Annotated in this window: 46 protein-coding genes (1 of these 46 cut by a window edge); 19 read left to right on the top strand and 27 right to left on the bottom strand. The window is 49.5% G+C overall.

The window, feature by feature from the left end; all coding sequences use genetic code 11:
• The 5 genes from H6F86_RS30530 to H6F86_RS30550 all read right to left on the bottom strand — a co-directional run.
• On the bottom strand, positions 1–166 hold the 5' end (the start) of the coding sequence (locus H6F86_RS30530) for an LptA/OstA family protein (RefSeq protein ID WP_190455156.1). It extends 422 nt beyond the left edge of the window; 166 of the gene's 588 nt are visible here — the first part of the coding sequence; its start codon is at positions 164–166; its stop codon lies off the left edge, out of view.
• Positions 167–365: 199 nt separating this feature from the next.
• The gene (locus H6F86_RS30535) at positions 366–833 is read right to left on the bottom strand and encodes a DUF309 domain-containing protein (RefSeq protein ID WP_347241429.1); all 468 of its coding nucleotides are present in this window, start codon (positions 831–833) and stop codon (positions 366–368) included.
• Between the two features lie 153 nt (positions 834–986).
• Positions 987–1727: a DUF928 domain-containing protein gene (locus H6F86_RS30540; protein ID WP_190455162.1), complete on the bottom strand. Its 741-nt coding sequence runs from the start codon at positions 1725–1727 to the stop codon at positions 987–989.
• Positions 1728–1768: 41 nt separating this feature from the next.
• Complete coding sequence (locus H6F86_RS30545) at positions 1769–3709, bottom strand: CHASE2 domain-containing protein (protein WP_190455165.1); 1941 nt, start codon at positions 3707–3709, stop codon at positions 1769–1771.
• Between the two features lie 166 nt (positions 3710–3875).
• Positions 3876–4547 (bottom strand): response regulator transcription factor, encoded by a 672-nt coding sequence (locus H6F86_RS30550; protein WP_190455170.1) that lies wholly within the window; start codon positions 4545–4547, stop codon positions 3876–3878.
• 453 nt (positions 4548–5000) lie between these two features.
• On the opposite strand from H6F86_RS30550, the gene H6F86_RS30555 reads away from it, so the two are divergent.
• A complete protein-coding gene (locus H6F86_RS30555) occupies positions 5001–6107 on the top strand; it encodes a tetratricopeptide repeat protein (protein WP_199305594.1) in 1107 nt (368 codons plus the stop codon).
• Between the two features lie 30 nt (positions 6108–6137).
• Here the strand turns inward: H6F86_RS30555 and ispD are convergent, their stop codons facing one another.
• Positions 6138–6827, bottom strand: a complete 690-nt coding sequence (gene ispD, locus H6F86_RS30560; RefSeq protein ID WP_190455173.1) for a 2-C-methyl-D-erythritol 4-phosphate cytidylyltransferase — start codon at positions 6825–6827, stop codon at positions 6138–6140.
• Between the two features lie 405 nt (positions 6828–7232).
• Here ispD and H6F86_RS30565 point away from each other — a divergent pair, with 405 nt between their 5' ends.
• The gene (locus tag H6F86_RS30565; protein WP_190455176.1) at positions 7233–8195 is read left to right on the top strand and encodes a glycosyltransferase family 9 protein; all 963 of its coding nucleotides are present in this window, start codon (positions 7233–7235) and stop codon (positions 8193–8195) included.
• Between the two features lie 3 nt (positions 8196–8198).
• Positions 8199–8792 carry an HAD-IIIA family hydrolase gene (locus tag H6F86_RS30570; RefSeq protein ID WP_190455179.1) on the top strand — a complete coding sequence of 198 codons (594 nt, stop codon included), beginning with the start codon at positions 8199–8201 and terminating at the stop codon, positions 8790–8792.
• A 2-nt stretch (positions 8793–8794) separates the two neighbouring features.
• On the opposite strand, the gene H6F86_RS30575 is transcribed toward H6F86_RS30570, so the two are convergent.
• Together H6F86_RS30575 and H6F86_RS30580 are read right to left on the bottom strand one after the other, a co-directional pair.
• Positions 8795–9427, bottom strand: coding sequence for a glutathione S-transferase family protein (locus H6F86_RS30575; RefSeq protein ID WP_190455182.1), 633 nt, complete (start codon positions 9425–9427; stop codon positions 8795–8797).
• Positions 9428–9586: 159 nt separating this feature from the next.
• Positions 9587–11014, bottom strand: a complete 1428-nt coding sequence (locus H6F86_RS30580; RefSeq protein WP_190455185.1) for a CPBP family intramembrane glutamic endopeptidase — start codon at positions 11012–11014, stop codon at positions 9587–9589.
• Between the two features lie 104 nt (positions 11015–11118).
• Between H6F86_RS30580 and H6F86_RS30585 the strand changes: the two genes are divergently transcribed.
• Together H6F86_RS30585 and H6F86_RS30590 are read left to right on the top strand one after the other, a co-directional pair.
• Complete coding sequence (locus H6F86_RS30585) at positions 11119–12864, top strand: glycosyltransferase family 39 protein (RefSeq protein WP_190455188.1); 1746 nt, start codon at positions 11119–11121, stop codon at positions 12862–12864.
• A gap of 368 nt (positions 12865–13232) precedes the next feature.
• Positions 13233–13796, top strand: coding sequence for an HdeD family acid-resistance protein (locus H6F86_RS30590; protein ID WP_190455192.1), 564 nt, complete (start codon positions 13233–13235; stop codon positions 13794–13796).
• Between the two features lie 162 nt (positions 13797–13958).
• On the opposite strand, the gene H6F86_RS30595 is transcribed toward H6F86_RS30590, so the two are convergent.
• The 4 genes from H6F86_RS30595 to surE form a co-directional block, all read right to left on the bottom strand.
• Positions 13959–14915, bottom strand: coding sequence for a pentapeptide repeat-containing protein (locus tag H6F86_RS30595; RefSeq protein WP_190455194.1), 957 nt, complete (start codon positions 14913–14915; stop codon positions 13959–13961).
• 309 nt (positions 14916–15224) lie between these two features.
• Positions 15225–16187 (bottom strand): bifunctional riboflavin kinase/FAD synthetase, encoded by a 963-nt coding sequence (locus tag H6F86_RS30600; protein WP_190455197.1) that lies wholly within the window; start codon positions 16185–16187, stop codon positions 15225–15227.
• Between the two features lie 86 nt (positions 16188–16273).
• Positions 16274–17179: an MBL fold metallo-hydrolase gene (locus H6F86_RS30605; protein ID WP_190455200.1), complete on the bottom strand. Its 906-nt coding sequence runs from the start codon at positions 17177–17179 to the stop codon at positions 16274–16276.
• A 353-nt stretch (positions 17180–17532) separates the two neighbouring features.
• Entirely contained in the window at positions 17533–18327 is a 795-nt protein-coding gene (gene surE, locus H6F86_RS30610) for a 5'/3'-nucleotidase SurE (RefSeq protein WP_190455205.1), read from the bottom strand.
• 255 nt (positions 18328–18582) lie between these two features.
• On the opposite strand from surE, the gene pheS reads away from it, so the two are divergent.
• Positions 18583–19584 (top strand): phenylalanine--tRNA ligase subunit alpha, encoded by a 1002-nt coding sequence (gene pheS / locus H6F86_RS30615; protein ID WP_190455208.1) that lies wholly within the window; start codon positions 18583–18585, stop codon positions 19582–19584.
• A 95-nt stretch (positions 19585–19679) separates the two neighbouring features.
• On the opposite strand, the gene H6F86_RS30620 is transcribed toward pheS, so the two are convergent.
• On the bottom strand, positions 19680–19886 hold the full coding sequence (locus H6F86_RS30620) for a hypothetical protein (RefSeq protein ID WP_190455209.1): 207 nt from the start codon (positions 19884–19886) through the stop codon (positions 19680–19682).
• A gap of 344 nt (positions 19887–20230) precedes the next feature.
• On the bottom strand, positions 20231–21115 hold the full coding sequence (locus H6F86_RS30625) for a M48 family metalloprotease (RefSeq protein WP_190455212.1): 885 nt from the start codon (positions 21113–21115) through the stop codon (positions 20231–20233).
• Between the two features lie 540 nt (positions 21116–21655).
• Here H6F86_RS30625 and ileS point away from each other — a divergent pair.
• The 3 genes from ileS to H6F86_RS30640 all read left to right on the top strand — a co-directional run bounded on the left by ileS (position 21656) and on the right by H6F86_RS30640 (position 25526).
• A complete protein-coding gene (gene ileS / locus H6F86_RS30630) occupies positions 21656–24598 on the top strand; it encodes an isoleucine--tRNA ligase (RefSeq protein WP_347241452.1) in 2943 nt (980 codons plus the stop codon).
• A gap of 403 nt (positions 24599–25001) precedes the next feature.
• Positions 25002–25337 (top strand): HU family DNA-binding protein, encoded by a 336-nt coding sequence (locus H6F86_RS30635; protein WP_190455217.1) that lies wholly within the window; start codon positions 25002–25004, stop codon positions 25335–25337.
• Positions 25338–25370: 33 nt separating this feature from the next.
• The gene (locus H6F86_RS30640) at positions 25371–25526 is read left to right on the top strand and encodes a hypothetical protein (protein WP_190455220.1); all 156 of its coding nucleotides are present in this window, start codon (positions 25371–25373) and stop codon (positions 25524–25526) included.
• 122 nt (positions 25527–25648) lie between these two features.
• Here H6F86_RS30640 and H6F86_RS30645 read toward each other — a convergent pair whose 3' ends face one another.
• The 4 genes from H6F86_RS30645 to H6F86_RS30660 form a co-directional block, all read right to left on the bottom strand.
• Positions 25649–27847: a CHASE2 domain-containing protein gene (locus H6F86_RS30645; RefSeq protein WP_190455223.1), complete on the bottom strand. Its 2199-nt coding sequence runs from the start codon at positions 27845–27847 to the stop codon at positions 25649–25651.
• Between the two features lie 299 nt (positions 27848–28146).
• Positions 28147–29742, bottom strand: coding sequence for a serine/threonine-protein kinase (locus H6F86_RS30650; RefSeq protein ID WP_190455226.1), 1596 nt, complete (start codon positions 29740–29742; stop codon positions 28147–28149).
• Between the two features lie 528 nt (positions 29743–30270).
• The gene (locus H6F86_RS30655) at positions 30271–30717 is read right to left on the bottom strand and encodes a hypothetical protein (protein ID WP_190455229.1); all 447 of its coding nucleotides are present in this window, start codon (positions 30715–30717) and stop codon (positions 30271–30273) included.
• 60 nt (positions 30718–30777) lie between these two features.
• Entirely contained in the window at positions 30778–32082 is a 1305-nt protein-coding gene (locus tag H6F86_RS30660; RefSeq protein ID WP_190455241.1) for an anhydro-N-acetylmuramic acid kinase, read from the bottom strand.
• A 558-nt stretch (positions 32083–32640) separates the two neighbouring features.
• On the opposite strand from H6F86_RS30660, the gene H6F86_RS32630 reads away from it, so the two are divergent.
• Positions 32641–33738, top strand: coding sequence for a HAMP domain-containing sensor histidine kinase (locus H6F86_RS32630; protein ID WP_242033772.1), 1098 nt, complete (start codon positions 32641–32643; stop codon positions 33736–33738).
• Positions 33739–33951: 213 nt separating this feature from the next.
• Here the strand turns inward: H6F86_RS32630 and H6F86_RS30670 are convergent, their stop codons facing one another.
• The gene (locus H6F86_RS30670; RefSeq protein ID WP_190455244.1) at positions 33952–35385 is read right to left on the bottom strand and encodes a carotenoid oxygenase family protein; all 1434 of its coding nucleotides are present in this window, start codon (positions 35383–35385) and stop codon (positions 33952–33954) included.
• 330 nt (positions 35386–35715) lie between these two features.
• On the opposite strand from H6F86_RS30670, the gene H6F86_RS30675 reads away from it, so the two are divergent.
• Positions 35716–36954, top strand: coding sequence for an aminotransferase class V-fold PLP-dependent enzyme (locus tag H6F86_RS30675; protein WP_190455247.1), 1239 nt, complete (start codon positions 35716–35718; stop codon positions 36952–36954).
• A gap of 40 nt (positions 36955–36994) precedes the next feature.
• Here H6F86_RS30675 and H6F86_RS30680 read toward each other — a convergent pair whose 3' ends face one another.
• The 3 genes from H6F86_RS30680 to H6F86_RS30690 form a co-directional block, all read right to left on the bottom strand.
• Positions 36995–38713 (bottom strand): ABC-F family ATP-binding cassette domain-containing protein, encoded by a 1719-nt coding sequence (locus tag H6F86_RS30680; RefSeq protein WP_190455250.1) that lies wholly within the window; start codon positions 38711–38713, stop codon positions 36995–36997.
• A gap of 101 nt (positions 38714–38814) precedes the next feature.
• The gene (locus tag H6F86_RS30685) at positions 38815–39768 is read right to left on the bottom strand and encodes an NAD-dependent epimerase/dehydratase family protein (RefSeq protein WP_190455253.1); all 954 of its coding nucleotides are present in this window, start codon (positions 39766–39768) and stop codon (positions 38815–38817) included.
• 196 nt (positions 39769–39964) lie between these two features.
• Positions 39965–41149, bottom strand: a complete 1185-nt coding sequence (locus H6F86_RS30690) for a hypothetical protein (protein WP_242033773.1) — start codon at positions 41147–41149, stop codon at positions 39965–39967.
• 1277 nt (positions 41150–42426) lie between these two features.
• Between H6F86_RS30690 and H6F86_RS30700 the strand changes: the two genes are divergently transcribed.
• Positions 42427–42882, top strand: coding sequence for a hypothetical protein (locus H6F86_RS30700; protein WP_190455257.1), 456 nt, complete (start codon positions 42427–42429; stop codon positions 42880–42882).
• Between the two features lie 357 nt (positions 42883–43239).
• Here the strand turns inward: H6F86_RS30700 and H6F86_RS30705 are convergent, their stop codons facing one another.
• The 3 genes from H6F86_RS30705 to H6F86_RS30715 form a co-directional block, all read right to left on the bottom strand.
• Positions 43240–44142 (bottom strand): polysaccharide lyase, encoded by a 903-nt coding sequence (locus H6F86_RS30705; RefSeq protein ID WP_190455260.1) that lies wholly within the window; start codon positions 44140–44142, stop codon positions 43240–43242.
• Positions 44143–44168: 26 nt separating this feature from the next.
• Complete coding sequence (locus H6F86_RS30710; protein WP_190455264.1) at positions 44169–46343, bottom strand: glycosyltransferase; 2175 nt, start codon at positions 46341–46343, stop codon at positions 44169–44171.
• A gap of 128 nt (positions 46344–46471) precedes the next feature.
• The gene (locus H6F86_RS30715) at positions 46472–47743 is read right to left on the bottom strand and encodes an HlyD family efflux transporter periplasmic adaptor subunit (protein WP_190455265.1); all 1272 of its coding nucleotides are present in this window, start codon (positions 47741–47743) and stop codon (positions 46472–46474) included.
• A gap of 649 nt (positions 47744–48392) precedes the next feature.
• Between H6F86_RS30715 and H6F86_RS30720 the strand changes: the two genes are divergently transcribed.
• The 6 genes from H6F86_RS30720 (at position 48393) to H6F86_RS30745 (ending at position 54258) form a co-directional block, all read left to right on the top strand.
• Positions 48393–48584 (top strand): hypothetical protein, encoded by a 192-nt coding sequence (locus tag H6F86_RS30720; protein ID WP_190455268.1) that lies wholly within the window; start codon positions 48393–48395, stop codon positions 48582–48584.
• Between the two features lie 92 nt (positions 48585–48676).
• The gene (locus tag H6F86_RS30725) at positions 48677–49405 is read left to right on the top strand and encodes a response regulator transcription factor (protein WP_190455271.1); all 729 of its coding nucleotides are present in this window, start codon (positions 48677–48679) and stop codon (positions 49403–49405) included.
• Between the two features lie 59 nt (positions 49406–49464).
• Positions 49465–49818, top strand: a complete 354-nt coding sequence (locus tag H6F86_RS30730; protein ID WP_190455274.1) for a hypothetical protein — start codon at positions 49465–49467, stop codon at positions 49816–49818.
• A gap of 623 nt (positions 49819–50441) precedes the next feature.
• A complete protein-coding gene (locus H6F86_RS30735) occupies positions 50442–50822 on the top strand; it encodes a hypothetical protein (RefSeq protein WP_190455277.1) in 381 nt (126 codons plus the stop codon).
• A 110-nt stretch (positions 50823–50932) separates the two neighbouring features.
• Positions 50933–51109 (top strand): hypothetical protein, encoded by a 177-nt coding sequence (locus H6F86_RS30740; RefSeq protein ID WP_190455280.1) that lies wholly within the window; start codon positions 50933–50935, stop codon positions 51107–51109.
• Positions 51110–51360: 251 nt separating this feature from the next.
• Positions 51361–54258, top strand: coding sequence for a GAF domain-containing protein (locus H6F86_RS30745; protein WP_190455297.1), 2898 nt, complete (start codon positions 51361–51363; stop codon positions 54256–54258).
• Between the two features lie 22 nt (positions 54259–54280).
• Here the strand turns inward: H6F86_RS30745 and H6F86_RS30750 are convergent, their stop codons facing one another.
• Both H6F86_RS30750 and H6F86_RS30755 read right to left on the bottom strand, forming a co-directional pair.
• The gene (locus H6F86_RS30750; protein ID WP_242033774.1) at positions 54281–54763 is read right to left on the bottom strand and encodes a TerB family tellurite resistance protein; all 483 of its coding nucleotides are present in this window, start codon (positions 54761–54763) and stop codon (positions 54281–54283) included.
• Between the two features lie 331 nt (positions 54764–55094).
• On the bottom strand, positions 55095–56876 hold the full coding sequence (locus H6F86_RS30755; RefSeq protein ID WP_347241443.1) for an ABC transporter ATP-binding protein: 1782 nt from the start codon (positions 56874–56876) through the stop codon (positions 55095–55097).
• Positions 56877–57073: 197 nt separating this feature from the next.
• Here H6F86_RS30755 and H6F86_RS30760 point away from each other — a divergent pair, with 197 nt between their 5' ends.
• A complete protein-coding gene (locus tag H6F86_RS30760; RefSeq protein WP_190455306.1) occupies positions 57074–57394 on the top strand; it encodes a hypothetical protein in 321 nt (106 codons plus the stop codon).
• Positions 57395–57671: the final 277 nt, after the last annotated feature.

Here is a 57671-nt window from a genome sequence, read left to right on the forward strand (position 1 = left end):
ATGTCAGCGATTGGTTTGCCCCTGTTTGTGCCCCAGCAGGCGGACTAACCAGAAAAAGATTCACGAAACTGTCGAAGACGACGGCAGTTGCCAACGCAACCGGAAGGAGAGCCGCTAGCTTGAGCAGTTTGAACGGAGTGCGCGGCGATCGGAGAGAAGAAGTCATGAGGCAAAAAACTCAGCAGTAGGGCTAAAAACGGACGCTTACGGCGGTTGCAGATGCTTTACGTAGTCTACCCAATCTTGCTTCGGCTGAAGCGAATTCTTCTAGACAGAATCATGGTTGAGTGCCGCTCTAGAGGATCTGAGACTGATCATCCCTGCAAGAAGTTTCATCGATCGCTAGCTTGGCTGAACGCAAGACGCTACGACTGCCCTTGATCGACTGTTTGCAGAGTAGGGAACGTAAGACGCTGGGGATCAGCGCCAGATTGGGCTTCAGCTAGATCAGGCTCCGGTTGCAGTAGCTCTAGTTGCTGCATCACAGCAATAACCTGGTCGGGTCCTGCCTGCTGAAGCGTGGTCAGAATGTGAGCGCTCTGCGCCAGAAATTGCTCTACGTTGATCGTCCCGTAGCTTGGCTGATAACCGCGCAGACGATTGATGCCTTCGCCCAGCAAAATGACAGCTCCACGCCAGTTTTGATTGCCTAGATGATAGAACGCAACCGCCACCTGCAAAATGCCCTGGTAAAACTTCTTGTCAGGCTCAGTTGCCTCAATCCACAGTGCTTCAAGGGTGTCATGGCAAGCATAAAACTCCTGCTGGTTAAATTGCTCAACCCCGTGCCAGAACTCGTCTGGTAATATCTCGTCTGTTAAGGCGTTGCTCAAAGTCTTCATCCGATTGTGGTGGCGCGTTAGAAAAGCGGTCAGCCTTCAGCGGTCAGTAGTGAACGTAAGAGCGTTATTGCCTAAAGAGCAAAAGTCTATGCCCCAACTGGTCTACGCTTGACAGCTGATTGCTGAAGGCTATTACTTGCAACTCTAGCGCTGGATCGGGTGAATGGAGCTAGCTTTCAACAGTTGACGTTCAGTGGGATCAAGTGCCACCTGATCCAGCACGGAGAGCCGAAGCGCTTGCAGCCGCGTGGTGCTGCGAACTGGAGTAAAAGCCGTTTTTAGTACGTCATACCAGAGGTTTGCCTGGGCATAGAGCTTGGCGCGATCAAGGTGATCGCGAGACCGTGCCAATTGGGTCTTCAAACCTGCTTGTAGCGGCACTACTTCGATCGTGGCTTCAGCAAAAAGGTTGCTAGAAGGGCGGCTTGGGTTGCAAACGAGTTCAACCTGCCAGCGGTAGCGCTTACCCACTGTCAACTCAGGCAGCCCATCATTTGCTGACAGCACCATGATGCCAGGGGCACTTCGCAGGCGCTTGTCCTTAATTGCTTGCACCAGTACAAAGCGATCGCCGTCCTGCTCATACAGCCTGAATTCCAACGGCACAGGTGCAGCATCACGTACAAACCAGGCAAAGGTCGGGCGTGGCGAAACCGTTTTCCCTGATTGCCCATTAGGTGTGATCAGGATCAGTGCAGGTACATTAGCGGCAGGACGTGTGTTGCTACCACAGCCTCTGCCGCCCGATGATCTGCCGCTTGACGGTGCTTTATCGTCATCTGCTAGAGCGATCGCAGGCATAAAGCACAGCCCCGCGACTATACCGGCTAGTAACTTGGTGACAATTTGTTGTTGCTTGAGAAGCGCTGAAGCGAGGTGATTCATGGCTCTCCAAAAAAGCTAGGACTCAAAAACTCTTAAGACCATTAAAGCCTTTTACGTAGGTATTGCATTGACTCAAACAGGTGAGAAAGCCGCCAGGAGCGGGAGCTACGCCATATTAGTTCACATACTACGCCGTGGGGTGTATGAGGATGACGTTGAAAACGACCTCTCAGCGATCGCGCTAATTCTCTCGCCTGAGCGGTACCACGTCCTTCTCTAGGGCTGTCAGACGCAGCGCGATCGAAAGCGGCTAGCTCCTTGCCGTTGTCAATCACCTGCAAAGTATAGCAATTTTTCTCTTGGCAACAAATAACGTCTAGACAGCTCGCAGCAACCGCGTGATTGCCAACATTGCACAATGCCTCCTGCAAAAAAAGGCAGAGCGCTTGCTTTTGATCGGTAGAAAGAGTGCAGTGTTTGAGCAACGTAAAGTCTGGTGGGATAAAAGTGTGAATAGAGCTAAACCCTGGCAAGTCACGCTTTAAGGTGTCTTCATAAACCTGATAGAGCAACGCATCAATGGGGGTTTGGGCATAGTGTTGATCGCCTGTTACTACTGCCTGCTGCATTGATTCGTACACCGATCGCAGTTCTTGATTGAGATTTTGCAGTTGCGAGCGTACGGTTTCAGCTGGCAAATCGTCTACACTGCGTAGCATGGCTGCCAGCGTTTGTAGGGGACCGTTATGCACCGCATCGTAGGTACGCTTGAGCGTCAGGCTTCGCTGCTCTAGTAATAGTCGAGAATCACGGTCAAACAGGGCAGTGGTTAGTCCTGCTGCACTCAACGCCAGCAACGATGGCACCACAGGTAACCACCAACTGAGGAGGATGCCGCCATAGGCGATCGCCACCAGGCACATGCTACCGATCGCTAGACCCAAAAGCGTTTTCCAGGGTGATTGCAACAGCAGACCGAGAGCAGTGCCAAGCAACCCCCACAGCAAAATCCAGGCATATTCCCAGCCTTCTGCCCAGGTATGTAGCAAGGGACGCTGGTCTAGCACAGCACTAATAAGTTGGCTAATTGCATGGGCATGATTTTCAATGCCGTAGAGCAACTGATACTCGTCAGTGCTACCTGTTGCCTCGCTGAGCAAGCTGCCCTTAAGAGCATCGGTCATAATGGTGTCGTTAAGGCTGTGAGAAGCAGTTACGCCTACCAGGACGATGCGATCGCGCATTAGCTCTGGTTTGACTCTGCCTTGCAGCACATCCATCATCGAAACAACTGGAAAGGGGGCTGGATGGCTGCGAAAGTTGATTAACAGTTGGTTGCCTCCCGCCTTTGCTCTCACGTAGCCGCCTGTATAGGCACGAAAGCGCGGCAAAGTAGTTGTGCCAAGTCGAATCGGGTCGCTGGCACGGGTGCCGTGTTGCAGGGCAATGCCTTTTGTCTTGAGGTAGCCTGCCGCCAACAACAGCGGTAACGAATATTTCACAGTCCCAGAATCTACCTTGCTTGCCAGTAGACAGCGCCGCAGTTTGCCATCTGGGTCAAGAATAATATCAGCTAGCCCAACCTGTGTGGGAGGCAACTCTGGAGGCGGTTTGACTTTGAGCGTAGCGACTGAACTCACATCTGCTTCAATGCCAATTAAATTAGGGCTAGCTCTCAAAAGCTGCGCTAATTCAGCCCGATCGGGATCGGTGGTGATATCGCGAAACAGATCAAGCCCCATGACTGCTGGCTGATAGCTTTGGATCGCTTTGAGAAGCGTTGCCAACTCGCGATCGGGGATCGGGTACTTTCCCACGCTGCGAATGTCTTCTTCATTGATGCCAACAATGACAACCCGCGAGTCTGGTGCTTCTAAAGGACGCGATCGTAGAGCGCGATCGAACGCTGTCCATTCCAACCGTTGTAGTGAACCAGTCATCCGGGCACCTGCGACCAGCCCAATCACTAGCAATCCTGGCAGTAACCCCACTCGCCAAACCCTAATGTGCTGACCAATCTGCGTCCAGAATCTAGCATTCACTTTAATTTCCATGTAAGCAAAGAGGGGCTAGGCTTTGATAATGTGTGACGACGAACAGATAGCTTGCACGGTAGACCCTGAAGGAAGACTGATTCACCACTGCGGTAATGAGCTTAGGGCATTCGCACTCAAGGGGAGGGAGGGGTATTGCCCAATAGCCACCGCCTCAACTTAATAAACCGAGTTTACGAGCCGCGATCGCAATTTGAATCCGCAGATCCTTATCGGGTTCATCATAAATACCCAGAGCATCTTGCAACCTCACCCAGTAGTTGCGAATCGTGCGATCGCTTACCTGCATCCGCTCGGCGATCGCTTTATCGGTCAGTCCCTCCTGAAACTTCAGCGTGAGTACCTCCAGCCATTTGCGGTCAAACTCCGATCGGGCACGCAGTTCTGGTGGCAAGTAGATCGAACCACGGAGCGCAAAATCGACCAGTCGAATCATCTCCCGAATCGGCGATGACTTGTCCATAGCTGCAAACCCACCTTCGTAGGCGTTAATCATTGGCTTCAACTGCACCAACGGTTTGATGTTGGTACTGACCACCAAAAGATTGGGTGCCAGTTTACTTTCGATTAGCAGCTTTAGAAACTTGATGCCCACGTCGGCACTAGCAGGCGCGTAGGGTTTTGGAGGCACGCTTAAGTCCAGCAAAACCAGGGTGGGATGGTAATAGCCGATTTGGGTCTGAGCCGTTTGAATATCCTGAGCCGTGAAAATTTCGACTGTGGGATAGGCGCGCTTGAGGGCAGGGACGGTGCCTTCTAGAATCGCTTCATGGTCATCAATTACTAAAAAGGTGTGGGTCGGGTCCGTAGACGCACGTTGACTCATTGCTTACACCTACATAACTGCTGTCTCATAGCGTGGCTCATGACTATCAGCAAATGCTACCAGCAACGAGAATGAGGATGCAGTAATCTTTTTTAGATCCGCTTTCAGTTTGCTCCAAGGCTGGCTCTCGATCGCTTGTACCAGCGTACTTTTGCTAAAAGCTTTGAGACTGCTTTAACAATGTATTCAGGTCGTGAAGCGATTCAGACCTCTTAATGGCTTCAAGATGCTAGGTTTTGGTAGTCGTGAATGCTTGAGACTGTCTTGGCATCCAGTGCTTTGACATCAGTTATTAGTAGATATTGATAGAATCATGGGCTGTAGGCAAAACGCAGTGATCGAGCGATAGCTGCCCTAGTCAACAAACTTTCAGCCTAAGCTTTTCAGTCAGAAAGCTTTCCTGTAATCTAATTGGTCTGCCAACTAAGCGACGATGCTCTGTCAGAAAAACGTATGTCAGCAAAAGTAATTGTGCGTCAGCAAACCCCTCTCCTTATAAGCCTGGTGCTGCTCCTGGGGCTGTGCCTGCCACAAGGGGTAGCAGCACAAGCCCGTAACAATCTAAACGATGATCGGGTGACAGAACTGCTAGCGGAAGGACGCAAGCTCGTTGATGCTGGCAGGCTGCCTGATGCGATCGCCGTCTACCAACAAGCAGCAGCACTCGATAGCCAAAATCCGCGCATTTTCTCAGGTATTGGCTTTCTGGAAGCCAACCAAGGACGCTTTCGCGAGGCAGTTTCAGCTTATCAACAGGCGATCGCCCTTGATCCCAAAAACGCTGATTTTTACTATGCGCTTGGCTTTAGCGAAGCTAATCTCGGTAACAACGGTGCAGCGATCGCGGCTTACCGTCAGGCGACGCTCTTTAATCCTCGCCATATGAATGCCCAAATTGGCTTAGGTGTAGTGCTGACCCGCGAGAAAAACTACGGCGAGGCACTGCGGGTGACCCAGCGGGCGATCACGTTAGAACCTCGTAACTACAGACCTTATGAACTCATGGGCAACTTGCTGCTGCAACAAGAACGACCGCAAGATGCCGTTAAGCCTTTGTTGCAGGCGGCTCAACTCGCTCCCCGGCAGGCTAGCATTCAGGTTAGCTTGGGAACTGCCCTACTCGACGAAGGCAATCTCGAACGAGGTGTTGCAAGGCTGGAATACGCCGAGCAACTTGAACCGCGCAACGCGACACTTCAGTTACAGATCGCCAAAATTTTGCAAGCCAAAGGGCAGTACAACCGCGCTCTAAAGTCTTACCAGCGGGCACTCTTCCTCAAAGCTGATCTCGTAGAAGCGCAGGTGGCGATCGGTGATATTTACATGGAGAAGCAAGACTATTTTTCGGCAGCCGTTGCTTATCGTCAATATACTGCTGCAGCACCACAAAACCCCGAGGCGTATTATAAGCTTGGCAAAGCACTGAAAAACCGCGATCGCAAAGACGACGCACGTACAGCACTGGAGCAAGCAAAACGGCTCTATAAAGACCAGGGCAAGCAAGATGGCGTGAGGGCTGTTGACCTCCTGCTAAGAGAGCTAAAGCAGAAAAAAGGCTGATGATCGACGGAGTATAGGCTAACGCTTCCCTTACTCCTTCCCCCGCTGGCGCAGGATAAACTCCGCGATCGCCAAATCCATCGGTGTTGTCACCTTCAAGTTGCTCTCTTCCCCCGGCACAACGGTCACAGGCAAGCCGCATTGCTCAAATAATGCCGCATCATCAGTCACTTCCCAACCCTGGCGAATGCCCTCATCGTGACAACGCGTTAATGGCTCTACTGCAAAGCCCTGAGGAGTTTGGGCTGCCCAAAGCTGACGGCGATCGGGTGTGCTGGCAATCAACTGCGTCGCGGGTGCCACTACTTTGATCGTGTCTTTTACTGGCACCGCAGCAATGAGACCGGGAGAGCGAAGAAGAGCCGCCGCGCAGCGATCGATCAACTCAGGCGTAACCAAACACCGAGCGCCATCATGAATCAACACGCGCTCTGCCACAACTGGTAATGCCTGTAAGCCCTTGTAAACCGATTCCTGACGAGTGGTTCCCCCTGGAATCCAGTGAACGCACTTCGTCATCCCCAGGCTGATCACAATTTCCTTAAAGTCAGGAAGGTCGTCTGGCTGACCAATAATGCCAACCCACCGCACCGATCGTGATGCTTTGATTGCAGCCAGCGTCCAAGCAAGGACGGGCTTATCTAACAGGGGAAGCAGCAGCTTGTTGCGACTACTGCCCATACGGCGACCAGATCCAGCGGCTGGAATCAAGAGATACACGGCAGACCTCTAAGGTTGAGCGTTCATTAGTCGTGACTTCAACAGCGTTTCAGAAAGACAGGCTTTTAGGAATGAACTTTCAGGAAAGGGCTTTCAGGAAAGGGCTTTCAGGAAGGTAAGCGAACGGTGGTACTCTTACAGAGATGAGTGAGTCAGCGTATGAGGTTAAGACACCGTTAGATGCAGCATAGCCATGACATAGTAAGCGATCGCCAGGAGGCAGGAAAAGGTGCTGAAAGAAAAGGTGCTGAAATTTGGCTGCTGACGGCTCAATCAGAGCCTAATTTGCCGAAACTGCCTCTATACCTTCGCGTTTCAAATTATGCGCGTATGGTGACGTGCAAGACGCAAAACTTTCCGGTTTCTTCACGTAAAATTAAGAGCGAATTAGCGTAAAGAATTATTATGCGAATTGTAGCCCTCGTCCCCGGTGGAATTGGCGATCAACTTCTATTCTTTCCAACCCTGGACGATTTGAAGCAAGCCCATCCTAATGCTCTGATTGATGTTGTGGTTGAACCGAGGGCAAAAGATGCTTATCGGGTTTGCAAATCGGTGCACAGCACAATTTTGTTTGACTTTAAGGGGCGCAACAGTCTGGCAGATTTAGGCAATCTTCTGGGTGTTATTCGCGAACGTGAGTACGATTTGGTGCTTTCGTTGGGGCAACGCTGGGCAGTTGGCTTACTCCTGTGGTTGACTGGCATTCCCAATCGGGTTGGTTATGCTGGCAGCGCTGGCGAATTCTTTCTCACCCGTGCCGTTCCCCTCAAGCAAAATCAGTACGCGGCTCAGATGTACCACGATCTGCTGCAAGGGGTAGATATCCATAAGCCTTGCCCTGAGATGGCGATTAGCGTTCCTGCCCAAGATCTTGACTGGGCAGAGGGTGAAGCCAAGCGTTTAGGCATTCAAAGCAATGGCTATGTGCTGATTCATGGCGGGTCTAGCCAGCTAGCAAAAGAGAAGGGCATCGACAAAATTTATCCTATCGAAAGCTGGAAAGGCATCATTCAAGACTTTGAGCACCGACAGCCCGACCTACCGATCGTCATCGTTCAAGGTCCTGATGATGCCGAATTTGTGGCTGCGCTGCTACAAACAAGCCCTAAACTGAAAGTCACTGCGCCTGCTGATGTGGGCAAGCTGGCAGCGATGATCGCGGCAGCAAACTTAATGCTGTGTACCGATAGCGCTCCGATGCATCTGGCAGTGGCTGTAAAAACCTACACAGTGGCGCTCTTTGGTCCTACCGAGCCTAAAAAACTGCTGCCTGAAAGCAACCGCTTTATTGGCATCAAATCGCTGACTGGCAAGATGTCTGACATTTCGCCGCAAACCGTGTTGGAGAAAGTTTGGAGCAGTTAGGGCGTGACAAGACGAGCCGTTTTTCTCGATCGCGATGGGGTGCTCAATCAAGAAGTGGGCTACATCCACCAGGTTGAAGACCTGCACTTGATGCCGGGCGTTGCGCAGGCAGTCAGGCGCTTAAACCAGGCAGGTTTGTTTTGCTGTCTGGTGTCCAATCAATCGGGTCCGGCTAGAGGCTACTATCCAGCCAGCCATGTCGATGCCTTACACGATCGCCTCTGCCATTTACTTAAAACTGAGGCAGGTGCAAAACTGGATGCCCTCTATTATTGCCCGTCTTTAAGCGCCCCCGAAGGCGGCATTGAGCCAGAGTATACCCGCTGGAGCACTTGGCGAAAGCCTAATACAGGCATGCTGGTAGCGGCTGCCTGGGAACACGATCTAGACCTTAGTCAGAGCTTTATGGTGGGCGACAAAGCAACGGATGTTGATATGGCGCACAACGCAGGCTGTGTTGGCATTTTGGTGCAAACAGGCTTTGGCGATCGTGTCCTCAGCGGCAAGTACCAGCACTTTACCCAGCCAGACTTCACCGCGACCGATCTTTCCATCGCAGTAGACTGGCTGTTGCAACAAGTAGCGGTCGGCAACTAACGTTAGCCACACACTTTTTTCACATCGGGACGCTGGCTAACGCCATCCCACCACGTTCGCAGTTTCGGCGTTTGAGCGGTAACTGCCTCAAACTCTGGCGTTTTTGAGAGATAGATAAAGATAGGAATGAGATAAAAATCAGCAATGCCCACGTCACTACCGAGAAGATAGGGGCTGCCAACTGTTAGCGACTCGATCGCCTCTAGCGCTGTTTTGGCAGGTGCAACGGCGTTTGCTATCAGAGCTTCATCCGGCTTGCCACCCTGGTTAGGCACAATTAAACGCTGAATCACAATCGTACTAATTGCGTTTGCATAAAGATAACTATCAATGATGGAAATGATTTGACGCATCCGCGCCTGGGCAAGCGGCTCTGATGGGCTAAATTTGCGATCGGCAAGCGTTGCATCCAGGTATTCGACGATCGCATTTGTTTCGTACAGCAACGTCCCATCAACCTCCAGCGTCGGTACCTTCCCAAACGGATTTTTGGCTAAGTACTCTGCCGACTGGCTTTCGCCATTAAAGATATCCACACTTTTAAGGTCATAGTCTGCACCAATGCCCTCAAGCAGCAACCGAGTGGTACGAACGTAAGTGCTAATGGGCGTACCGTAAACTGTAAGCTTTGCCATGTTGTGTCAATACCTGAGCGAACGATGAACATTATGAGGATACTCGTTGTTATAGCAATCGCCTCAACTAAAAACCGCATGACATCTTACTAGCCCAGCGTTGCGTGGATTAGCTTCTATCGGTGGGCACGCCTACACGTTAGAACAGGCACGAAAGAGCTAAAACGGTACAACCAACGATGCGCCTAGCAAAAGAACCGCGATCGTATCAACAATGCCGTGAATGGTGATGGATGCCCACAGGCGATTTGTTTCACCAAAAGCAAGCGCGTAGAACATAGAAGCCAGGGTTGCCAGCGCTGCATAAATCGCTTTGTACTGGAAGGGCGAGAGCGCGATGCCTGCACCCGGCTCATTGCCAATGTGGCAAAGACCAAAAATGATAGAACCAATGACAGCGGAGAGTAGAACAAGCCGCTTGCGATCGCGTTGCAAGGGCGCTTGAGCTTGAATCTGATCGCGAATAAACACCATTAGCCCTGATCGAAACAAAATTTCCTCAAAAAGACCCACTCGAAAGCCAAACAGAATGGCATAGCTCAGAAAAAAGAGAACAGAGTGAGCGATCGTTGGCAAATTAAACGTAGAAGCTTGAGGTTGTGTAAATCTAAGCAAAAGCGCCAGCGGCACCAGGATTAAAGCCGCCGTTAAAACAGCTTTGACTGTGTAGAAAACGTCGGTTTTACGAATTTGAAAGCTGTAGCCAAAGTGTTCTCGTCCTAACCTGGTGCCAAAAATAACGACAAGGACGAAAAGAGTTAAACCAATAAATGGTCCAAAGCTAAAAAACGGTCTAGAAAAGCAAAACAAACTTAGTAGACAAGCCCCAGTTAAAAGCAGATCAAACACCGTCATGCGGGTTGCCGAGGGGGTGACGAGCGGCGATACTAGCAAAACAGTAATTAAAATGTAGGCAGAACCAATAAAATAGCCCGAATATTCTGCTTTGAATGCAGTTGAAATCAGTGATGTGTGGATAAGACTGAAGTAAATAAAGTTGGCAATCAGCAGAAAAGTAAGCTGGCTATTTTGCTTGATCGTTGAGAGTAACGTCGGTGGCTTGAAGCCGTGTGGCTTGCGCTCGCGTAGTCCCAGCATCACAAACGGCAGCCTCAACACCACAAAAGCGCCCAGCAAAAACAAAACAACGTTGAGCCAAAAAGAATCCTGAATGATTAAGCGATCGAATTGGTTAAGCCAGCCAAACCGAGCCGGATTTAAACCAAGTAATTTGACTACGCTAATATAAACTCCAAGCAAAAAACAGGTGACTGTTTGAAACCAAAGCCCGTTATTTCTTAACAGCACTCGTCTGGCAAGTTCTGCCCCTTCATAGGTTGCCAGAAAGAAGATTGGTACTGCTGCAAAAACCACAAATGATGCCGCTTCAACCAGCTTTTCTGTAAGCGTCCAGGGTTTACTGCTAAAGCCCAAACGAATGACGATCGCGCTAAACCAAAGAACACAGCCAATCACCGCAAATGCCAGTTCGCCATTGCCGCTGTAGCGTTTTGGTGCAGCAAACTCGCAGCGGTTTGTTAAAAAGCCCAGATTCATTAATTGATCACAAATGAACTTTGAAATCATAACACTCTGCTTTTTACACCAGTAGTGAGAGTGCAGGACGGATTGGTGGCGTAAGACTTGGTAGCATAAGCTGTCATGCTTGAGCGTGTAAGCACGAGAATGGAATGCAAGCAATAAAAAAATGGCTGACACAGCGAGAGAACAAGCAACTGGTGAGCCTTCTCATAGGCGGCTTTTTGCTGCGAAGTGCGATCGCCCTTTGGCTACCAGTCGGTTTTGATGAAGGCTACTACTACCTCTACAGCCTCCATCCAGACTGGAGCTATTTTGACCATCCGCTGTTAGTAGCACTGACCACAGGCTTTGGTCCCTTGTTGACCCATACCGTGTCCCCCTTCACCATTCGGTTAGGATCGCTGCTGCTACACACAGGCTCGCTGCTGTTGCTGTATTTGACTAGTGTGCGGCTGTTTTCCAGGCAAGCAGCAATCCTCACGCTGGCGATCGCCACCCTCATCCCCATCTTTCAACTCGGCTTCGGTGTATTGACGTTGCCAGACAGCCCACTGATGTTCTTCTGGACAGCGACTTTATATGTGGCAGTTTGCGAGTTTTTTGATCAGCAAGAAGATAAGGAATCGCAGCAACCTAGAGAGGCAGACCACTCTCTCCCCCTGCTGCCCCCTTACTTCTCTCCCTACCGTCCCACCTATCGGCTCGCGATCGTCGGTTTACTCATCGGACTTGCCTGCTTAAGCAAATATCACGGACTGGCACTTGGTTTCGGACTCATTGGTTTCTGCCTTACCAGCCCACGTTCCCGTTCGGCGCTGCTTTCGCCCTGGACATTCGCAAGCGTGGGGCTGTTTGCGCTAGCAGTTCTACCGATCGTCATTTGGAATGCTCAACACGACTGGGTTTCACTGCGGTTTCAGTCTGGGCGGGCAGTTCCCGATCGTGGCTATAGTGTCCTCGATCTGCTGGTTACTTTTCTTGTGGGCGTGGGTTATTTGTTTCCAACCTTCGGCTTTCCGCTCTGGTGGGTCAGCAGTAAAGCAGTGATCGAATCGATCAACCGAAGAAGATCCGTGAAAACGCAGAAGCGTAGGGGAGCAGAGGCGCAGGGGAGCAGGGAAAGCAAGAGCAAAGAAACCGGAAGCTACGCCTTAGCCCTCTCCCCTCTCCCCTCTCCCAAAACTGCCTTCCTCCTCTGGCTGTCCCTACCGCTGATGCTGACCTTTACCTTTATGGGTGGGTATCGAGCGATTCTGCCAACCTGGGCAATGCCAGGGTTTTGGAGTGCCACACTCTTACTAGGACAGCAGGCAGTTAGTTGGCAACAGCGATCGCCCAAAGTTATCAAACGTTGGTTATGGGGTTCAGGCTGGGTAGTCACCAGTGTGCTGCTGCTGCTGCTGCTGCATCTAACGCTTGGCACGCTACAAAAACCGAGCCGTTATGCCCTCCTTGGCGGGTTTTTGACTCCCAGCAATGATGCGTCTACGCAGTTGATTGACATCCAGCAACTGCGACAGGGCTTTGCGTCTCCCTTACTGACTGTAGCTATGAGCCAAGCCAATTTTGTGTTTACTAATGACCTGTTTCTCGCAGGACAGGTGGGGATGGCGATCGCACCGCTTCAGCCCAAACCAATCACCTGCTTCGATCAAGACTTGCGCGGTTTTGCCTTCTGGTCAACGCCCGATCAATGGGTAGGGCAGGATGGCTTGCTGGTCACATTAGCCTCGCAGTCAAGCAGAACGGTTAAACAATATCAGGCATACTTTCAGACCATCCAAAAGGTTGCGGATCTGCCGATTCGTCGTGGTGGGGCGATCGTTCAGGTGGTCGAAGTGTATCAATGCCAACGCTTACTCAAACCCTACCCACGACCCTACGGGCAAAGTTAGTTGATTCAGCTAAGAATAAGGGATGTAGAGAAGCTGTTTTTAGCAGCATACCCCAGAAAATAGAGTGATTGTCTGCATAGCTTTGCTCCCCTCACATAGGGACTCAGAGCACTCGCTCCTATTGGGCACCGCCCTTTTCCTTTTTACAATAAACCAGTTCTGCTGCTTACGGGGTGCTTTGCAATAGCACTCTGTCTCCTGCGGCACAAATGGCTCTCCCTCTTGAGATACTGTTAAGCAACTGTTACTTTGTGTTTCACTCGCAGTATTAGTGAACGGTGATGTGCCTTCAAATGATCCGATACGGTCCAAGATTCAGTTGAAGCGCTCCGCTTTACGCCCCTGTTAATGCACTAAGCGAGGTCTGGATGAATACTGACTTGTCTACTAACGATTTAAAAAATAACGTCAACGGAGCGATCGTAACAGGCGTGCTGCTCATACTGCTGGGTGCCGCCGCGATCGCCTTTCCCTTTTTTAGTACACTTGCTGCTGAAAGCTGGATCGCCTGGATTATTCTTTTCAGCGGTATCTCTAAGCTAACTTATGCGTATCAGACGCGGCAGCAAGAAGGGTTTGTCTGGCAGCTTTTACTGGGTCTTCTTTATATTGGTACGGCAGTGCTGCTGCTGGTCTATCCGCTACAGGGAGTCTTAACGCTGACACTGGCCCTAGGCGCTTTTCTGCTTACAGAAGGCGTTTTCGAGATTGTTTATGCGTTCAAACGACGCTCACAGCCTAACTGGGTTTGGTCGTTGGCAAATGGCATTACAACACTGGTTTTGGGTGGTCTGATTTGGTTTGAGTGGCCCCTGAATGGTCCCTTTGCGATCGGGCTACTGGTCGGTATTAGCATCGTCTTTACAGGTACTTCTAGAATCCTGCTAGCGCTTGCTGCTCGTTCTGGCTTGAATGACGCGCAAACAACCTAAGACATTACGCAGAAACTCTGTACCAACCTTGTAGATGATTCGATGGGTGGAGGGGCGATGTTTTTATGCTGCCATTGCCTCTTTGCGCCATCATCAAACAGTGATTCTAATAAGCAGTACTAAGGGCGATCGTTAATGGGGCAACCCTTATTGGGGCGATCGCTAGTCATGTACTGAACCATCTGGCATTACTGCCTCTTTAAGATAAGCGCCCGAGAGATTTGCTTCCCGCAGGTTAGCCTCGTGGAGGTTCGCTCGATGTAGGTTGGCATCCTGCAAATTTGCCATTGTTAAATTGGCTTTCGCTAAGTTTGCGCCCTGAAGATTTGCCATCATTAAGTTGGTGCCATGCAAGTTCGCGGTACTTAAGTTTGTTGTACTTAAGGTTGCTTCCCGTAGGTCAGCTTCCCGTAGGTTGGCTCCAATCAAGGTCGCTTTGTAGAGGTTTACTCCAATAAGAGTCGCACTGACAAGATTTGCCCCATCCAGCGTTGCGTCAATCAGGTTTGCCATACAGAGATTTGCCAGACTGAGATTCGCCTGCTTCAGATTGCTTCCATAGAGCGTTGCACCAATCAGGTTTGCCATACAAAGGTTTGCCATACTCAGGTTGGTCATGCTTAGGTTAGCCTCTCGCAGATTCGCCATGCTGAAATCTGCCTCGCGTAAATCAGCTTTGTAAAGGCTGGCTTCGTGCAGGTTAGCTTTATGGAGAATAGCTGTGTAAAGCGTCGCTCCTTCCAAAATTGCGGTGCTCAAGTTAGCCTCCCGCAGGTTTGCCATGCTAAGGTCAACCTGACTTAGATCCGCTTCGCGCAAGTCGGCTTTGTAAAGGTTGGCTTCCCGCAGATTGGCTCTATAGAGTATGGCTGTATAAAGCGTGGCTCCCGCAAGCATGGCAATGCCGAGGTTTGCCCCTTCAAGGTTTGCCATACTGAGATCAACCTTTTGAAAGCTCACTTCCCTGAGGTCAGCTTTGTAAAAATTGGCTTCTCGCAGATTAGTGTTTCTAAAGTTTGCTCCCTCAAGGTTGGGACTCGTCTTGGGATGGTTATGCCACCACTCATTCCAGGCGGTTATGCCTTGCTTAAGCAAAGCAAGGTGCCCCTCGTTTGCCATTTAGTCATTCCTCTTGTTGCTGCTAGTTTGCTTACGGCTAGTCTTATTACCGCCAAGACATGGCAGCAGCTTTGCCAAGGCTACTGTTGTTAGTGTTCCCACTTAAGCGGTTGTCGGTAGCAAATTTTTCAGTGGGCTTTCGGTGTGCAGCAAAGACTTCCACAGCAGCAAAAGGATGAAGGATGAATAAAAGCTTTGCTCAAAAGTTTTAAGGCTTATGGCTGTCCTAACGTTCTCTTAACTGCTACATAATCGCAGGCATTCGTGTTTAAGCTGACTGAAATTGCCTCTGCTAGCTCTCTTCGTGTGTCAAGATGTAGCATTAAGCAGCGTGCGTGCTCGATCGCTGTCTGCCTGAATTTGCGCTTTGAGGGCATCAAGGGACGGGAACGACTGTTCCGAGCGCAAAAAGGCTTCTAAGTGAACGATAAGCGTTTGTTCGTATAGATCGCCTGCCCAATCCAGCAAATGCACTTCGATCGTCTGTGTTTTGCCATTTACCGTAGGGCGGTAGCCAATATTCATTACGCCTGGTAAGGACGGGACGGCTGATAGGTCAACCGCATGATCGTGATCGCAGACATGAACGCGCACAGCATAGCTGCCCAAACGTGGTAAGAATTTATCGGGTGGCAGTTGCAAATTGGCTGTCGGAAAGCCAAGCGTGCGTCCCAGTTGTTGCCCTTGCGTGACCTTACCAATGAGCCGATAGGGACGCCCCAAAAGCTGATTAGCATAGGGCAAATTGCCTTCTTGTAATGCCTGCCGAATAGCAGAACTGCTAACGCGCTCGTCTCCTAAATGCTTGAGCGACATAATTGTAACGGCGATCCCATAGCGAGCCGCAATCGCCTGTAAATCTTTTGCCGTCCCCGATCGCTGCTGACCAAAGCAAAAATCTGAACCAATGCTTACCTGCACTGCCTTGAGTTGCTGCACCAGCACTTGCTCAAAAAACTGCTCTGGATTTAAGCTTGCTAACGCACGATCAAAGGGCAAAAGTACAAGCTGTTTGACCCCAAGCGTACTTAGCTGTGCTGCCTTTTCTGTAAGCGGTGTCAGTAACAGGCGTGGTTGTCCTGTAAAAAACTCTTGCGGATGTGGATGAAATGTCACCACAGTCGCATATGGATGAGCGCCTTTATCAACGGTTACAGGCTCTGGCAAAACAGGTTGAATGACCTGTCGATGCCCCTGATGCACACCATCAAAGTTTCCCAGGGCAACGGCAGTCGGAGTCAGAACAGTAGTTGGCGATGAAGTAACCCACACGCTTTACATTTTTACACACAAAGGAACAAAGGCGAGAGGCATTTGTGTTGAGTGCATTCTGTCTTTCTTTACTCCCTGTACCCTACTCATACCGATAGTCCTATTTCAGCCGCGATTGCTCTAGGCTCCAAAGCCATAACAGGCGGTGCAATATGAATCACCAAACCTTCGCGCGCCATTAAGCTGTTAGGAAACGCAGCAGCGACATCTGCCCCCACCTGATCGAGAAAGTCGTCGCTATGCAATGGATCGTGATGGAAGATGACCAGCGTCTTTACATGAGCGGCTTTGGCAATTTTGACAGCTTCTTGCCAGGTTGAGTGCCCCCAACCAACTTTGCTGGATTTCTCCGAGTGGTATTCTTCGTCGGTGTAGGTCGCATCGTAGATGAGTAAGTCAGCTTGATGCGCCAAGGAAAGGACATTTTCATCCAATCGATCAGGAAAATGTTCGGTATCAGTGACATATGCTGCCGCATGACCTCGCCAGTTGACGCGATAGCCTACCGCTTGACCAGGGTGGTTTAGCAGTGCATTTTCGACCACTACATCGTTGATCCGAACCGTTTCGCCGATTTCAATATCATTAAACTTCAGGTCTGCACCCATAATTTGTAGCGGGACAGGGAAGTTTGGATGCAGCATCTGGTCATTTAAGCGCTGCTCCATGGTGGAGCCGTTCGGTGCGATCGCCCCGTAAATGTTGAAGCGGTTACCCTTAGCAAAGGCAGGGACAAAAAAGGGAAAGCCCTGAATGTGATCCCAATGGGAGTGGGTGAAGAACATATGTGCGTCAAGTGGCATCTGCGACAGTAGCGACTGCCCCAGGACACGAATGCCTGTCCCTCCATCAAAAATCAGGCGTTCGCCGCCGACGCGCATTTCAACACAAGGGGTATTGCCGCCATAGCGTACTGTCGAAGAGCCTGGACTGGCAATACTTCCCCGAACGCCCCAGAAGGTGACTGTAAACTGGTTTTCCGTGTTGGACATGGGTGTTTTTTGCAAAATTCGATCAAGCCTCCAGGCTCAGTAATTACCTCAATCACAAAAAGACATAGCCTGGATAAATGTGACATCAAAAACAGTTATTCAACGTACCCTTAAAGACAGCTTCATAAAAAAAGGTGCTCTCTGTCAGTGATCATGATCGCACAATGGACTAAATCTCAGTAATCATGCGGTATTATTTCAGCCACTTAGACGAAACACCGAGCATAAAGCTAATGCGAATCTAATGAGCTTCTAGTTAAAGTACCCCTTCGATCGCGCACACGCACAAAAGTCAGAAGATTTTCTACCAGTATGATTTTTAGTCGTTTTAATTACCTCGTCTGTAGATAACCTCAGTCCGGAAACGTAAAATTCCAGTTTTTTAGGCTGGCTAGTCCTGTTGCTGCGGTTAGGTTGTACTGCAATGGCGTTATTGTAATGTAGTTGTCGCGAATTGCCTGCACATCAGTGGGGGCTAGTTCGCTCAGGCTTGAGTCCTCGTCTACTTCCTCCAACAGCTCGCCAGCGAGCCAGTAATAGGTTTTACCACGCGGGTCGAGCCGCTTCTCAAAAACATCAATATAGCGACGAATGCCCTGTCGTGTAACCTTGACACCTGCGATCGCTGCTGCTGCCACCGCAGGCACATTTACATTCAACAGCAGCAGTTCGGGCAGAGGTTGCTTGGCAAGTTGAGCGACTAGCGATTGGGCAAAGGCGGCGGCTGACTGAAAATCGGACGAGGAAAAACTGGTGAGGCTAAACGCAATACTGGGAATACCCTCAATCACGCCTTCCATTGCTGCTGATACGGTGCCAGAGTACAGCACATCGGTTCCCAGGTTAGACCCGTGATTAATGCCAGAAAGTACCAGGTCGGGTGGGTGATCTAGCAACGCCCACAGTGCTAGTTTAACGCAATCTGAAGGAGTGCCGGAGCATGCCCAGGCTTTGACGCTGGGATGAAAGATAGACTCGACAATTTCAGCGCGAATGGGCTGGTGTAAGGTCAGTCCGTGCCCAGTCGCCGATCGCTCACGATCGGGGCACACAACCGTTACATCATGCCCTGCTTCGGCTAGACTGTTCGCCAGAGCACGAATACCCAGAGCGTAAATGCCATCATCGTTGCTGATGAGTAGTTTCATGAATCAGTGAGAGTGAGGAATGGGGCGTAGGGAGCAGGGAGTAGAGAACTTTGGAGCGCGATCGCTTATGCTTCCACTCAGCTACTAAACTGAAGAATGGATGCAGCAGAAGAAGCCGCATTAGAGCCAACGTTCCCGTTCCAGATCTTATTCAACCCTTTGGGCTGGGAAATTAACTAGTTGTTCGTTGTTCGATCGTGCTTTGTCCTAGAACAACAACCCTAGACCAACAACTAACAACCAACAACTTTTAGTATGACTGTTCAGCTTCAAGAACTCGCCGCACAATTAGAATCCATTCGTCAGGAAGCCCAACAGGCGTTAACGGCGACCGACTCGTTAGACCAACTGGAGCAACTGCGGGTGAAGTACCTGGGCAAGAAGGGACCCATTCCTCAAGTGCTGGGTGGCATGGGGAAACTAGACGCTGTCGATCGACCCCGTATTGGTGCCTTAGCAAATGAAGTAAAGGAAACTATTCAGAAGGAACTCGATCGTCGCCGCCTTGCTCTACAAGCAATTCAGATTCAGGCGCAGCTTGAAGCAGAGACGTTAGATGTCACGATGGCAGGGGTTTATCGTCCTCAGGGGCGCATTCATCCGATTAACGGCATGATGGATCGAGTCACAGACATCTTTGTTGGTTTGGGCTACACTGTCGCCGAAGGTCCAGAAATGGAGACAGACTACTATAACTTCGAGGCACTGAACTTCCTGCCTGATCATCCCGCACGCGATATGCAGGATACGCTGTATCTACCCGACGGGAACATCATGCGAACCCACACCTCCTCGGTGCAAATTCGCTACATGGAGACAAACGATCCGCCTGTACGAATTGTTATGCCGGGGCGCTGCTATCGTCGCGATACAGTTGATGCTACCCACTCGGCTGTCTTCCATCAAGTAGAAATTTTGGCAGTAGATGAGGGACTGACCTTCACCGACTTAAAAGGCACAATTAAAGTGTTTTTGGAACAACTGTTTGGGGAAGTGCCCATTCGCTTTCGCCCCAGTTTCTTTCCTTTCACAGAGCCATCTGCTGAAGTCGATGTGCAGTGGAAAGGGCGCTGGCTTGAGATCATGGGGTGCGGCATGGTAGACCCTAATGTGCTAAAAGCGGTTGGGTATGACCCCGAAGTCTACACAGGCTTTGCTGCTGGTATGGGTGTTGAGCGACTGGCAATGGTGCTGCACCAAATTGATGATATCCGCCGTCTCTACACAAGCGATTTGCGTTTCTTGCAACAGTTTTAGGTTGCTGCAACAAATAGCGCATCTTTAAAGGGAGCCAGAAGCCAGAAGTAGTAAGTAATGCTAAAAGCTACCTTCTGGCTGCGGAACCATGTGGCTTAAGTGGCGGTCGTAGGGCGAATTTGCCGACGATCGATCATTGCCCGGAGCCGTTCTAAGGGATAATCGGACACAAAGCTGTCCCACGGTTTCTTTTGCCCAGCGGCATCGTAAACGTACAAAACTCCGTTAATCATGCGGCTCGACACAATTAAATCTAGCGTTTTAGCCAAGTGTAGGCACTGCGTCAACTCAAGCTGGGTCATAGATTTCAATGGGGAAGCAATGCTTGCTCAGAGACGTTCGGGTTTAAAATGATCCTAAGCAAATGTGATGACAAACACTTGTGATTTCGTACCGAGCGACATGAAATTTATTAAATGTCAGGGCTTACTCAGAAATCGGGTTGCTTCCATACAGGGGACAGTTGGCATCCCAAGACTCTACAACTTGGTTTAGCTCAGCAGTATTTTGCAATGCTGGTGGATTAATGCTGACAGCGATCATTGTTTCTCAAGGCACTCCAACTTCCAAGAAGGCAGTGCAGATTGGAATGCTTTCTCTAGTAAGTTTTTGTTACGCACCGATCGCTGTCAGTAAAACTAGAAACTCAAGCAAACGCAGGATCAACAGGTTGCTGCTGTTGTGCTAACTCCATCAGTCGCTGAATCCGTTCTTCTGTTGCAGGATGAGTGCGAAATAACGACTGTAGCCCCTGGGCTGACAGTGGGTTAACAATCAGCAACGGAGACATAGCTGGATTACCATGCATCGGAATTTCATGACCTGCTGCTTCCAGCTTTTCAAGTGCGTGAGCTAGTGCAAGCGGGTTACCTGTAATCGCAGCAGAGCCTTGATCGGCTGAAAATTCGCGTGTTCGAGAAATGGCAAGTTGGATCAACATTGCAGACAGTGGAGCCAGGACAATGAGAAACAGCAAAACAAAGGGATTCGCAGCGCGCCGAGTGTCACGAGTAACTGGTCCATACAGCGCACCGAGGGTCAGCAACCGACCCAGATAAGTAATGGCTCCTGCCACTGTACCGACAACTGCTTGAGTTAACGTATCGCGGTTTTTCACGTGCGTCAGTTCATGAGCGATCACGCCTTCTAGCTCTTGACGGTTCAACAATTCAGTAATGCCTTCTGTGACGGCGATCGTAGCGTGTTGAGGATCGCGCCCTGTAGCAAACGCATTCGGAGATTTTGTTGGGACGACAAATAGCTTTGGCATGGGAATACCAGCACGATCGCTTAAACGAGTCACCATATCGTAAAGTTCAGGTGCTTGCTCTCGTGCGATCAGCTGCGCTTGATAGGCTGACAATGCTGCCTTATCGGAGTAAAACCAGGAGCCAAAGCTAGTGACTGCGGCAATGCCTAACCCTAGATAAAGACCTGACTCATCACCCACTAGATAATAGCCAGCGAGTACAAACAACCCGCTCAGTAGACCTAGCAGCCCTACCGTTTTGATTTCATTAATGCCAACCATAATTTTACTGACGAGGACTCATAAGGTATTAGCGTTCCACTTAGAGTCTCAAATTACGGTTTGTCATATCTCTATCCTGTGAATGAACTTTGCCTTACTAATGAGATTGTCCTCCTGTACAAGAAGGGAGTTTGGAGGCTACGCCTACAGTCTAGAAACTCTAAATCTGTCCACCTTTTAAGCAAGCTTCAGCTTAATTGCATACAGCGATTGATTCGTTTAGGTATGTAAGACCGTGATTCGCTAAACTTGAGGCTTCAGATCGCCGACCAACAATAGTAAGCTTTAGCTTGAGTCAGTGAGGTAACGGCTCTCAACAAGCAAAGGTGATTGCTATACTACATGAATACTACAAGCGTCACTTAATTCAGTTAAAGCGCTAGTTTCTACCTTCATCTTGGCTTCAGCCCTGACAGCACCCTAGTCTGGAGACCTCACTCTAGAAAAAGGCTGCCTAATTTATGGTCCGTGCTAGCTCCAGGCGTTAAGACGCTGCTCATTCGCCTCCATCCCTAAACCCTAGTCCCCAATTCCATGACTGTGACAGAACCCGGCTCCTATAAAGACACTGTTAATCTTCCAAAGACCAATTTTGACATGCGCGCCAATGCCGTCAAACGGGAACCGGAACTACAGGCATTTTGGGATGAGCAGCAGCTATACCAACGTCTGTCGCAAGAGAATCCAGGCGAATTGTTTGTATTGCATGATGGACCTCCTTATGCTAACGGCTCGTTGCACATGGGGCATGCGCTCAACAAGGTGCTGAAGGATGTGATCAACAAGTACCAGTTGCTATGCGGACGAAAGGTACGCTATGTGCCGGGTTGGGATTGTCATGGGTTGCCGATCGAGCTTAAAGTGCTACAAACCCTCAAATCAGACGAGCGCAAAGCGCTAACACCGTTAAAGCTACGGCAAAAAGCTAAAGAATTTGCCCTCAAAACTGTCGATCAACAGCGACAAAGCTTTAAGAGCTATGGCGTTTGGAGCGATTGGGAGCATCCTTACCTCACTCTGAAACCAGAGTATGAAGCCGCGCAAATTGGCGTCTTTGGGCAGATGGTGCTCAAAGGCTACATCTACCGTGGCTTAAAGCCTGTGTATTGGAGTCCTAGTTCCAAAACGGCACTGGCAGAGGCTGAGCTAGAGTATCCCGAAGGGCACACCTCGCGTAGCCTGTATGCCGCGTTTGAAATCAAGCAGCTTTCACCTGCGCTCATGATGGGGCTAGATTCCTTCATGGGTAAGGGTGAGTTGGGCGTTGCTATCTGGACAACGACTCCCTGGACGATCCCCGCCAACCTGGCAGTGAGCGTGAACCCAGAGCTGATCTATGCAGTTGTGGAAGTGGGCGAAAACGCGCCTGGTCGCTTTAAGTACCTGATTGTGGCGAAAGATCTAGTCGATCGCCTCTCAGAAGTCCTCGGCACCACACTGACTGTACAGGCAACGATGGTGGGCAAAACGCTGGAGCATACAACATATCAACATCCCTTGTTCGATCGCCGGAGCGAAATCGTGATTGGTGGCGATTACGTCACTACAGATGCCGGTACGGGTTTAGTGCATACTGCTCCGGGGCATGGTCAAGATGACTATCTTGTGGGTCAACGCTACGGTTTGCCTATCCTTGCGCCTGTGGATGATGACGGCAACTTTACAGACGAAGCCGGACCGTTTGCTGGGCTGAATGTGCTGGGCGACGGCAATACGGCGGTGATTGCAGCGCTGCAAGAGGCTCAGTCTTTACTGAAAGAAGAGCCTTACGTTCACAAATATCCCTACGACTGGCGCACCAACAAACCAACGATCTTTCGGGCAACGGAACAGTGGTTTGCCTCAGTAGAAGGCTTTCGGGATCAGGCACTGGCAGCGATCGCGGATGTCCGCTGGATTCCGGCTCAGGGCGAAAACCGCATCACGCCAATGGTGGCAGAGCGGTCGGACTGGTGTATCTCTCGTCAGCGGAGTTGGGGTGTACCAATTCCTGTCTTTTACGACGAAGCCACTGCGGAGCCATTATTGACTCAGGAAACGATCGCCTATGTGCAGGCGATCGTCGCTGAGCATGGTTCCGATGCCTGGTGGGAGCGCTCCGTTGATGAATTGCTGCCGGAGGCTTACCGGAACAATGGACATACCTATCGCAAGGGCACCGACACGATGGATGTCTGGTTCGACTCCGGTTCTTCTTGGGCAGCGGTGCTACAGGAGAGGAGTGAGCAAGTGAGGGGTGAGGTGCCAGACCATTCACCCCTCTCTCCTCTCTCCTCTCCTCCTACCTACCCCGCCGATCTGTACCTCGAAGGCTCTGACCAGCATCGTGGGTGGTTCCAGTCCAGTTTGCTGACCAGCGTCGCGGTGAATAATTGCGCGCCGTACAAAACTGTGCTGACTCACGGCTTTGTGCTGGATGAGCAGGGCTACAAAATGAGCAAATCCCTCGGCAACGTCGTTGATCCGATGGTCATTATTAAGGGTGGCAAAAACCAGAAGGAGGAACCACCCTACGGTGCTGATGTACTGCGGTTATGGGTTTCGTCTGTCGATTACTCATCCGATATGCGGCTGGGCAAAACTGTCCTGAAGCAGATGGCAGACGTTTACCGTAAGATCCGCAATACGGCGCGTTTTTTGCTGGGCAACCTGCATGATTTTGATCCTGCTAAAAATGCCGTGCCCTATGAGCAACTGCCGGAACTCGATCGCTACCTCCTCCATCGCATTAACGAAGTCTTTAGCGAAGTAACCGATGCGTTTGACAGCTTCCAGTTTTTCCGCTTCTTCCAAACGGTGCTGAACTTTTGCGTGGTCGATCTCTCTAACTTTTATCTGGATAGCGCCAAAGATCGACTTTATATCAGCGCTGAAAATTCGCCCCGTCGTCGCAGTTGCCAAACTGTTCTGGCAATCGCCCTCGAAAACCTGGCAAAGGCGATCGCGCCTGTCCTCTCGCATATGGCAGAAGACATCTGGCAAGCGCTACCCTATACCACGCCGCATACGTCTGTTTTTCAAGCAGGTTGGGTCATGCTAGATGACCAGTGGCACGCACCAGCACTGGCTACCAAATGGCAAACCCTTGCTCAAAGCCGTGATGAGGTCAACAAGGTGCTTGAAAAAGCCCGCGCTGACAAAGCGATCGGTTCGTCGCTGGAAGCAAAACTGCTGCTGTATACAGCTGATGCCCAACTTAAAGAGACATTACAGGCACTTAACGTCTCTGGTAGCCTGAGCGGCAACGGTGTAGATGAACTCCGCTACCTGTTTCTCACCTCTCAAGTGGAGCTGCTAGACACTGTTGATCGCATCACTGGGCTCAAGTACAGCGCTCAGGCAAACGCCCTTCAAATTGGAGTTGTGGATGCGGAGGGTAAAAAATGCGATCGCTGCTGGAACTACTCCGCTCACGTTGGCGAATCGGCTGCACATCCCTTACTCTGTGAACGCTGCATTCCAGCGCTGGAAGGGGCATTTTGAGCAAAAGGAACACTCGTCTTTAATAGCCTTGCTAAGAAGGGCTTAGAAGCTGAAATGTCCAGCCCTCAAGGGTTGTGGGCAATGTCGACCATGCGGAGATCGTGGTTCATAGCGAATAAGCAGGCTATTTGTAGCATCGAAAGACCAGATGAGTGCACCACTTTTTGGTATGAAATTAGACTTATGGGGGAAGACGAACCTTACTTTAAGTTTGATAGTATCCACTTAGTTTTTGCCATGCAATTCTGTAAGGTATCGAGCTAGCTGATCTTACGCTGGGGTAAAGGTAATACGAATGAACAGCAATCAGTAATGAGCAAATGTTGATTTATTGCGCCATTTACAAATAGCTGAACTATAATCACGGCACACATTTGAATCCACAATGCTAGAGGCTTAAGCTATGAACAAGAGTGAATTAGTAGACGCGATCGCTGAAAAGGCATCCATTACGAAGAAAGATGCGGATGCAGTGCTTAGTGCAGCAGTCGACGCCATTATCGAAGCGGTCTCTGCTGGTGACAAAGTGACGTTGGTTGGCTTTGGCACCTTTGAAGCTCGTCAGCGCCAAGAACGCGAAGGACGTAACCCTAGCACTGGTAAGCCAATTAAGATTCCGGCAACAACTGTTCCGGCATTCTCAGCAGGCAAATTGTTCAAGGAAAAGGTGGCTCCAGCTAAAGAGGAAAAGCCAGTAGAGGAGAAAGCCACTAAATCAAAAACGAAGGCGAAGAAGTAGCCCCTTGTGCGATCGCGTTAAGGGGATGAACGATTGTCCAATGACTGGGTGCTTACAAGCACTATCAGGGTGCAGTGGTTTCTCGTCTGGAATGCTCAGGCTTTTCAGAGACAAGGCTGGAGGGCATCACTTTACAACATTGGGCAGGTTGATCGATCGCTGCATTGCCAAACGAACGGCGAACGTTAGTCTGCCCTTTTACGTCTGGTTGCCTTAAGACAAGGAGATCAGACAGTTTTGTTTCTGCTTTCTACTTATTCTGCTTCTAGAGAGCATTGCAATTTTCTAAGCACGCACTAGAGCATCTTCACCTACTCATTGCTAACCGTCTCAGACGTGGCTGCCAATTCGTAGCGGTTCTTGCCAAGCTCTTTGGCAGAGTACATGGCACTATCTGCCTCTTTGACAAGCACATCAACGGTCAGCCCATTCTGGGGGTAAAGGCTGATGCCAATGCTAGTAGTGACAAAAATAGTGTGACCCTTAATGACAAACGGTTTGGCAAGAGTCTGAAGAATTTTTTCGGCAACGCGCGCAGCACCTTGAGCCATTGGAATGGCGGGGAGAATGACTGTAAATTCGTCTCCTCCTAACCGAGAGACGGTATCACTGCCACGCAAGCAACTCGTTAAGCGTTTAGCCACTGCTTTTAGCAATAGGTCACCGACATCATGCCCATGCGTGTCGTTGATGAGCTTAAACCCATCTAGGTCAAGGAACAGCAGTCCAACAGGCTGACTATTTTCCTTTGCCCACTCGATCGACTGATCAAGGCGTTCGTGAAACAACTTGCGGTTTGGTAGCCCAGTGAGTCCGTCATGGTTTGCCAAATGGCGCAAGTGGCTAGCCGATTGCTCTAAGGTGGCATTGGAACGGATGAGTTCGGCAGTGGTGCGTTTTAGCTCGTCCTCCATGCGCTTACGCCCTGTGATGTCGCGTATGACACCAACGAGAAAGAGGTTGCCAGCCGCATCTTTATGGAGCGATCGCTTCGTTGCAATGTAATGCGTTGCGCCCCACTGATCGGTAAAAATCTCCTCATGTTCGTGTTCTTGTCCGCTGCTAAAAACAAGCTGGTCTTGCTCACGAAAGACAGTGGCTTCCTGCTGAGAAAACAGGTCATACTCTGATTTTTCGAGTAAGTCTTCAAGGGGATAGCCGAGAAACCGAGAGTAAGCCTGGTTTAGCACAATCCAGCGATGCTGCCTGTCTTTTACAAAAATTGGATCGGGAATGGCGTTAATGATCTTGCCAAGAAACTCTTTGGAACGCTTTAGTTCTTCTTGTAGATGGGCAACGTGAGCCATGATCACGATCGCTGATCCTGCCAGCGCGATCATGGGTGGCACTAGCGGTAGCCACCAACCCCACAGAAAGCCCAGTAAGCAAAAACCTACGAGACTACCGCTTGCTAAGAGCAACTTGAGAGTGATCCAGGACGGCGATCGCACTGTCCAGCTTAGTTGGGCACCAACCCAAGCCCAGACAAAAATCCATAACCACTCCAGTGGCTCTGCCCAAACATTGATAGCACTACGTCCTTGTAAGGCAGCGCTGATGATCTGACTTGCAAAATTGGCTTGCAACTCGACTCCTGATGTCGGTTGAGGCGACGAGTTAACCAGTTCCTTGCTGTAGGCAGTTTGAAAAAAATCGCGCAGGCTGACGGCAGTAGAACCAACGATGACAATGCGATCGCGCAACTGCTCAGGATTAACCCTACCCTTCAAAACATCCGTCAGCGATACGCTCGCAAAAGTGCCTGTTGCGCCTCGCAAGTTTGCCAGAATTTGATAACCACCGGCATCGGCATGAGTATAAGCACCATCACTATTCTCAAACCGACGAAACACAGCCTGACCAAGCTGCAAATAGCGCTTATCACGGCTGGCAGCTTGAGGCGTGATACCGTCATGGGAGAGATAGGCAAGGGCGAGCGTGAGCGCAAAGCTTCGATGACTTTTGCCATTAACACTCCAATAGAGCAAGCTCCGCCGTACCTTGCCATCAACGTCAAACACCAGATTATTAAAGCCAACCTGTTGCCGTGCTGCAAGCAGGGGTGGGGCTGGTACGCCCACATTTGCTTGGTCTTTGATTTGCTCAATACCAACAAGATTAGGCAGCGTACGATAAATCTCCTGTAGCTCGGCATAACCTGGCTCGACAGGCAAATCTCGGTAGATGTCTAAACCGATCACACGCGGCTGATAAGACTGGAGCTTGGTCAGCAACTGTACTAAGACGTGATCAGGAATGGGCCATTTGCCCACGCGCCGCAGATCCATCTCATCAATGCCCACAATGACAATGCGCTCGTCGATCGGCTCTGCTGGACGCAGACGAAACAGCATATCGAATGCGCCTAACTCTGAGGTTTGCCATAGCCCGGTAAGGCGAAGGATGATAACGCACCCGGCAACACCTGACGACGTAAGGAGAACCCTGCTTGCCCTAAAAAATCTCTGCTTTAGCCGTGTCCAGCTAGGCATTTTGCTACGTTGTTGCATGGTGGTTTGTTCATTTACGCCGCTCCATCACCAGTGCTCAATCGTGTCACACAACAGAACTGCTTGCCCTATCATGAACAGAATCTACCCTGCCGAACGTGCAAATGATACAAGGTTTTACCAATCTCAAAAGAAGGGCGATCGATCAAAGGCTGTAAGCGTCACCCACTGTCTGCCCTTACAAAAGATTGGTTCCAGTGCAAAACATAAGGTGTGACGAGCCCACATTCCCCAGTTGCTGACCGAGTAAGTAGGTGTAACGAAGCAGACATCCTACCCAGGTACCTAAGCTTCTGCTCTTACCGCCCAAAGGAGGAGCCGCCGGGGTCTTTCTCCATTTCAGGGGTGATGCGTAGCTTGAGCTTGTCAAACTCTGCTTTTAGGATATTTTTACTTAAGGTTGGAGAACCGATCGATCGCACTGGCTGGCTGGTGATTGCCCACTCTTGTAGCTGTAATCGCTGAGACTCGTTGATGGTGATTGTAATCGCATGAAAGCACCGCTCTGGTTGCTCTAAGGCAAAGAGCAAGACCTGGTACTCTCCTTTTTGGCTCAATAGGCGCGCCGTTTCTAAACCAGAGGGCGATTTTAGATCTAAATAGCAGGGCAACCAGCGCGTTCCCTGTTGAGCCTCCCCGCCATTGCTTTTTTGTTGATGGCGCTGGCGGTTGTAAATGCCCGTCACCCACAGCAGTGTGGGATGGGGCGACATAGCATAGAGAAAGTTTTTGTAGATGACATTGTAGAGTCGGTACGTCTGTAAGTTCTGGATTTCTTGCTGGGGAAGCATTACCCAGACGGCTGGCAGAGCGATAGTCTCAGTTGTAAGGCTTTGGGCAAAAACGATTTGCGCGATCGGTTTATTTTTAGGCCAGACGGCTAATGTGCAGATCTCATCAATTAGAGGAACTCGGTCGCTTAGCGGTTTCGGTTGACCCTGGACAGAGGGCGGCATTTTCTCCAAATAGTCTGCAATCCGTTTGCCGACACCGGGATTATCCTTGTACCGTTTCCCCAGTGCGTCTAGCACCTCCAAAATATCTGCCACTGACTGAGGGCGATCCTCGGGTGCCTTTGCCAGGCAGCTCATGACTAGCGTTTCTAAGGCTTTTGGTAGCTTTAGGCTGGGATTAACCGCTTCAAACGTGCGAGGTGTTTGGTAGTGATGTGCTTTGAACCAGGCTCCGAAAGCGTGCGTTTCGACATGGAGCGGCATCTTGCCGGTTAGCATCTCGTACATCATCACGCCCAGGCTATAGGTGTCAGAGCGGGAATCGAGTTCACGACCTTCCATTTGCTCTGGTGACGAGTAAGCCAGGGTGCCCATATAAGAACTGGTCTGATCACTATCGGCTTGCAGCAGCTTAGAGATGCCAAAGTCGAGAATTTTTACCAGTTCGCCCAGGCTAGCATCGCGGCTCACGAGAATATTACTGGGCTTAATGTCGCGGTGGATGATGGGGTAAAGGCTGTCGTCAACAATGATGCCCTGATGTGCGCACTGCAAGCCCAACGCGATCTGCCGAGAAATTGTCAAAAAGCGAGGCAACGGGAGCGGCTGATTGTTAATGACTTCGCTCAAACTTTGCCCCTGCAAGTACTCCATGACGTAGAAGGGTACGTCTTCGTCCTTGTAATCCGACACGCCGTAGTCAATGACGTTAACGATATGAATACTTTTGCGACCAAGTTGGGCACAAATGCGGGCTTCGCTCTTAAAGCGATCGCGCATCTTGGGGTTCAAGAGCGTCTGAGCCAGAAACTTCACTGCAATGACACCGCCCAGCAAGATGTCTTCTGCCCGATAAACGCGCCCCATCGCACCTTTGCCGATCAGTTCAGCAAGCCGATAACGATTTGCTAGCAAGCGTCCGACGTTGGAATCTGTGACCATAGTTTACATTAAGGGGCATCCCAAACCCTGAAAGCGCAGGTGCAACGATCGTTCAGGGGCAAAAAATACATACAGGGCAGGTAATGCTTTTTTACACCTTGACACGAACTTCGATTGACGCAACGCAACCCAATTTTATGACTAACGAAAAGCAAAACGTGTTCGCGCGGTACTCTTCAAAGGCAGCCTAAAAACATCGAACGGAGGACATTATGGTTACCCGGAGAGTAAGGCTTAAAACCTACTGAAGAAGGCGTTGTACAACGCTTGAGGCTTTTAGAGCAGCAAGCGACAGGGTAAGCGCTCGTCAGTTGGTGTTAAAGTCTGCTTGACGAACGAAACGTTTTATTCTCCAGCTCCTAGCTTTTAAGCAGTCAGGAACTTTGTTTTCACTCTATTGTTAGTAATCCCGTAAAGTCATTTTAGCGATCTTTCGTTTGAGCAATTTTAATTGATTCAAGCGACTGTTTTTCTTACCAACGATCGCATTCGTTCCGGTAGACATAGACCATATGTTAGCCACCCCGTTCAATCGACATGACGTTCCAGGGTCGCTTCCATTGTGCTAGTGAGGTAATGTCCTGCCATAATGCCGCTGGACAGGTAGTATTTGTTGTCGTCTATACGATAAAGCGTTTCAAATCCGCTACGACGTTGGCGATCGCCCAAGACCCAATACCGCTGCACGATCGATTCCTGGGCAACCCAGCCTTCACCCTCAACGCGCCCCAGCAAACTGTGCTGAAGTACAAAGGTATACTGGCGCTCGCCAGCATCCAGCCGCCCCCGATACTGAAACGAAATTTCTTCGCGATCGGCACCCGGAAAGACCAGCTTTGTTACCATCGTAAACCAGTCATCTCGGCTCCAGCCAACCAGCGTTTTGCCAATGACCGTAAGGGGCATGCCGTTGCGTTCTAGCCAGTTGCCCTGAAGTGACCAGCGTCCTGCCTCCATTAAAAAGGTGTGAGCCACAGCCTTATCCCTTGCTTTGCTTGCTTCTTGCGATGCGGGTTTTTGTGGTAATCCATGCTACTACGCACCCCTTCTGTACACTGAATGAATGTCTCCTAAAAGCACCGGGTTTTGAGCGCCCGTTGCCTCAGGAAGGTTGCCAGGGATACCTTGCTGCCGCCAGTACGCGAGGACAGCAAAGGCGATCGCTTCTTTAAATTCGGCATTCAACCCTACATCATCTGTCGTTAAAACAGGGATGTCACCCAATTGCCGCTGCAATCGCTGTTTCAAATATAGGTTCTTACTGCCCCCGCCGCATAGCAAGACTTGATCGGGCAGTTGCGGCAAAAAGTGACAGTAGCTATGGACGATCGAGTCTACGGTTAAGGCTGTCAGCGTTGCCAGTATATCGGCATGGGTGAGTGAGTGCGCCTCTGCATCTGCTACACACTGGTGGAGATAGGCAGCACCAAATAATTCTCGCCCGGTTGATTTTGGCGGCTGTTGTTGGAAAAACGGCTGTTGCAGCCAGCGATCGACCAGGGCTTCGCAAGGGGTACCACTTGCCGCCCAGTTGCCGTCTTTGTCGTACGTCTTCGTACCATTGGAAAAAGTTTGCACTGCCAGGTCGAGGAGCACGTTACCAGGTCCAGTATCCCAGCCGAGGGGAGAAAGGGGGCGTGGGGGATAGGGAGTAGGGAGCGGGGACGCGTTTTGAGTTGTGAGCTTTTCTTGCTCCATCATCCCATCGCCCCATCGCCCCATCGCCTTTTGCCCCCTAGCTGGTAGATACGCTACATTGCCAATGCCGCCAATGTTTTGCACGCAACGGTTAAGAGTGGGATGACTAAGGAGCGCCACATCTACAGCAGGCACGAGGGGTGCACCGTGTCCACCAGCGGCAATGTCAGCGGCACGAAAGTTACTGATGGTTGTAATGCCTGTAGCGTTGGCGATCGCCTCTCCCCGTCCCAGTTGTAAGCTGTAGCCTAGGGAGTGAGGGGTAAGGGGTGAGGGGTAAGGGGTAGGAGCCCTTTCTCCCACTGCGCTCTCCTCTCCTCGCCTGGGTTTCGGTGGTCGATGATAGACCGTTTGCCCATGGGAACCGATGAGTACAGCCGTGGGGTGTCCCGTTTGAATGGCGATCGCGGCTTGAGCAAACTGATGGGCGATCGCGTCGTCTAGATCTGCCAGGTCTGCCATTGATAGTGATGCACCGCCACAGACTGCCAAAATCTGTGCTCGTAGCTCTGTGGGATAGGGATAGGTTGCTCCTGCTAACAGAGTGACTGCTAAAGTACCTGTAGCATCCGAAAGATCGACTAGAGCCGCATCAATGCCGTCTACAGAGGTGCCGCTCATTAAGCCAATGACAAGAGCCATGCGGTTGTTGGTGATTGGTTGTTAAGTACATAGACTAAATTAAACTGAATAGGCTGAAAGCTAACCACTGACGGCTAATTGCTTTAAGGGATCATTTGCTTATTCAGGTGCCTCTTATCCGTTAAGTAACTGGTCAGTAGTTGAGCGTTATTAAACTAAGAATTGCTATTTAGGGGTAGACAGGTTCCACCGTAGCCTGGGAACAAAGACCTCTAGCCCCGTCTCACAAAGCATGAGGGCTACCGACTTAGCGCTTTTCTAACATTAAACTGAGAGCATGGTAAAAGTTAATTATATGGCACTAAAACCCTTGTTCTGACCAACTTATGGCAAGGTTGAAAGGGATACGCTACACTCCTCTATCTACACCAGCAGTTTGCCAATTGCTGATCCTTGCTCACTTAAAACTCTGTGCTACTCAACTAAAAACTGCTGTAAAAGCAGGCTTTTCTAAAGACGTGAACGCCAGAGCAAGGTTTTGCTACTTGTGTGTTCAAGCAGGCGCGCCTTTCGGCTCAATGTCTCTTTTTATCGCGCTCATACAGAGAAGCACAACTCATGTCTAATCCTGCGTCTGAGCGTCTTCGGCAAAATGCTAAACGAATCATGCAACTGTGGGAAGAGTGGGCACGGCAGGAAATCAGTGCCTCCATGCATCAAGAGTCGCTGGTCTTGCAAGATTCGTTACCGCAGTACTTAAGCCATCTAGGCAATGCACTGTCAACCGATATTGAACGGACATCTGCTCGTACCGAAGCCGATAAGGCAGAAAGCGATCGGATTAGTAAACAGCATGGACGTGAACGGGCGGGTTATGCTGATTACTCCATGACTCAGCTTATCTTCGAGTATCACATTCTCCGCAAGGTGATCTTTCAGATTTTAGAGGAGGAAGCGCCTTTAGACGTGCGGGAACGAGACATCATTATTGGCTCGATTGAGCAAGCTGTGAATGATGCTGCGACTCAGTTTTCACAGACGCTGAGCGAGATTCAAGAACTCTTTATGGTGACACTAACTCACGATCTGAGAAATCCCATTAACGTCGTAAAAATGGGCACGCAATTGATCCTCCGTCGGTTTGAACGCGGCGATACTCACTTTGATGTCACAGCAAGAATGATCAGCGCGATCGATCGACTGGATTCAATGATTCAGAATCTGCTCGATGCCAGTCGACTGAAGGCAGGACAGAGCTTAAAGCTTACCTTTGAGGTATGCGATTTGGAACAGCTACTCCAGGAGGTTGTGGAGGATTTGAACTTCGCCTATACGAACCGCTTTGTGATGGTTTCTCATGGTGCAGTGATGACTCGTTGCAGCCGTAAAGAACTACGGCGGGTGATCGAAAACATTGCCACCAATGCTGTGAAGTATGGTGCGCCTGGTACGCCAATTACACTCACGCTCCAACAAACTGAAACGGAGATCAGCCTGGCCATTCATAACGAAGGTACGCCGATCACCACAGAAGCGCAATCGATTCTCTTTCAACAATTTCGTCGCACCATCTCTGCGGAAGATCAAACGGGCTGGGGCTTGGGCTTATTCTTAGCTAAAAGTCTGACTGAAGCTCATCAAGGGACGATCGATGTTGAAAGTGCTGAGGGCAAAGGGACAAGCTTCATTGTCAAATTGCCAGCGGTGCTACCTTAGGTTGTTTAGTGTTTCTAACCAGCCTTTCAACGCGAGAAGCACTGCCCAACACGATCGCTCACCGACAGCGATCGTTACTCTGAAACAGCAATAGGAGTGCGACACAGGAAGTAAGGGAAGTAAGGACAGTTTTAAGCGGTAGGTAGTGCTGCTACTCTAGAGAGCCTCGCGTTGCTTTTAGCTCTTCATCCTTCATCCCCTATCCCTCATCTCTCACGCCTTACCCCTCCATGTACCATGAAAACCAGGCGGTACGGTTTCGGGTAACGCTAGCCTACAAATTGGTTCGTCATCCAGACGATCGCTGTCGAAAATCCAGGCTTCACTGCGATCGACATTTGCGTCGTACACCACCGTCAGCACCCAGCCTCGATCAACATCATCCGCATCGGGCGCATAGATTGGTTCGCTGGGATAACAGTTCGCACCAAAATCCGCTTCGGTGAGGGTTGCGGTTTGGTAATCGAAACGAGCGATCGCGCCAAACAGTTCTCGCTGCAACTCCACATCCTGACGATGAATGGACAGGTAAGTGTAGCGTGATGGCTGACCCACAGACCTAGGCTGCACGGTTGGAAATTCGCAACTGCGGTTAACGACTTCTTCTAGCGCTAGTACGATGCCCGCTTTGGGTTCAAGCCGCAACTGCCAGAGAGTACCCTTTGCCAAGGTTTGAGTCTGCCCAGTTGCCACTTCTTTAAGAAATTGGTTGGTCTGAAAATCGGGGTAGCGCACAAAGTTAAAGGCAACGGTTCCGTCAGCTAGTTCACTGCCATTGCCAAAGTGCCACTGATACCAGGGTTCGGCTTGAGTACGGCTGACGACTTCCAGGGTGGTGCGATCGACCACAATAATTTCAGTACCTTTCTCCGGCTGCCAGGTTAGCGCGTCACTATAGCTCTTTAGCTTCGCCAGCAAGGGCAGCGCCTTCAACCGCACAGGTGGGACGCAGAAAATCAAATACTGACCCGCCAACACCCAGTCATGGATGAGAGGCAGCCCCTGGAGTGGAATCTTGCCGTGCTGCTTTACCTTGCCGCTAGCATCGCTACGGTACAGATTGAGCGTGCCGTTCCGACCAAAGCTTACCCCAAAATTAAAAATGTCACCCGTTTGCGGATCGCGCTTAGGATGTGCGGAATAAGCGGCTCCATCCAAGCCATTGAGGTCATCAAGTCCCAGCGTTTCGAGGCGATCGAGCGTCAAGGCGTGCGGTAGCCCACCTTCCCACAAGGCAAGAAGCTTGTCGGGCAAAGCCAGCACAGATGTATTGGCAGCATTCTTCAGACCTTTGTTAAACCGCTCCCACCAATGACCAGGCGGCAACATGCCATAACCACTGTGCTTAAACGTTCCGACTTGGGTTTCTGCCCGATACGCAGCAGTTTGAACATAGCGATACACACCTGTTGCACCTGCCGTTGTAAAGTGCAGTCCCAGAATGCCGCCATCACCATCAAACCAGTGCCCTACCCGTTGCCCACCTCGCTCCAGTAAGGCAGGACCATTGCGATAGAGAGAGCCACGCAAGCCCGAAGGCACAGCTCCAGACAAGATGCTGAGGGGGAGGGGACCAAACTCGGTGGCAGGTCGAAGCACTGCCTTTGCCCATGCTCCAATCTTGGTTGGTTGAATAGTGTTAATCATTGCTAGGCTCCCTATTTCTAATGAGGATGGTTTAACAGGTAGCTAAAGGAGAAAAATCCCTCATTTTTCGTTAAGGCTCAACGCCTGAAACACTAATTCTTTCACGGCTAAAATGTGGTTCATTAGGCTTCTTAAACGTCCTTCAATAATTATTACGCTTGAACTGGCTTTGTGCCTTCTCTTGCAGTTGTAAATGGTTAGCTTGTTTCGTTTGACTGGATCTTTTTAACTTATGGGCAGCGTATGGTTGTAGTAACAGAAGAGGACAGTTTTTAGCGGAGAGGCATAGAGTATTCAAGAGCATTGCATGGTCAAATTATGGTTGCAGCTATGGACAGCTTATGGTCGGATTTGCAGAAAGGTGAGTCGGCAGTGTTGCTTCCTTCTCGTGAACAGCTACTTACCTGCTGGTCGCTTGATTCGTCCATTACCTTTTTGAATCATGGTTCCTTTGGAGCCTGCCCTTTACCCGTGTTGGCGGTTCAACAGCACTGGCGCGACCGTATGGAACGACAGCCCCTCCAGTTCTTTGGGCGCGATCTGGAAGCGCTATTGGATGATGCCCGTGTAGAGTTGGCAGCATTTGTAGGCGCAGAGGCAGATGATCTGGCGTTTGTGCCCAATGCAACGACTGCAATTAATACGGTTTTGAAGTCGCTTTCGTTTGCACCAGGCGACGAATTGCTGACGACGAACCAGGAGTATAATGCCTGCCGCAATGCGTTGAACTATGTGGCAGAGCGGTATGGCTTGAAAGTCGTGGTCGCTCAGGTGCCCTTTCCCATTGATGAGCCGCAACAAGTGATAGATGCGATCGTCGCCTGTGTGTCCGATAAAACGCGGCTGGCGCTGCTGGATCATGTGGTCAGCCAGACGGGGTTAGTGTTTCCGCTAACTGAACTGGTACAAGTTTTGACCCAGCGGGGAGTCGAAACGCTGGTGGATGGTGCCCATGCACCGGGAATGCTGCCGCTAAACCTGCACGCTCTTGGGGCAACGTACTACACTGGCAACCTGCACAAATGGGTTAGCGCTCCGAAAGGGGCAGCGTTTTTGTATGTGCAGCGCGATCGCCAACCCACAATCCGTCCCCTTACGATTAGCCACGGTGCCAATGCAACGCGCACCGATCGCAGCCGCTTTCGGCTGGAGTTTGATTGGACTGGCACTGATGATCCCACGGCTTACCTCTGCGTCCCAGAAGCAATCCGCTTTATGGGATCGTTGCTGCCAGGAGGATGGGATGAACTGATGGTGACCAACCATGCGCTGGCGATCACGGCTCGTCGTAGCCTCTGCGAAACGCTCCAGATTGCGCCACCCTGCCCAGAGGCGATGCTGGGAGCGATGGCAGTAGTTCCGCTACCCGATGGCAAACCGATGGGACTACAAGATGCCCTGTTGGAGCGCTACCAAATTGAGGTGCCGCTCGTACCCTTTCCAACCACTTCTAGTCGCCTGGTGCGTGTTTCGGCACAGTTCTACAATCACTTGGAGCAGTACGAGTATTTGGCGCAGGCGATCGCAGAATTGCTGCACGAAGAAGGCTCTATGAAAAAGCATCAGTAAGGCTTGGTACTCGCGCCACAGGTAGCAGTGGATTGCTGCATCAAGCCTTTGTTTGTGCTTTCTTACTCTTTTCTTTTTCCTTTTGCTTGGCGCGTTTTTCGGCGGCTTTGGCTTCTTTTTCAGCTTCAATCGCCGCTAGGGCTGCTTTATCTTTTTCTTCGGCAATTTTGTCGAGGTAGTAGTGATAATCGCCGCGATAGAGGATGAGTTCGCCATCGCGAATTTCGACTATTTTGTTGGCGACCTGCGAGATGAAGTAGCGATCGTGCGAGACGATAATTACTGTACCGTCATAGTTTTGGAGCGCTTCTTCCAGCATTTCTTTAGCGGGAATATCCAGGTGATTGGTTGGCTCATCCAGAATCAGCAAGTTAGCGGGTTGCAGCAGCATTTTTGCCAGGGCGAGCCGTGCTTTTTCACCACCGCTGAGCGCTTCGACTTTTTTGAATGCAGAATCGCCGCTGAAGAGAAAGCGTCCCAACAGAGTGCGGACTTCTTCATTGCTCCACTTGGGTACTTCGTCGTGAATGGTTTGGATGACGGTTTTCTGCAAATCGAGCGCTTCTGCCTGATTTTGCTCAAAGTAGCCAGGAATGACGTTGTGGCTGCCTAGCGTCACAGTGCCTTCCGTCGGTTGCTCCATGCCCATCATCAGGTGCAGCAGTGTGGATTTGCCCGCACCGTTAGGACCCAGGAACGCGACGCGATCGCCCCGTTCTAGCAGCAGATTTGCATCCAAAAACAGGATTTTGTCACCGTATGAGTGGGTCATGTTTTTGATTTCCACCATTTCGCGACCGCTACGGGGCGAGGGTGGAAAGCGGAAGTGGAGGGTTCTCAAGCCACCATCGGGTGCTTCAATCCGCTCAATCTTATCAAGCTGCTTTTCGCGGCTTTTTGCCTGGGTGCTGCGGGTGGCGCTGGCACGGAAGCGATCGACAAATGCCTGCTGTTTCTCCAGTTCTTTTTGCTGCCGCTCAAAGGCGCTGAGTTGGGCATCGCGCATCTCTTCTTTCTGCTGGAGGTAGGCGGAGTAGTTGCCTAGGTAGGTGCTGGAAACGCCGCGCTCGGTTTCCACAATTTGAGTACAAAGGCGATCGAGAAATTCGCGGTCATGAGAGACGATGACCATGGGCGTAGACAGCCCTCTGAGATAGTTTTCCAGCCACTCGATCGTCTCTAGATCGAGATGGTTGGTCGGCTCATCCAACAGCAGCAGATCGGGCTTTTGCAGCAAGATTTTGCCCAAACTCATCCGCATTTGCCAGCCACCACTGAAGGCACTGACGAGGCGATCGCCATCTTCTAGATCAAACCCCAGGTCGGGCATGATTTTCTCAATGCGCGAATCTAACCCGTAGCCATCCATCGCCTCAAACTGCCGCTGTAGGTGATCCATCTCATGCAGCAGTTTGTCCAGTTCTTCGGGCGTGGCTGTTTCCATGTGGCGATGAACCGCACTCAGCGCCACGTGAACATCGTTCGCTTCCCCAAAGGCACGCCAAAATTCTTCGCGCACCGTGCGAGTGGGGTCTACTTCAAATTCCTGAGTCAGATAAGCAATATGCAGGCTGGCAGGGCGGATAATTTCGCCTGCGGTTGGCTCTGTTTCGCCTGCAATAATTTTAAGCTGAGTTGATTTGCCAGCACCGTTAACGCCGACTAAGCCAATGCGATCGCCGGGTTTGACTTCCCAGTTGATGTCCTTCAGCACTTCGCCAGTCGGATAAATTTTGCTGACGTGCTCCAATCGCAACATGGGGAATCTCCAGAGAAAGTCAAGTTAAGGTGGGTCTGCGATGACTGTAACAAAATTTAATCGTACATGGTTAGAGAGAATGTCGGTGCCTTTATCTGTTATTACCTTACCAACGCTCTAATAGTCTCCTCTATTGATCGTGGTTGCCAACCTAATTCTTGACGAGCTTTGCTGCCATCCACTCGCACACAACGATCGTACACGTAATGAACACGCTCTCGGCTTAACGGTGGCTGCCAGTTAAACAAACGACCGATGGGATCAAGCAAATTGCCGACTAGCCGCACGATCGCCTCTGGGGTTTCGGCTGGAGCGGGAACCCCAGACTCTTTGCTAAGTAAAGCAAACATTTCGCGAGTCGTCATATCGCCTGCCGAAATAATGTAGCGTTCGCCTCGCTTGCCCTTCTCGGCTGCTAGCAGCATTGCCGTTGCCAGATCGTCTACATGAACGATGCCCGTCACACGATCGCCCCCTGCCCAAAGCTTCAGCCCGCCTTTAAGAAACTGCTTCACCACAGGACCAAAGTGCGGGTCGTCAGCACCAAAGATTCCAGACGGAAGAACGCTAACGACGTGAAAGCCAGCCGCAGCAGCACGATCGACTAATTGCTGAGCATCATATTTGGTGCGGTCGTACGCTGACGAAAAATCTTTCTGCGTGCGCTCAAAGGTTTCATCAATGACGCGCCCTTGCGTATCGCCGAAAATGCCGATCGTGCTGCAATACACCATTTTAGGAACTCCCGCCGCCTGTGCTGCTGCCAACACTGCCCGCGTGCCGTCCACATTCACCCGTGTCATTTCGGCTGCATTGACAATGCCTAGTTCGACATAGGCAGCAATGTGAAAGACTATATCCACGCCTGCCATCGCAGTCTTCAGGGTATCAACGTCGCACAAGTCGCCGTACACTAGCTCTACCTTGCTTCCTGCCAGGCGTGCCAGATCGCTCGACTTTCGCACCAGCCCTACGACAGAATCGCCGCGTTGCTCCAACGCTTGAATTAAATGTGCTGCGGAAAAGCCATTTGCCCCGGTTACAAATGCTCTCATAGTGCTACAGCCATCTCCATCTGCATAAGCCTCACTCACAAACTTTAGCCTTGCGTTGATCGACCAATCGACTGTTTACTAGCATCATCGTGAAGGCATAACCAACTAATAAAGCCAGGGTAGCGCAGTGTTACCCTCGTTGCTTGAGTGAGAACGAGCCAGCGTTGAGCCACGATCGCGGCAAATTAGAGCTTGTTCAGGTCAATGCTTTCTCATAGATTCTATAGGTCTTATAAATTGTGCCCCCAGAGGCTTCGATAAGTTTGCGAGAGGGATAGTTGTCTTCGTAAACCCAGGAAAGTTCAGCGCGTTTATAAGGTTTTCCTTTTTGAATGCCACCCTGCATACCCAAATAGATAAGCCCTAACGGCACCATTTTGCGGCGAAATTCTGGCAATGAACAAATAGCAATGACGCGCCCTTGATCGATCTGGCGACGATACCAGAGAAACTTAAGAATGCCGAGCCAATTCAGCTTGCCGTTAATGTGTTTGAGGGCAATATTGTAATCCGGTAGCCCCATCCAAAAACCAATCATCTCACCGTTGTATTCGGCGATCGGAAACACATCTGGATCGACCAAACTTTGTAAATCTTTTGCTTCTTCCAAAAACTCTTCTTGCGTGCGCGGTGTGGAACTCCAGTTATTTGAAAAGGCTTTTGTAAACAGGTTATACAAGCTAATGCAATCCTGCTCAAACCCGTCACCTTTAGTTCGTAAAGGACGGAATGTGACACCCGATTTCAGCGCAATGCGATAGCCCTTTTCAAACTCTGGTGACAGCGGTTTATCCAGTGGAAAGTTATATGCATAAGCATCTTTCGCCTTCTGCCAGCCATCTTGCTCCACAAACTGCGGGTAGTGAGGCGGATTGTAGGGCATCATCATCATCGGTGGCGAGTCAAACCCATCCACCAAAAACAGACAGTTGTTATGGGTTGAGAGGTCGATCGGTCCACGTACAGTGCTCATGCCCTGATCCCGCAACCACTCACAGGCTGCATCCAGTAATGCCTTCGCTACAGCGAAATCAGGCACACACTCGAAATAGCCAAAGAGCCCGACCTTCTGCCCTTCGCGATCGATCAAGCGATCGTTGACCGCTGCCACGATTCGACCTAGAAGTGACGGGTTTCCTTGCTGACGGCTGACCGCCACAAACTGCTGTAAGCGCCCGTACTGCAAAAACGGATTGGTCGGCGCAAGCTGCTTGGCAATGCTGCTGCGGATCGGCGGCACCCAGTTGGGATCGTTGGCGTAAACAACAGCCGGTACGTCTAAAAACCATTCTTGCTCTGTTGCTGTTGTTACTGGAATAATTTGAACGGCGATCGCGCTGCCAGTGGTTGCAGTTGGGTTGCTATCAACAGAGGGCTTCACAGTCACGTACCTCTTCTCTTGCTTATAGTGCTTTTTAACGATGGAGTCACCACCACAGTTAAAAAGCACTATATCAGCCTTCCTTGAGCGATCGCGTTCACTTTTTGGTATTTTGCGGGTCGTTCCCACCGTTATTCTTTGCAGCAAGATATTTGGTGATTGCTTCTTCAATCCCCTCTTCTGAAGTCTTGGATGGTTGTTCGGGTGTAAGGCAGTCTGTGATGACCAGAAAGAGTAGACCAGTAAACGTTGCAACGGCAATTTACACAAGTGTGCAGCTTTTTTAGTTAAATTAGTTTGCTTTGAGTTAGTTCGCTGGCTGAAAAAATTACTGGGCACATTGCCGAGCCCCAAGAAAAACAAGTGGCAGGCAGCCTATTTTTGCTTTAGTGCGCTGGTACTAGCCACAACTTTTTGCTTACATTCTTGCCGGGGTGCATTATCTGGGAGGGTGTTATACCAATTCCTTAAGATGAGGCTACAGATACTATAAAGTTGCGATCGGATTCAAGCAGCAACCATTAGAACGTGATTCACTTGCGGCTGAGTTGATTGAGCTTTTTCAAACCTCTCGTTTTACATCTACTAGCTTTATTGCTACGAGTTGGCAGTTCACGAACTCATGCTGTTAAAAGGAATAGCTGGCGACAGCATCTTTGAGAAACCACAGCCTTTGGCAATGTGCATGACGTTGCGTCTATCTCTAAGTCATGTGGCACCCCCTCCAACTACGTTGAGAGGATTAGTGTATTGTCACCTGATGCTGACAACAGGCTAGCAACGTGTCTGTATAGTGAGCCTTTATGGAAATGACGTGAGGTTTGATCATGCTGTTGGTAATTTAAGACGAACGATCGTACCAGCCTCCGGTATAGATTGAATCGCTAGCGTTCCACCATGAGTTTGTACAGTGCGTTTAGTAAGCGCTAGCGCTAGCCCTAACCCAGTACCATCAGGCTTTATAGAGCAAAAGCGCTAGGCAAGGTTTGGCAGAATATCGGCTGGAATCGGGTTGCCACCATTAAAATTTTTGATGCAAACATAGTGTGCAGTTAGATGGTTTAGCTCCCATTTAATTAAGGCTATTTACTTATAGACAATGCAGAAGTTATACATACGAACCATAGAGCTTGCGTTCTCATACAAGCTCAATTTGTTTTTAAGCCTCTTCTCATGCAAAGTGTCGAGAAGTGTTCTAAGGTTCCTTTCAAGCGGTACGATTTGCAGCTCAATTTGCAAAAGTATCTAACCATAAATTGATTCAGGAGAGCTTTCCAATGAAGAAACTTGCTTACGGTGTTTTGTCTAGCTTACTGATTTTAGCTGCGACAGTACCTGTTCAAGCGACAACGCCAGCCGTGACAGTTGCTCAATCGAACTCAGCGGCGATCGAGCAAATGTTTCGAGAACAAAAGGTCTTAGCTGACGAGCTACAGACGCTGATGACGCAAGCAAAAACAATGATGGCTGAAATGAAAGTGCTCACTTCACTGCCAGAAGGACAGGCTCCAACGATGACTGATCTATACAAGCAGCAACAGATGATACTGGCACGAATTATGACGTTGAGCCAGTCGCGCTTAGATACTATCTTGCCTAAAAACAATGCGGCAACAGTACAAGATGTCTATCAGCAACAAGCAGCGATAATGACTGAAATGAAAACCATGATGGCTGAAATGAAGACCATAATGGAAGCCTATCGCGGTCGGGCTGGCGTTTATAAAAAGTAATGGGTCTTGCAGCAGAGAAAGCAGAAGTACTGAGCAAAAACACTAAACTACTCTGCTGCAAGCTTTAACCATTATTGCTACACCTTTTCCAATTGAATAAGCCACACTCTTTCATCCCTTCACTCACTGAAAAGAAACTGTGTCTTCAATTCAAAAAGTGCTGACTACAAATTTCTTCGACTGATCCCCCTCAATTCTCCTTATGAAGGGGGAAGCCTTAGGTAGAGGGATCTTGCTTTGTAGCGTGTCAAAAGGAAATTAGTATTACCTATGGAAATTTGCCTTAGGTCTACCTGAAAAGGACTACGTGACTGGATCGGCAAGCACCACAGTATGGAGCGGTTGAACAAAAAAATGCTACTGTTCAATCGAGAAATTGGCGAAATCAACAGTGACATCTTTGGGTGTTGCCCATGATGGATCGTTGCCGCCAAAGAACGTGGAAAAGAAAATGCCTTCAATTTTTAGGGCGTTAGTTGTCCGAAATTGAAGTTTGCTTTGATCTAATACTTTTTTCCCATCTAGCCAAACTTGAACGCGACCGTTTTTCTTTTGAGGGTCGTTCAGGTCAACCTGTTGCTCTAGATGATGCCAAGTACCAGGTGTAAAAGACCACTTGCCGCGCCCGATCGAGGTTCCATACTTAGAGCTAGTTGGCAAATAGGCATAAAGTTCGCCCTGTCCCTCTTTGCGCCACATAAACCGTGTGGAAAAGCCGTCTGTACCGTCGGGGTTATCGCCACCACTGGTTTCAGTGCCACCAAATAAGCCTGGCAATTTTCCACCTTTAACAAAGTCAAAGGGCTTAGAGAAGCGAACATAATAACTCAATCGTATAGAGTCTTGTGGTGCTAAAGGCAGATTTGTGTAAAATTGAGTACCGCCCAAGGGAGCGCCTGTTTTACGGTTAACTGCTGGGCTAGCAGATCTGGCTGGATAGCGAACTCTCAAGACTTGTGAGAATCTGGGGTCAGCAAGAATGGCTGTATTTTGCCAACCCCAGTCACCTTGCTTGCGGATGCGCCATTGTGAGGGCCAGCTAGAACGAGAGAAATTTCCTTTCCACACGCTGCGCTTGGCAACCGAGCGATCGCTAGCGTTGGCTACTTTATTAGACTCGGAATTAGATTCAGAGTAAGGCGATCGCTCAACGTTCTCAACGGCTGCGATTGAATTTGGCTGACTACAGCTACTTACAAGCAGGGCAGAACCTAGCAATGCAGAGAGCCATAGACAAGCATGAACAACGCTAAACTTCATGGCTACCGCAAGGGGATAGATTGTTTCTACTGAACACGATCGGCTCTAAGATCAGGTTGAACATTAGCATCATTCATAACAATTTTGCTGCGATCAACACCATCTTCTGCCGTCACGTATTGCATTATGACATCCCGCGATCGTTTCAGCACTACAGGATAGCGAATACCTCGTTCTAAATGAAGGTTGCTAAGTGTTGCTTGAGCAACGTTGTCTAAGACCAGACTATTGATCGCCTTTACACCATCGGAGCCAGACGAACTGTGGCGCAACGTAAAGCCACTAATCTGTACATTTTGAACAGGTTTTTGTTCAACTTTTGCTGCCGTTTGTGCAACAGCAAGGGCTACTGTCTGACCCGCTTTTGGCGTAGAAATCGTCAAGATGGCTGTGTCAGCCGTGGGATCAAACTGCGCTAGCAGGATTGTTCTACTAATACCCTGTCCTTTAAGGCGAATGTTGCTGCGATCGATACTAATCGGTTTGAATAAATCAAGCTCACCAATCGGCAGATTGATTTGCACTGGTTTATCTAGAGGCTGCCGTGCAATTAATGCCTGTAAAGCGGCAGCATCATCTTTGCCATCATTCGGCATAATACCGTGGTTAATTGCCTCAACTTGCTGCACCGCTACTTGTTGAGACGCACTATGTTTCAGGTGTAAGCCCTCTAGATCCCACAGGGGATTGATCACACCATTCAACCACAGAAGAAAGATTGCAAAGCTAAAAACCTGACTAGCCAGTAAAAAGCGAGAAATACCAAGTTTCGCAACGCGACTTCTGCCAGTGCCGTCTGCAGAAATACTTTGATTGCCCCGGTTTGCCCATTTCTGCTTCGCCAAGTTCATCTGAGTCCAAATTTTGACCAATGATGAACTCCATTGAGTCGCCAGCAGAATTGGTAAATGAATGGGTTTTGGAGAAGAAGGTCTACCCTGAAAAACGAGCAGCAGCATCAAGGAGCGACTAAACAAAATCCATGAGGCAATAATACTAGCCGCAATGAAATGACCTCGAACCATCGAAAGAATGAGGCAGCTTGGGCTAATGAGAGAGGTCCAAATACTAATGCGCTGATCCAGCAAGCCATACCAGAGGTAGAAACCTGTTACTTTAGGTCCCAAGGCGATCGCCCGACTATTGTTGCGGAGCATATTGCCATACCAGCGCCGCATATTTTCATACGCGCGATCGATCACTGAACCTGATACAGTTTCGATCGAGTAAACCAGCGCATCGGGAATGTAGAGCATATCGTAGCCACGACGGAGCAGCCAGAACCATGTGCTTTTATCGTCACCAGAAAGGAATTTAAATCGCCCCCACAACCAATCATCCAGGTTATCGTTCTCTAGTTGGTCACTGAAAGAGGGATGCAGCGCTGCCTCTGCCCGGAACAGTGAAAAGCGCCCGGTGAGACACATCACTTTGCGAGATAAAGAGTCTGAGCACATTTGCTGATGTCGCTGAGCAAACCGCATCTGGAACCATTCAGCAAAGAGATAAGACCCTTGCACAACTGGCAGTTCATCCGTGGTTAGCGCTCCCAAGCGAGGAAACAAACGAAAGAACGGCAGACACTGGCGCAGCGTACCCGGACTCAGCTCTGAATCGCCATCCATCAGGGCAATAATCGTCTCTGAGGGGAGACCATGGCGAACCAACTCTTTTAACCCATCCGCCATTGCCTTACGTTTGCCGTCTTTCTGCACCATCTGAATTAGGTGCATGGAGCGTAACCCTGGATCTTCAGCCTCCAATACTTGACGAATAAAATCATTTTCTTCATCACTACTGCTGTTAACTAGCAGGGTGATGGGTTGAGCCAGCGTTCTGGCTTCTTGGGCGATCGCTCGAAAAACTCGCTCCGTAATCCAGGTTTTCTCTTTATAAGTTGGAACAAGTAAACAGACGGGAGGAAGTTGCTCAGCAGTTAAGGCATTGGCTCGGCGACGCCAGCGTGGAAAAACCCAACTTAAGTAAATTCGGGAGCGAATACCTCGCAGTATAAAGAGGCTCCACCGCCAGGTACCGACAACACCAAGGCTAATGAGTGCAAAGACATCCCATACAGCGATTTGCTTTGAACCGTGAGCTAAATATAGCGATGCAAACCCAATGATAGTAATGGCTAGACACGCCAACCAATTGAGCTGGTCGTTGAGCGTTTTTTGTGGGGCAGAAACAACTGTAGACATAGACCGGCACTCTCGCAATTTAAAAACACAAAATGAGGGGCTTAAGCGCGTACGATCGTCCATGCCTGCACTATAAGAACAGACTTACAAGGACAGACATACAAGGATAAATAGCAACGAAATCGTCTCTAACGGGTGCCAAAGGTCAGTTTTGCAGTTTGACCAGTGCCGCAAAAGCGATGAGCTTGTGTCTGCTGTGCTGAAGGCGGAATTCTCACCGTAACGCGCACCAGTGGTTGATTAATCAAGTTGGCAGGGGTTGCTGGAGTAATTGCCTGTGTTTGCTCCTTGATTGTTTCAATAGTGCTAACGGATTCAATCAGGTCAACGTCTCCAATTAAAGTCTTGGGTTCACCCGCCAGTTGCACCCGGACTGGCTGCTGGCCATCGATGCGGTTTGCCTGGTCTACACTAACTAGGGTTTCAACCCAAAGGTTACTGCAATCCAACATCGTTAATAGATTGCTCGGACGGTTGACCTGTGCATCTTGCTCTTGCTCTGTGCGGTAAATCACCCCGCTAAAAGGAGCCTTAACTGTAAGGTCTTTTCGGCTGGTGTAAATGGCTTGAGCTTGAGCAAGAAGATTTTTCTTGTTAACTCGCTGCACCTCTAACGTTTTAAGCAACGTTGATTGAGTTTGAATCGTCTGTGCAAGGCTGACTCGCTGGCTCAACAAACTATCGTCTGCTTTAAATGCTGTGCCCTCTCGCAAGACAGTATGAGATGTTTTAGCTGAAGCTAAAACCGCCTCTGCCTGTTTCACCTCAGCTTCAGTTGACTGCCAAAGCGCTTTCAATTGGTCAACCTTTTGCTGGGCAACAGCGCCTTCGCTCATTAGTTGAGAGTAGCGTTCGTAATCTGAACGTGCAGAGCGAGCTTTAGCACTTGCTTCATCCACTGCTGCCTGGTAACGACGAATATCATTGCCCGCTAGCTCAACGTTGGCTCCCTGGATTGATTGATCCTGAGATTCTAAGCCTCTTAATTGCTGTTGCAATAGGGCTAGAGATTGCTGACTAGCAGCTATCTGCGTGTCAAGAGAACTAATCTCACCTTGAAGCCGTAAAATGTTCTGCTCGTCTTGAGGTGTTGGCGCAATACGAGCAAGCACTTGCCCTTGTTTAACAACTGCTCCTGGCTGTGCATAAAACGCTTTAATGGTGCCGTTGATTGGTGATTGTACGCGCACGGTTCGACCATTAACAATGCCAGTATCAATCGTTAAATGCGTTAGGCGGTAACTAATTGAAGATAGTCCAAAGGCTACTGCTGTAGCACCTAATGATACCAACGCGAGCGTTAGCATTAAACGCTGCCATCGAGACTGCTTTGGCTCAACCTCAAGAGGTAAACCGATCGCATGGTCAGAATAAGATCGCTTAACAGGAACTTCTAGCATTCACTACGTTCTCCAATTCGAGAAGTATATTTAAGTACAGACTTGCAAAGAGAAAAATGCTGAAACAATCTGCGTGAAATTGCTGATGAATTACTCCTACAGCTAAGATTAGGCGCAAAAACTTCCCACAACATAAATATTCGGTAAACCTTCAATAAACTGAAAATGAAGGTTCTAAGAGTAAGTTAAATAACTTCTCTAAGAGTTTATTCTTGCTAATGCTAGCCAAAGTTTGAAATTGCAGCCCATCAGCAGTTTTGCCCGTTTTTAACCCATGTATAATTTGTGACATCGGTTCAAACTTTATGAACAGGTTAACAGCGCGATCGCTCGATTCAACAACTAAACCTGACTATTTGTAGAGCGGAAAATACTTAATTAGGCTCTACTAACTACGAGCGAAAAAATACTTCTTAAGACAGATAGACTCCTTCTTAAAAATAGGGAAACTACTCCTTAAGATAGATGAATCGCTCGGTGGGATAGAAAAACTATTCCCTAAGATAGATAGAGTACGCCTTTACCTGTATAGGCTATTCCTTTAGATAGAAAATATTGTTTTGATACAGGCTAATGTCGAGAACCGTACAGACTAGACTGTCAAGCAGATGGTTCGATCAGGTTTAGCACTTTGGTCCAGGGCAAAAGGATGCAGTTCTACTCGATCTACTTACTTGAAGAACGTATCGAACTTTACGCCTTAGAGCGAGAGCAAATTGCCGTTAACCAGAAAAGGCGGTTGATTTCGACTCAGAAAGGTTATCAGTGTGCCTATGAAGTTGCTGTGGCACTATCCCAAGCAAAGCAAGTGCCGCTGGTTGATTATGCTCAGTTGGCGTAATAAGCGTGAGGCTGTAAGCTGACTATCGCTGCTAAAGTGCTTCATTCCAATGTTTCTCTGTTTGAACTCAACTCCTCTGGCATTGATAGTGCATGAGTAAACTGCGTGTTGCCTTAATTGAAGATCACGATTTGACCCGCGTCGGTTTACGTTTGGTCTTTCAGCAGCATCCTACCGTTGAGATTGTTGGTGAGGCATCTGACGGATTTACAGGCTTAAAGCTTCTCGAAACGTCTCAACCCGACGTTGCAGTGGTCGATCTAGACTTGCCTGGTTTGGATGGTATTGAGGTAACACGGCGCTTTAAGCAAAGTTTGAATGCGGCTGCGATCGCAACCAACTCTCAACCCAAAATCATGATCTTGACCATGCAAGGGACGGAGGACTCCGTTTTAGCCGCTTTTGCTGCCGGAGCCGACTCCTATTGCATGAAAGATTTGCCGGCAGAGCGACTGCTAGAGGCATTGCAGAGTACTCACGAGGGCAACAATTGGATTGACCCTGCGATCGCCCAGTTGGTTTTGCAGCACCATCGTCAGTTGCAAGCAGCTACAGCAGTTGGCACGAGCGCCACCAAGACGGTAGATATTCTGGCTGATGGGGAACAAGCGCCCGTCCTCCAAGCCTATCCTTTGACGCAACGAGAGCTTGAGATTTTAACCCTGGTGGTAACCGGTTACACTAACGCCAAAATTGCGAGTGAGTGTTACATCACGATTGGCACTGTAAAAACTCATATTCGTAATATTCTGAATAAGCTTTGTGTGGACGATCGTACACAAGCGGCAGTACGCGCCTTGCGCTCTGGTTTAGTTGTCTGAGCCGTCTGCTGTTAGTTTTCTAGTTAAAGCGCCCGAAATGTTTTTATGAAATAACGACAGTGACTCAGCCAACTATCAAGGTTTCAGCCGATCTTTCGGATGCATTGCTTACCGAGATTTGTGCTGCGGCTTCTGTCCTTACCTGCACCTGCCCCGGTTATTTAACCCGTTTATTACGACAAGTGCGTGCCTTTCGGTCTTACACCATTAATTGTATTGAACGCTTTCCAGAAGCCACTGAGACACATCATTGGTTAGACCAGCGAGGAGACCAACTCGAGCAGTTACTCTTTCAGACGCTGCTAGAGTTGCTGCAAAAAGAGCAACTGTTGGATGCTACTAATCAGGTTTCGCTCAGCGAAATTGCAGAACGATCGCGAGCTAAGGCTCTTCAGCAGATCGAGCAACTCTAAGGCAATTAACACTGCCAATGTTTGAAAGCGTACAGACGAGTTTGGTCAAAAAATGTTTAAATGGCGAGATCAGACTTTGTGGCGAAGTTTAGCAACGTCGCTTTGACGGATTTGTCTGAAGCACTTATATAAACTGAACTCTATGTTTGCAGTGCTTCATCGTGATAAAGCGAAAGAGTCATCTACCTTATTATGAAAAAAACTAACGCTATATAGAAACAGTAGCAGCTATCTCATGGCTCAAAGTTGCTCAATAGTTTCAACTCTGATTTAGTTAAAAGTCACAAGCTTTCTTAGACTGAATTATCTTTTTTGCAAATATTATTTTTCACTGTCCTTAAATAAAACAGCTTTATAATTTAGCTTAAAAGCAGAGTGGCAATGACATTACTTGTTTTGCCACCACGTCTTCGTTTAAAGAAACAAACTTATTTTTCCAAAGCAACAATTACGCTTGGTTGTGATAAGAATCACTTAGATCCTTTAAAATAGCTCTTAACTTAAGATATAGCATTCATAATTCTTAACAAAGTCTACTAATCTTAGTAAAGCTTCTTTTTTACTTCATCTTGTGAGTTCAAACTTTCTTTGAGCAGCACTACGTTTTCTTTTCAAGTAACCTCATGTATCCCTCTGTTGCTTCGGAACAACTGATTCACCGCTTTAAATTCTGGGCGGATGGCATGATCCAGACTGGAATGAGTCACGGACATCATCTTTATCGTCAAATAGCTTCTTTCTCAATGTTGCAGAGGCAGCAAGCATACAGTTTGGGCATTGACTTGGTTCAACAGGGTCAAACAGTGATGCTAACCCATGCAGAAGATAGTTATACCGTTTGGGTTGCTTTAATTGACAGTGCCGGTGAAAGCCGCCTTAGCTGTTTTGCTGACAAAGGTAGAGAAGCTTCAACAGGTGCCTACCGCGATCGTTCCAGTTCGAATCAGTACATGAATTGCCTGCAAAAGGAAAGCCATGAACCTTTAGTGCCTGAAACGCCTTAAAGCTTTCATCTATAAATATGAGAGAAGCGAGCTGCCTATAAGGAGCACTTGATGTTAAAAGTTGCTGTTGGTCATAGCAACGTCCCGATTCTCAATCAGCAATTTTGACAGTGTTGAGAGCCTGCCTTCACACATTAGCAGGCGCAAGACCCAAAGCTGGTTTGATGTTAGCCGCGATCGATCTTGATCATGCGCTCATCCTGAAACACATTCATAAAGCCTTTCCGGCGATCGAATTAATTCGTGGCACTACCAATAGCGACATCTCATCTGTCTTAGGGTTTTGACCCTTTTTACTACTAAACCTGTTATGCAAGGCGTTGGGCTGGGATTATCCATTAGCTATCAGATTGTGGTCGGCAAGCATGGTGGCACGTTGCAATGTTTCTCCGCACCTGGATAAGGAACAGCGTTTGTGATTGAAATTTCAGTGCAGCAGCAGACGATTAACTGAGTGTCTGCATCATTTTTCTAAAGTGCCGTTTTCTAAAGTGCCGCCAAGTCACTGCTTTTGTGCAACTCTACCCTCCTTAAACCGATGCCTCCAGCTAACTTACCTGAAAACGAAACGGCTAGACTGGCAGCTCTGTGCCAGTACAATATTCTTGATACTCCGGCTGAAGCTGCCTTTGACGAGATTGCTACGCTAGCGGCAGCGCTGTGTGATACGCCGATCGCTCTCGTTAGCCTGGTTGACAGTACACGTCAGTGGTTCAAAGCCAAAATAGGCTTGGCGGTGGAGGAAACAGAACGAGAAGTTGCCTTTTGCGGTCATGCGATTCTTCAACCCGATTTACTGATCGTGCCGGATGCATCCCAGGATCAACGGTTTGCTGACAATCCTTTCGTGCTTGACGATCCTCAAATTCGCTTTTATGCTGGCGCACCGTTGCTGACCGCCGAAGGGCATGCGATGGGAACCTTGTGCGTTATTGACAGCGTGCCTCGTGACCTTAGCTTAGAGCAAGCACAAGCGCTGCGGGTTTTAGCACGTCAGGTAATGACCCAGCTTGAACTCCGTCGCCATGTAAAAGATCTAGCTCAGACCGTCGCTCAAGTCACTGAGTCCGAGCGGGCATTGCAAATCGCGCAGGCTACTTTAGAAAGCCAGGTGAGCGATCGCACAGCCGCACTGGTGCAAACGAATGCCACCCTACAAGTTGAAATTAATGAGCGGTTACAGGCTGAAAAGCAACTGCAACAACAGGTCGAGCATAACCGCTTGTTAGGGGCGATCGCGGCACGCATTCGGGAGTCACTACAGCTTGATGACATCCTCCAGACGGCTGTGGCTGAAGTCCGTCACTTTTTGCAGGTAGACCGAGTTGCACTGTACGAAATCGAGGTCAATCAGGGTGGCAGGTTTGTGGTGGAATCTGTTGCTCCTGGCTGTCCGTCGATTCTCGGTTTGGTCTTGCACGATCATTGTTTTGAGACTGACTATGCTGCCCAGTACCAACAGGGTCGCATCAGTGCTATTGATGATATCGAGCAGGCAGAGCTAAGCCCTTGCTACCGTGAAGTGTTGGCTCCCTTAAAGTTACGCGCCTTACTGCTAGTTCCCATTATCTTCAAGGAGCAACTGTGGGGTTTGCTCTGTATGCACCATTGTTCGGCACCACGTCCCTGGCAAGACTTTGAGCTTAGCGCGCTGCAACAACTTGCTACCCAAGTCGCGATCGGGATGCAGCAAGCGCAACTGTTTCAACAGGTGCAACAGCAAGCCCAACGAGAGCAGTTGCTCAATCAAATCAGTCGAGCGCTTAATGCCAGCCTCGATCCAAACCACATCCTACAGGAAATTGTTAACCAAATTGGAGCCTGCTTCAGCGTTGAGCGAGTCGTTGTTTTTGCCCTCGTAGCCGAACAAATGCAGGTGTTAAATGAATGGCGAGCCAACGATCAGGTTGCCTCTCTGCTGCATTGCAGAGCGCCACTTAATTTGTGGACAGCATGGCTTGATCCAACGTCTGCTTGCTACGCTCCTCAGCTTTTTCAGATGCCGCTGCTTACGGCAGAGCAGCCCGCAAGTACCGAGCCAGGGCAACAGCCATCGCCATCGCTGGCGGTCTTGCATGTACCGATCAATATTGGCGACCAGTTCTTGGGAGGGCTTTGTCTCCACACGACAGCCAGCCAACACACCTTTACAGCCGATGAGTTGAGCTTGTTGGAACAGATTGCTGCACAAGCGGCGATCGCCCTTTGTAATGCTCAGAGCTACGAACGGCTGGAACAGTTAGTGCAGCAGCGCACTCAAGCCCTAGAGCAAGAAAAACTACGTTCAGAAGCAGCTAATCGTGCCAAAAGTGAATTTCTTGCCAACATGAGTCACGAACTGCGGACACCGCTCAACGCCGTTTTGGGACTCTCGCAGATGCTACAACGCGAGTTGTTTGGTTCGCTCAATCCTAAGCAGCAAGAATACGTTACTTGCATTCACAGCAGTGGTAATCATCTGCTCTTACTCATTAATGACATTCTGGATCTAGCCAAAGTGGAGGCTGGCAAAGAAGAACTAGCACTGTTACCACTTTCAGTATCAAAACTTTGTGCGTACTGCCTCACTCTGGTACAGGAGCGAGCCTTTGAACAAGGCTTACGACTCATCAGCCATATTGATCCTAGAGTCAGCTTCTGCATGGCAGACGAGCGTCGCCTTAAGCAAATCTTGATCAATCTGCTCTCGAATGCCATCAAGTTTACATCTGTTGGTGACGTGTCGTTAACTGTGCAAAAGCAGCCTCAAGGTCTGACCTTTACGGTGTCCGATACGGGTATTGGTATGGCTGAAGCGCAGATCCCCTTGCTGTTTCAGCCGTTTGTGCAGTTAGATAGCCGCTTGAATCGGCGGTATGAGGGCACGGGACTGGGGTTAGCCCTGGCACGCGAGCTAGCTCAGCTGCATGGTGGCGATATTACCGTCGAGTCAACGTTAGGGCAAGGCAGCCAGTTTACGCTTTACTTACCGGACGAACCACCAGGGCTAAAGCAAATTCAACCCGTGACAAACCTCCTGATACCCTCTCCTCGCCATACTCTCAGCCAGCGGCAAACAGCGTCTTCTCGTCGCATCTTAGTTGTGGAGGATGATATTGCTAGTGCAATGCTCCTCCAGGACTTTTTACAGGCTTTGGGGCACCGGGTCGAGCATTGGGCAGATGGCAGCAACTTTCTAGAGCGGGTGCAGTTGTTCCGCCCAGCCTTGATTTTACTGGATGTCCAATTGCCCCACGGCATCACAGGGTTCGACTTGCTGACAGCGCTACGGCAGGAAGCCGCTTTGTACCAATTGCCAGTTGTGATGGTGACTGCAATGGCAATGCAAGGCGATCGCGAACGTTGTTTAGCAGCGGGCGCAACTGACTATCTCAGTAAACCGATTCAAACTGTCCAAATTGAGTCGCTCTTGTCGCAGTATCTTTCTGTAACCTAAAGACTGGCGTAACAGGACACCGCTACTGATGCACAAAGTCTTCAAGTGTATGGGTAAGCCTATCCGCTAGCCCTTCTGGTGGTGGTGCTTCTGCTGCGACTGCTGCCTCGATTTGCTTCACGGTCTCAGGTGGCAAGCCTAAAAGCTGTACCAAGTTTTGATAAGCAGCGTCTTCCTCTGCGTTGATCCTAGCTTCACTAGGGGAACGGGCACTACAGCTAATGACCTCATAACCTAAATGCAGAACGAGTGCTCGCTCCGCGTCGCTTTCTAGCTTAGACACCAGTTCACTAAGGGGAATATGCTGCATTAAATACTCACGCAGTTCGTGCTGTAAGGCTTTTTGCTGGGCGGCATCAGTAGCAAAAATGCGGCTCAGGCGGTCTAGCATTACCGTCACCTCTTCGGCAGCAAGATGACCATCAGACCAAGCCAAGGCAGCGACAATACGCAGCAAATTCATCTGACGCGGCGTAATGGAAGGGGGTGGAGGCATCTGTAGCATTACAAACTCCTGCTCTAGCATCTATGTGCAGCATCATGGAGCGGTAGAACCCATCGTTTGAATAAAGCTGTTGACGATCGACAACTCTACTAGCTCCATCTTCCTTTAGTCTACAAGCGAACGAGCTGACAAAAGCTAACAATATGTTTAGATTGCAACGAGGCTTCGGCTGTTACGGCTACACACCATTTGTAACTATCACATCCTACTTGTACAGCAAAAGGATGAAGGATGAGGAATGAATCGAAGCCCTTGCTTAAACGCAGTTTCAAGGTTTATACCTGTCCTAACGTTCTCTTCGGCTGTGATAAAAGCATTACGGTGGATAGCATTATGGATTGACTGATGGATTGAAAAGTCGATCGCCCGACTGCACCTGCCAGAGTCCGGCGTAAATCCCGCCGAGTGCCAGCAGTTCCTCATGCGTTCCTTGCTCCACCACTTGTCCCCGATCCATCGCATAAATGCAATCGCTGTGACGGATGGTCGATAGGCGATGGGCGATCGCGATCGTCGTACGGTTCTGCGTAATCATGATCAGGGACTTTTGAATGGCTGCTTCTGTTTCATTGTCTACGGCAGAAGTCGCTTCATCCAAAATCAGAATCGGTGGATCTTTGAGGATGGCACGGGCGATTGCCAAGCGCTGTCGCTGCCCTCCAGAGAGCTTCTGTCCTCGTTCACCCACAATTGTGTCGTAGCCCTGAGGCAGTTGCCGAATAAATTCATCAGCTTCGGCTAATTTTGCCGCATGCACAATCTCCTCATGGCTGGTGCTGAAGCTGCCGTAGCTAATGTTTTCGGCAACTGTGCCATGAAACAAAAACACATCCTGGCTAACCCAGCCAATACAGCGGCGCAGGTCGGCTAAGTTCAATGTGCGAATATCAATGCCATCAATCAGGATTTTTCCATGTTGAATTTCATAGAACCGGAGTAAGAGCTTCACTAATGTACTTTTACCCGATCCTGTAGCACCCACAATGCCAATCGTCGATTTCGGTGGAATGTGCAGGGAAAGGCGTTTGAGCACACGATCGCGATCGCTATAGGCAAAGGTAATGTCGTTAAAATGCACGTCGCCGCGTACCGTGTTGAGCGGAAGAGGATGATCGCCTGTGGTAATCGCAATTGGTGTATCCAACAAGCCCATCACCCGTCGTGTCGAAGCCATCGCCCGTTGATAGCTGTCTAGAATTTCACTTAAAGAGGCAAAGGGCCACAGCAATTGCTGCACAATAAACACCAGAAACCCATAAGTACCAACTGTGATTTGATTATTTAAAGCTGCAACGCCGCCAAAAAAGAGCGTTGCTACAAAACCCACCACAATCACCATCCGAATCAGGGGAATAAAGGCTGCACTCAGCGCGATCGCTCTACCATTACTGCGGCGATACGCTTCGCTTTCGGTCAGCACGCGATCGCGCTCATACCTTTCAGCCGTAAAGCTTTTAATGGTGGCAATGCCAGACAGATTATTGGCTAACCGACTATTGATTAATCCAGCTTTTGCACGCACATCAGCATAGCGAGGAGCCAGCCGCCGCTGAATTACCATCGTGCCCCAAATAATGAATGGAATCGGCAACATCGCAACCCAGGCAACACTGGGAGCGATCGCCACAAACGAACCACCGACGACTAAAACAGTCGTGAAAAAGTGCAAAATTCTTGCTGCACCAGAGTCGAGAAACCGCTCTAGTTGATTAATGTCATCATTCAAAATGGAGAGCATTTCTCCAGTACTGCGGTCTTCAAAATAGCTCAATTCCAACTCTTGCAAATGGCTATAGGCATCCAACCGTAACTCGTGCTGCACGGTTTGTGCCAGGTTGCGCCAGAGGCGATCGTAGAAAAATTGAAAGAGCGATTCTAAACTCCAAATCAGTAGCGTCAAAAGAGACAAAACTGCCAGTTGCCCAACGGTATCCGTTACCCCCAACCGTGCAACCAGAGAGTTCTCTTTTTGCACCACCACATCGACCGCAACCCCAATGAGATAAGACGGTGCCAGGTCAAAAATTTTGTTCAGGATGGTGCAAATGGTTGCCAGCCATACTTGAGGGCGGTAGTTTTTGGCGTAGCGTAACAAGCGTAGGAGAGGATGCACGATGAACCTGAATTAGACAATTACCGCTCCAGTGTAGGAAAGTAGAGGGAACGTTGTCTATGTAGACATTGACTGGCAGGGTCTGCTATTTAACCCTCCAGTATTAAGACGAGCGATCGAATCTAACGTCTGGTATAGGCGCTGTCGTGAACTACAGTCCTACTATTGGTGCTTAGTAGTCTTTCAAACAGGTATAAATGTCAACTCAATTGAATCCCGATCAAAAAACACTTGAGACGAAGGAAGCGACTTTATTCGATCGCACGTTTCGCGACAGTGAAGGTAATCTTGTGCTGGCTCAAGCACCCAATTTACCGCTTCTAGTTGGGTTAACAGGAACCTTACTTCAATATATACTTCCAGATGGCAAACCCCATACAGTCCTAGCTTTAGTAGCCTTCGGTGCTTTGTTCACTTGGGCATGGCAAGAACTTTTTGAGGGGGTTAACTACTTCCGCCGAGCGCTCGGCTTGATTGTGTTGGTAAGCCTGATCGCACTGGGGTTTAACTTCGATTAAATGTGAAACCTTGAAGGGAAACCGAATGAGCTTAATACGATAGCGCTACTGGTTGAAGCATTACTGACTGATAGCACTTAAAATTGGTTTGACTAAGCATCACGGATTGTTACATCACAGATTGTTGCATTACACATGATTGCTTGTGCTTGCAGAGAACGATCGTTTGTAAAACGATCGTTCTCTTTCTAGTACAATCGAACTAAATTTAACGCTTTTTGCTAGGCAGCGTCTTTGTAAACAAAGCAATTGAGCCTAGTCAGTCCACCCTTCGACC

The organism is Phormidium sp. FACHB-592 (assembly GCF_014695795.1).
Taxonomy (GTDB): Bacteria; Cyanobacteriota; Cyanobacteriia; order Leptolyngbyales; family Leptolyngbyaceae; genus Stenomitos.

Coding starts and splice junctions, on each gene's coding strand:
- H6F86_RS30540 (WP_190455162.1), bottom strand. CDS start 1,727: ATGAATCACCTCGCTTCAGCGCTTCTCAAGCAACAACAAATTGTCACC.
- H6F86_RS30550 (WP_190455170.1), bottom strand. CDS start 4,547: ATGAGTCAACGTGCGTCTACGGACCCGACCCACACCTTTTTAGTAATT.
- H6F86_RS30555 (WP_199305594.1), top strand. CDS start 5,001: ATGTCAGCAAAAGTAATTGTGCGTCAGCAAACCCCTCTCCTTATAAGC.
- H6F86_RS30565 (WP_190455176.1), top strand. CDS start 7,233: ATGCGAATTGTAGCCCTCGTCCCCGGTGGAATTGGCGATCAACTTCTA.
- H6F86_RS30575 (WP_190455182.1), bottom strand. CDS start 9,427: ATGGCAAAGCTTACAGTTTACGGTACGCCCATTAGCACTTACGTTCGT.
- H6F86_RS30580 (WP_190455185.1), bottom strand. CDS start 11,014: ATGATTTCAAAGTTCATTTGTGATCAATTAATGAATCTGGGCTTTTTA.
- H6F86_RS30585 (WP_190455188.1), top strand. CDS start 11,119: ATGCAAGCAATAAAAAAATGGCTGACACAGCGAGAGAACAAGCAACTG.
- H6F86_RS30590 (WP_190455192.1), top strand. CDS start 13,233: ATGAATACTGACTTGTCTACTAACGATTTAAAAAATAACGTCAACGGA.
- H6F86_RS30595 (WP_190455194.1), bottom strand. CDS start 14,915: ATGGCAAACGAGGGGCACCTTGCTTTGCTTAAGCAAGGCATAACCGCC.
- H6F86_RS30605 (WP_190455200.1), bottom strand. CDS start 17,179: ATGTCCAACACGGAAAACCAGTTTACAGTCACCTTCTGGGGCGTTCGG.
- surE (WP_190455205.1), bottom strand. CDS start 18,327: ATGAAACTACTCATCAGCAACGATGATGGCATTTACGCTCTGGGTATT.
- pheS (WP_190455208.1), top strand. CDS start 18,583: ATGACTGTTCAGCTTCAAGAACTCGCCGCACAATTAGAATCCATTCGT.
- H6F86_RS30620 (WP_190455209.1), bottom strand. CDS start 19,886: ATGACCCAGCTTGAGTTGACGCAGTGCCTACACTTGGCTAAAACGCTA.
- H6F86_RS30625 (WP_190455212.1), bottom strand. CDS start 21,115: ATGGTTGGCATTAATGAAATCAAAACGGTAGGGCTGCTAGGTCTACTG.
- H6F86_RS30635 (WP_190455217.1), top strand. CDS start 25,002: ATGAACAAGAGTGAATTAGTAGACGCGATCGCTGAAAAGGCATCCATT.
- H6F86_RS30645 (WP_190455223.1), bottom strand. CDS start 27,847: ATGCAACAACGTAGCAAAATGCCTAGCTGGACACGGCTAAAGCAGAGA.
- H6F86_RS30650 (WP_190455226.1), bottom strand. CDS start 29,742: ATGGTCACAGATTCCAACGTCGGACGCTTGCTAGCAAATCGTTATCGG.
- H6F86_RS30660 (WP_190455241.1), bottom strand. CDS start 32,082: ATGGCTCTTGTCATTGGCTTAATGAGCGGCACCTCTGTAGACGGCATT.
- H6F86_RS32630 (WP_242033772.1), top strand. CDS start 32,641: ATGTCTAATCCTGCGTCTGAGCGTCTTCGGCAAAATGCTAAACGAATC.
- H6F86_RS30670 (WP_190455244.1), bottom strand. CDS start 35,385: ATGATTAACACTATTCAACCAACCAAGATTGGAGCATGGGCAAAGGCA.
- H6F86_RS30675 (WP_190455247.1), top strand. CDS start 35,716: ATGGACAGCTTATGGTCGGATTTGCAGAAAGGTGAGTCGGCAGTGTTG.
- H6F86_RS30680 (WP_190455250.1), bottom strand. CDS start 38,713: ATGTTGCGATTGGAGCACGTCAGCAAAATTTATCCGACTGGCGAAGTG.
- H6F86_RS30685 (WP_190455253.1), bottom strand. CDS start 39,768: ATGAGAGCATTTGTAACCGGGGCAAATGGCTTTTCCGCAGCACATTTA.
- H6F86_RS30700 (WP_190455257.1), top strand. CDS start 42,427: ATGAAGAAACTTGCTTACGGTGTTTTGTCTAGCTTACTGATTTTAGCT.
- H6F86_RS30705 (WP_190455260.1), bottom strand. CDS start 44,142: ATGAAGTTTAGCGTTGTTCATGCTTGTCTATGGCTCTCTGCATTGCTA.
- H6F86_RS30710 (WP_190455264.1), bottom strand. CDS start 46,343: ATGTCTACAGTTGTTTCTGCCCCACAAAAAACGCTCAACGACCAGCTC.
- H6F86_RS30715 (WP_190455265.1), bottom strand. CDS start 47,743: ATGCTAGAAGTTCCTGTTAAGCGATCTTATTCTGACCATGCGATCGGT.
- H6F86_RS30720 (WP_190455268.1), top strand. CDS start 48,393: ATGCAGTTCTACTCGATCTACTTACTTGAAGAACGTATCGAACTTTAC.
- H6F86_RS30725 (WP_190455271.1), top strand. CDS start 48,677: ATGAGTAAACTGCGTGTTGCCTTAATTGAAGATCACGATTTGACCCGC.
- H6F86_RS30735 (WP_190455277.1), top strand. CDS start 50,442: ATGTATCCCTCTGTTGCTTCGGAACAACTGATTCACCGCTTTAAATTC.
- H6F86_RS30745 (WP_190455297.1), top strand. CDS start 51,361: ATGCCTCCAGCTAACTTACCTGAAAACGAAACGGCTAGACTGGCAGCT.
- H6F86_RS30750 (WP_242033774.1), bottom strand. CDS start 54,763: ATGCTACAGATGCCTCCACCCCCTTCCATTACGCCGCGTCAGATGAAT.
- H6F86_RS30760 (WP_190455306.1), top strand. CDS start 57,074: ATGTCAACTCAATTGAATCCCGATCAAAAAACACTTGAGACGAAGGAA.